The 57671-nt window shown below is 58.4% G+C and carries 53 protein-coding genes, 4 pseudogenes and 1 riboswitch (1 of these 58 running past the window's edge); of the genes and pseudogenes, 49 read left to right on the forward strand and 8 right to left on the reverse strand.

What is annotated here, in order from left to right; all coding sequences use genetic code 11:
• Window positions 1-316 precede the first annotated feature (316 nt).
• A riboswitch (SAM riboswitch) is annotated at window positions 317-455 on the forward strand.
• Between the two features lie 64 nt (window positions 456-519).
• From AB1576_05235 to AB1576_05355, 25 genes are all read left to right on the forward strand, one after another.
• Window positions 520-1539, forward strand: a complete 1020-nt coding sequence (locus tag AB1576_05235) for a hypothetical protein (GenBank protein MEW6081172.1) — start codon at window positions 520-522, stop codon at window positions 1537-1539.
• 12 nt (window positions 1540-1551) lie between these two features.
• Window positions 1552-2739 carry a methionine adenosyltransferase gene (metK, locus tag AB1576_05240; protein MEW6081173.1) on the forward strand — a complete coding sequence of 396 codons (1188 nt, stop codon included), beginning with the start codon at window positions 1552-1554 and terminating at the stop codon, window positions 2737-2739.
• Window positions 2740-2907: 168 nt separating this feature from the next.
• The gene (locus AB1576_05245; protein MEW6081174.1) at window positions 2908-4569 is read left to right on the forward strand and encodes a sensor domain-containing diguanylate cyclase; all 1662 of its coding nucleotides are present in this window, start codon (window positions 2908-2910) and stop codon (window positions 4567-4569) included.
• Between the two features lie 49 nt (window positions 4570-4618).
• Entirely contained in the window at window positions 4619-5050 is a 432-nt protein-coding gene (locus AB1576_05250; GenBank protein ID MEW6081175.1) for a hypothetical protein, read from the forward strand.
• Window positions 5051-5231: 181 nt separating this feature from the next.
• Window positions 5232-5537, forward strand: a complete 306-nt coding sequence (flgM, locus tag AB1576_05255; protein MEW6081176.1) for a flagellar biosynthesis anti-sigma factor FlgM — start codon at window positions 5232-5234, stop codon at window positions 5535-5537.
• Between the two features lie 23 nt (window positions 5538-5560).
• Entirely contained in the window at window positions 5561-6058 is a 498-nt protein-coding gene (locus tag AB1576_05260; GenBank protein MEW6081177.1) for a flagellar protein FlgN, read from the forward strand.
• A gap of 14 nt (window positions 6059-6072) precedes the next feature.
• Complete coding sequence (flgK, locus tag AB1576_05265) at window positions 6073-7467, forward strand: flagellar hook-associated protein FlgK (GenBank protein ID MEW6081178.1); 1395 nt, start codon at window positions 6073-6075, stop codon at window positions 7465-7467.
• A 5-nt stretch (window positions 7468-7472) separates the two neighbouring features.
• Window positions 7473-8348: a flagellar hook-associated protein FlgL gene (flgL, locus tag AB1576_05270; GenBank protein ID MEW6081179.1), complete on the forward strand. Its 876-nt coding sequence runs from the start codon at window positions 7473-7475 to the stop codon at window positions 8346-8348.
• A gap of 12 nt (window positions 8349-8360) precedes the next feature.
• The gene (locus tag AB1576_05275) at window positions 8361-8837 is read left to right on the forward strand and encodes a flagellar assembly protein FliW (GenBank protein MEW6081180.1); all 477 of its coding nucleotides are present in this window, start codon (window positions 8361-8363) and stop codon (window positions 8835-8837) included.
• A 20-nt stretch (window positions 8838-8857) separates the two neighbouring features.
• Window positions 8858-9112, forward strand: a complete 255-nt coding sequence (csrA, locus tag AB1576_05280; protein ID MEW6081181.1) for a carbon storage regulator CsrA — start codon at window positions 8858-8860, stop codon at window positions 9110-9112.
• 215 nt (window positions 9113-9327) lie between these two features.
• Complete coding sequence (locus tag AB1576_05285; protein ID MEW6081182.1) at window positions 9328-10437, forward strand: flagellin; 1110 nt, start codon at window positions 9328-9330, stop codon at window positions 10435-10437.
• A 100-nt stretch (window positions 10438-10537) separates the two neighbouring features.
• Window positions 10538-10888 (forward strand): flagellar protein FlaG, encoded by a 351-nt coding sequence (locus AB1576_05290; protein ID MEW6081183.1) that lies wholly within the window; start codon window positions 10538-10540, stop codon window positions 10886-10888.
• 15 nt (window positions 10889-10903) lie between these two features.
• Complete coding sequence (gene fliD / locus AB1576_05295; GenBank protein ID MEW6081184.1) at window positions 10904-12268, forward strand: flagellar filament capping protein FliD; 1365 nt, start codon at window positions 10904-10906, stop codon at window positions 12266-12268.
• A 46-nt stretch (window positions 12269-12314) separates the two neighbouring features.
• The gene (fliS, locus tag AB1576_05300) at window positions 12315-12683 is read left to right on the forward strand and encodes a flagellar export chaperone FliS (GenBank protein ID MEW6081185.1); all 369 of its coding nucleotides are present in this window, start codon (window positions 12315-12317) and stop codon (window positions 12681-12683) included.
• Complete coding sequence (locus tag AB1576_05305; GenBank protein ID MEW6081186.1) at window positions 12680-13021, forward strand: hypothetical protein; 342 nt, start codon at window positions 12680-12682, stop codon at window positions 13019-13021. Before fliS ends, AB1576_05305 begins: the two co-directional genes overlap by 4 nt.
• Before the next feature lie 751 nt (window positions 13022-13772).
• On the forward strand, window positions 13773-13973 hold the full coding sequence (locus tag AB1576_05310) for a cold shock domain-containing protein (GenBank protein MEW6081187.1): 201 nt from the start codon (window positions 13773-13775) through the stop codon (window positions 13971-13973).
• 177 nt (window positions 13974-14150) lie between these two features.
• Entirely contained in the window at window positions 14151-14675 is a 525-nt protein-coding gene (gene raiA / locus AB1576_05315; GenBank protein ID MEW6081188.1) for a ribosome-associated translation inhibitor RaiA, read from the forward strand.
• Between the two features lie 60 nt (window positions 14676-14735).
• Window positions 14736-15851 (forward strand): hypothetical protein, encoded by a 1116-nt coding sequence (locus AB1576_05320; GenBank protein ID MEW6081189.1) that lies wholly within the window; start codon window positions 14736-14738, stop codon window positions 15849-15851.
• A gap of 84 nt (window positions 15852-15935) precedes the next feature.
• Window positions 15936-16571: a hypothetical protein gene (locus tag AB1576_05325; protein MEW6081190.1), complete on the forward strand. Its 636-nt coding sequence runs from the start codon at window positions 15936-15938 to the stop codon at window positions 16569-16571.
• Window positions 16572-16816: 245 nt separating this feature from the next.
• Window positions 16817-18100 carry an HD domain-containing phosphohydrolase gene (locus AB1576_05330; GenBank protein ID MEW6081191.1) on the forward strand — a complete coding sequence of 428 codons (1284 nt, stop codon included), beginning with the start codon at window positions 16817-16819 and terminating at the stop codon, window positions 18098-18100.
• A complete protein-coding gene (locus AB1576_05335) occupies window positions 18094-19449 on the forward strand; it encodes an HD-GYP domain-containing protein (GenBank protein ID MEW6081192.1) in 1356 nt (451 codons plus the stop codon). Before AB1576_05330 ends, AB1576_05335 begins: the two co-directional genes overlap by 7 nt.
• Complete coding sequence (locus tag AB1576_05340; GenBank protein MEW6081193.1) at window positions 19355-20005, forward strand: DUF5317 domain-containing protein; 651 nt, start codon at window positions 19355-19357, stop codon at window positions 20003-20005. Before AB1576_05335 ends, AB1576_05340 begins: the two co-directional genes overlap by 95 nt.
• A gap of 350 nt (window positions 20006-20355) precedes the next feature.
• Entirely contained in the window at window positions 20356-21543 is a 1188-nt protein-coding gene (locus tag AB1576_05345) for a CoA transferase (GenBank protein ID MEW6081194.1), read from the forward strand.
• A 46-nt stretch (window positions 21544-21589) separates the two neighbouring features.
• The gene (locus AB1576_05350; GenBank protein ID MEW6081195.1) at window positions 21590-22915 is read left to right on the forward strand and encodes an aminotransferase class III-fold pyridoxal phosphate-dependent enzyme; all 1326 of its coding nucleotides are present in this window, start codon (window positions 21590-21592) and stop codon (window positions 22913-22915) included.
• 58 nt (window positions 22916-22973) lie between these two features.
• Window positions 22974-24836, forward strand: a complete 1863-nt coding sequence (locus tag AB1576_05355) for an aldehyde ferredoxin oxidoreductase family protein (GenBank protein MEW6081196.1) — start codon at window positions 22974-22976, stop codon at window positions 24834-24836.
• 466 nt (window positions 24837-25302) lie between these two features.
• Here AB1576_05355 and mobB read toward each other — a convergent pair whose 3' ends face one another.
• A complete protein-coding gene (gene mobB, locus AB1576_05360; protein ID MEW6081197.1) occupies window positions 25303-25821 on the reverse strand; it encodes a molybdopterin-guanine dinucleotide biosynthesis protein B in 519 nt (172 codons plus the stop codon).
• 379 nt (window positions 25822-26200) lie between these two features.
• Between mobB and AB1576_05365 the strand changes: the two genes are divergently transcribed.
• The 16 genes from AB1576_05365 (at window position 26201) to AB1576_05440 (ending at window position 43957) form a co-directional block, all read left to right on the forward strand.
• Window positions 26201-27886 carry a PucR family transcriptional regulator ligand-binding domain-containing protein gene (locus AB1576_05365; GenBank protein ID MEW6081198.1) on the forward strand — a complete coding sequence of 562 codons (1686 nt, stop codon included), beginning with the start codon at window positions 26201-26203 and terminating at the stop codon, window positions 27884-27886.
• Window positions 27887-28071: 185 nt separating this feature from the next.
• Window positions 28072-29010, forward strand: coding sequence for an ornithine carbamoyltransferase (argF, locus tag AB1576_05370; GenBank protein MEW6081199.1), 939 nt, complete (start codon window positions 28072-28074; stop codon window positions 29008-29010).
• A gap of 8 nt (window positions 29011-29018) precedes the next feature.
• Complete coding sequence (arcC, locus tag AB1576_05375; protein MEW6081200.1) at window positions 29019-29957, forward strand: carbamate kinase; 939 nt, start codon at window positions 29019-29021, stop codon at window positions 29955-29957.
• 125 nt (window positions 29958-30082) lie between these two features.
• The gene (locus AB1576_05380) at window positions 30083-30931 is read left to right on the forward strand and encodes an arginine deiminase family protein (GenBank protein ID MEW6081201.1); all 849 of its coding nucleotides are present in this window, start codon (window positions 30083-30085) and stop codon (window positions 30929-30931) included.
• Window positions 30932-30968: 37 nt separating this feature from the next.
• A complete protein-coding gene (locus tag AB1576_05385) occupies window positions 30969-32327 on the forward strand; it encodes a YjiH family protein (GenBank protein ID MEW6081202.1) in 1359 nt (452 codons plus the stop codon).
• A 419-nt stretch (window positions 32328-32746) separates the two neighbouring features.
• Complete coding sequence (locus AB1576_05390; protein MEW6081203.1) at window positions 32747-33970, forward strand: ABC transporter substrate-binding protein; 1224 nt, start codon at window positions 32747-32749, stop codon at window positions 33968-33970.
• 174 nt (window positions 33971-34144) lie between these two features.
• Window positions 34145-35029, forward strand: coding sequence for a branched-chain amino acid ABC transporter permease (locus tag AB1576_05395; GenBank protein ID MEW6081204.1), 885 nt, complete (start codon window positions 34145-34147; stop codon window positions 35027-35029).
• Between the two features lie 60 nt (window positions 35030-35089).
• The gene (locus tag AB1576_05400) at window positions 35090-36088 is read left to right on the forward strand and encodes a branched-chain amino acid ABC transporter permease (GenBank protein ID MEW6081205.1); all 999 of its coding nucleotides are present in this window, start codon (window positions 35090-35092) and stop codon (window positions 36086-36088) included.
• Window positions 36089-36096: 8 nt separating this feature from the next.
• On the forward strand, window positions 36097-36894 hold the full coding sequence (locus tag AB1576_05405) for an ABC transporter ATP-binding protein (GenBank protein ID MEW6081206.1): 798 nt from the start codon (window positions 36097-36099) through the stop codon (window positions 36892-36894).
• Between the two features lie 31 nt (window positions 36895-36925).
• Window positions 36926-37588, forward strand: coding sequence for an ABC transporter ATP-binding protein (locus tag AB1576_05410; GenBank protein MEW6081207.1), 663 nt, complete (start codon window positions 36926-36928; stop codon window positions 37586-37588).
• 313 nt (window positions 37589-37901) lie between these two features.
• Window positions 37902-38471 (forward strand): trimethylamine methyltransferase family protein, encoded by a 570-nt coding sequence (locus tag AB1576_05415; protein MEW6081208.1) that lies wholly within the window; start codon window positions 37902-37904, stop codon window positions 38469-38471.
• Between the two features lie 95 nt (window positions 38472-38566).
• Window positions 38567-39727: a saccharopine dehydrogenase C-terminal domain-containing protein gene (locus AB1576_05420; GenBank protein ID MEW6081209.1), complete on the forward strand. Its 1161-nt coding sequence runs from the start codon at window positions 38567-38569 to the stop codon at window positions 39725-39727.
• Window positions 39724-40215: a trimethylamine methyltransferase family protein gene (locus tag AB1576_05425; GenBank protein MEW6081210.1), complete on the forward strand. Its 492-nt coding sequence runs from the start codon at window positions 39724-39726 to the stop codon at window positions 40213-40215. Before AB1576_05420 ends, AB1576_05425 begins: the two co-directional genes overlap by 4 nt.
• The gene (locus AB1576_05430; protein ID MEW6081211.1) at window positions 40146-41765 is read left to right on the forward strand and encodes a M20/M25/M40 family metallo-hydrolase; all 1620 of its coding nucleotides are present in this window, start codon (window positions 40146-40148) and stop codon (window positions 41763-41765) included. Before AB1576_05425 ends, AB1576_05430 begins: the two co-directional genes overlap by 70 nt.
• Before the next feature lie 25 nt (window positions 41766-41790).
• Window positions 41791-43221: a trimethylamine methyltransferase family protein gene (locus tag AB1576_05435; GenBank protein ID MEW6081212.1), complete on the forward strand. Its 1431-nt coding sequence runs from the start codon at window positions 41791-41793 to the stop codon at window positions 43219-43221.
• 106 nt (window positions 43222-43327) lie between these two features.
• Window positions 43328-43957 carry a corrinoid protein gene (locus AB1576_05440; GenBank protein ID MEW6081213.1) on the forward strand — a complete coding sequence of 210 codons (630 nt, stop codon included), beginning with the start codon at window positions 43328-43330 and terminating at the stop codon, window positions 43955-43957.
• A 549-nt stretch (window positions 43958-44506) separates the two neighbouring features.
• On the opposite strand, the gene AB1576_05445 is transcribed toward AB1576_05440, so the two are convergent.
• Both AB1576_05445 and AB1576_05450 read right to left on the reverse strand, forming a co-directional pair.
• Window positions 44507-44686: a hypothetical protein gene (locus AB1576_05445; GenBank protein MEW6081214.1), complete on the reverse strand. Its 180-nt coding sequence runs from the start codon at window positions 44684-44686 to the stop codon at window positions 44507-44509.
• 628 nt (window positions 44687-45314) lie between these two features.
• Window positions 45315-45950: a hypothetical protein gene (locus AB1576_05450; protein MEW6081215.1), complete on the reverse strand. Its 636-nt coding sequence runs from the start codon at window positions 45948-45950 to the stop codon at window positions 45315-45317.
• A gap of 478 nt (window positions 45951-46428) precedes the next feature.
• Here AB1576_05450 and AB1576_05455 point away from each other — a divergent pair, with 478 nt between their 5' ends.
• From AB1576_05455 to AB1576_05490, 8 genes and pseudogenes are all read left to right on the forward strand, one after another.
• Window positions 46429-46632 carry a helix-turn-helix domain-containing protein gene (locus AB1576_05455; protein ID MEW6081216.1) on the forward strand — a complete coding sequence of 68 codons (204 nt, stop codon included), beginning with the start codon at window positions 46429-46431 and terminating at the stop codon, window positions 46630-46632.
• A gap of 69 nt (window positions 46633-46701) precedes the next feature.
• A pseudogene (gene brxF, locus AB1576_05460) lies at window positions 46702-46911 on the forward strand (BREX-3 system P-loop-containing protein BrxF).
• A gap of 10 nt (window positions 46912-46921) precedes the next feature.
• Window positions 46922-47104 carry a BREX-3 system P-loop-containing protein BrxF gene (gene brxF / locus AB1576_05465; protein MEW6081217.1) on the forward strand — a complete coding sequence of 61 codons (183 nt, stop codon included), beginning with the start codon at window positions 46922-46924 and terminating at the stop codon, window positions 47102-47104.
• Between the two features lie 34 nt (window positions 47105-47138).
• Window positions 47139-47812 (forward strand): annotated as a pseudogene (locus tag AB1576_05470) (DUF6079 family protein).
• Between the two features lie 93 nt (window positions 47813-47905).
• Complete coding sequence (locus AB1576_05475; protein MEW6081218.1) at window positions 47906-48655, forward strand: hypothetical protein; 750 nt, start codon at window positions 47906-47908, stop codon at window positions 48653-48655.
• Window positions 48656-48672: 17 nt separating this feature from the next.
• The gene (locus AB1576_05480) at window positions 48673-50523 is read left to right on the forward strand and encodes a TrlF family AAA-like ATPase (protein MEW6081219.1); all 1851 of its coding nucleotides are present in this window, start codon (window positions 48673-48675) and stop codon (window positions 50521-50523) included.
• Window positions 50511-51674: an RNA-binding domain-containing protein gene (locus tag AB1576_05485; protein MEW6081220.1), complete on the forward strand. Its 1164-nt coding sequence runs from the start codon at window positions 50511-50513 to the stop codon at window positions 51672-51674. Before AB1576_05480 ends, AB1576_05485 begins: the two co-directional genes overlap by 13 nt.
• A gap of 39 nt (window positions 51675-51713) precedes the next feature.
• Window positions 51714-52593, forward strand: a pseudogene (locus tag AB1576_05490) (DNA methyltransferase).
• 60 nt (window positions 52594-52653) lie between these two features.
• Here AB1576_05490 and AB1576_05495 read toward each other — a convergent pair.
• From AB1576_05495 to AB1576_05515, 5 genes and pseudogenes are all read right to left on the reverse strand, one after another.
• Window positions 52654-52956, reverse strand: a pseudogene (locus tag AB1576_05495) (trimethylamine methyltransferase family protein).
• 10 nt (window positions 52957-52966) lie between these two features.
• Complete coding sequence (locus AB1576_05500; GenBank protein ID MEW6081221.1) at window positions 52967-54409, reverse strand: trimethylamine methyltransferase family protein; 1443 nt, start codon at window positions 54407-54409, stop codon at window positions 52967-52969.
• A 215-nt stretch (window positions 54410-54624) separates the two neighbouring features.
• On the reverse strand, window positions 54625-56070 hold the full coding sequence (locus AB1576_05505) for a sigma 54-interacting transcriptional regulator (protein ID MEW6081222.1): 1446 nt from the start codon (window positions 56068-56070) through the stop codon (window positions 54625-54627).
• Between the two features lie 273 nt (window positions 56071-56343).
• Window positions 56344-57450 (reverse strand): amidohydrolase family protein, encoded by a 1107-nt coding sequence (locus tag AB1576_05510; GenBank protein MEW6081223.1) that lies wholly within the window; start codon window positions 57448-57450, stop codon window positions 56344-56346.
• A gap of 13 nt (window positions 57451-57463) precedes the next feature.
• Window positions 57464-57671: the 3' portion of an aspartate aminotransferase family protein gene (locus AB1576_05515; protein MEW6081224.1), read on the reverse strand. The gene runs 1133 nt beyond the window's last position; 208 of the gene's 1341 nt are visible here — the last part of the coding sequence; its start codon lies off the right edge, out of view; the stop codon is at window positions 57464-57466.

The raw sequence follows: 57671 nt of genomic DNA on the forward strand, positions 1-57671 counted from the left end.
AATACAGCTTCGACAAGACTACGGCCATGTGACTACGTTTTAATACCTCAGCAGTACCGCAAAATCTCCTGTAACCGCAACGGTTTCGGGAGATTTTGCCCCTTTTATCTGTTAAACTCGGGTTATAACGCAGGGAAGGCCGCATTCCTCCCAGGGTTAAAGACCCTGGGCTTCCTGCGGCCGAATATCGTGAAGAAGGACAGAGGCTGAGCCTCGCTTCTTCTTGGGGGCCCCCTCCTCTTCGGTATGCCCCGATTGACACAGGGCGACAACGAGTGCTAGTATGTACGTGAAAAACCACATAGCATTATAACACTGCTCATCATGAGAAGACGGAGGGGTCTGGCCCGATGAAGTCTCGGCAACCGGCGGCTAATCTGCAGCGGTGCCACACCCAGCAGAAGTGTTATATTGGGCCGAAAGCCCACTATAATTCCAATTCTGGCGGATGAGAACGAATGGGTCTCTGTCCCAAAGGTTGGGCGGGGACCCGTTGAGTTTTAGGGAGAGGGGTGCGACATGGCGCTACTTCCCCGGCTGCTTCCGACTGGTATCGGGAGCCTGCCCCACACCAACCCCCAGGAAGCAGTGAATTTCGTTGATGGGTACCTCCGGGACTTCCCCTTCTGGCCCCAGCTGCCCAGGAGGAGTGACCGGGAGAACATGTACCACCAGTTCTGTCACGGCCTGCCAGGCTTTCGCTGGCGGGATGGCAAGGGCGTCATAGACCTCAGTGACGCCGAAGAGGCCCTGGTTAGTTTCTACCAGGAATGCCTTGAAGGGACGCAGTCCGGTTACCCCTTTTCGGGCTACGCCGCGGGGTTCGAGGTCTTTGTCCAGGGGGATCGGCCCGAGGCGCAGGCGGTGAAGGGCCAGGTGACAGGTCCCATAAGCCTGGGCCTGTGCCTGGCTCAGCCCGACGGGAAGCCAGCCCTCTATAACGAGACCATAATGGATGTCATCAGCCGTCATGTGGCCAAGGTTGCCGCCGCGCAGGCGCGGGAACTCCTCCGCATGTCTCCGCAGGTGCTCATGTTCCTGGACGAACCCTACATCTCCACCTACGGTTCTGCCTACTTTGCCTACGGCAAGGACCAGGTGATAAACTACCTTACTCAAGCCGTGGAGGGCATACCGGGGATCAAGGGCATCCACTGCTGTGGGAACACTGACTGGGACCTGGTCATGAAAACCCCCGTGGAGCTGCTTTCCTTCGACGCCTACGACTACCTCGAGCAGTTCTGCCTCTACGGCCCGTCAGTGGCTCGCTTCCTCAAGGATGGCGGCTATCTTGCGTGGGGGCTGGTGCCTCGTTCCCCAGAGGCTGGGGTTGAGACCCCAGGCACACTCTCCGGCCGTTTCGACCGGGGGCTGAGTCTCCTGGAGGCCCGGGGGGCGGACCCCCAGGATGTTCTGGGACGTTCATTCCTGACCCCGGCCTGCGGGTTGGGGGGGCTGGACATAGACCTGGCCCATTCCATATTTTCCCTTCTAGGGCAAACCTCGGCCCATCTCCGGCAAAGATACATAACTGTTTAGGGAGGTCATAGAATGAAAGGAGACTACCTGTTCACGTCAGAGTCCGTCACCGAGGGTCACCCTGACAAGGTTGCGGACCAGATATCCGATGCCGTTCTCGACGCCATAATCCAACAGGATCCCATGGCAAGGGTGGCCTGCGAGACAACCCTGAAGACGGGCCTAGCGCTCATTGCGGGCGAGATCTCCTGTGACTGTTACGTGGACATGCCCAGGATCGTGAGGAACACCCTCAGGGAGATAGGCTACACCAGGGCCAAGTACGGTTTTGACGCCGATACCTGTGCCGTGCTCACCTCCATAGACGAGCAGTCCCCGGACATAGCCCTGGGGGTGGACAACTCCCTGGAGTGCAAGGAAAATGCCGCCGATTGCGAGGAAGACTCCCAAGGTGCTGGCGACCAGGGCATGATGTTTGGCTTCGCCTGCACCGAGACGCCCACCCTCATGCCCATGCCCATATACCTGGCCCACCGGTTGGCCAGGCGGCTTAGCGAGGTAAGGAAGACCAATACCCTGCCCTACCTGCGACCGGACGGGAAGACCCAGGTTACCATAGAGTACCGGGATGGAAAGCCCGTGCGAGTACACGCACTGGTAGTATCGGCCCAGCACAAGCCGGACGTATCCCTGGACACCCTCCGGGCGGATATCCGGGAGCAGGTCATCATTCCTGTGGTTCCGGCTGAGCTCCTGGATGATGCCACGAAGTACTTCATAAACCCCACGGGCCGCTTCGTCATGGGCGGGCCCCAGGCTGACGCAGGCCTGACGGGCCGGAAGATCATTGTGGACACCTACGGTGGTTACGCCAGGCACGGTGGGGGGTGCTTCTCTGGCAAGGACTCGACCAAGGTGGACCGGACCGGTTCCTACGCAGCCCGCTATGTGGCGAAGAACATAGTTCATGCGGGCCTGGCCCAGAAGTGTGAGGTTCAGGTGGCTTACGTCATAGGCGTGGCCCGGCCTGTCAGCCTCATGGTGGAGACCTTCGGCACCGGATTGGTGCCGGATACCAGGTTCACCCAGGTTGTGATGGAGAACTTCGACTTGAGGCCTAGGTCTATCATCAGGGAATTCGATCTCAGGAGGCCTATTTTCCGCCAGGTTGCTGTATACGGCCACTTCGGCAGGGATGACTTGGACCTCCCCTGGGAGAGGACCGATAGGGCCGAGACGCTAAGAGCTTGTTGTGGCTGAGTGCGGCTGTCTCTCCGGTATCCCGGAGGATGCCTGGCGCCAGCATAGAAGGCCTGCAGTAACCTTGCGCCCAGGACCAGGTGAAGGGAATGGGATACGGACCGGGTGGGATAGGTAGGTATCTGGATTCAAGTCATGCACCATGCGGGCCGGATGGGGGTTTGCCCAGTGAAGCCACTGGAGGTTTACTCCATGTGCGTTGCCATCGTGGGCCTGGGGCTCCTGGCGGTCTTGTGCCTGAGGGCGCCCCCGCCGCAGGCGGGGACCTTCGCCATATTCGTGGCCATGGCGGTGCTCACCGAGGCTGCCGTAATAAAGCTGCCCAACGGGGTCCGGACCAGTGTCACCTTCGCCCTGGTCTTCCCGGCGGTCTTCATCTTCGGCCTTCCCTGGGCCGCCACTCTCTACGCAGCAGGAGCGTTCTTGGGAGGCTGGGTTCTGCAGAAGCGGCCCTTTTCCGTGGCAGCATTCAACGCAGGCCAGTTCTCCCTGGCGGTACTGCTTGGTGGCTACCTCCATTTCGCCTCTGGCGGCAGTGCCTTGATACCCACGGTATTCCCCGCTATCTTCTTCGTCACCGGTTTCATGGCCTCAAACCACCTCCTGGTTAGCACATACTACTCACTCTTGAATCCGGGGAGGTACGGGGTGCGGGACTGGCTCGAATCCCTCATGTGGGATGCCCTGAACTACGCGCTCAAGGTGCCCCTGGGGTTCCTGGTATTCATCGTTCACGTGGATCTGGGCCTGGCGGGAACGGCGGCTATGTCCGCCTCGGTGCTGGCTGTGGCCAACCTCCTCAGGCTCCAGACGCTCTTGTCCGCAGCCAATAACCAGCTGAAGGCCATCCAGGAGGTCTCGCTAGGAGTCACCTCCTCCCTGGACCTTGAAAGGGTGTTCGAGGCGGCATCCGACGGCATTGTCCGGGTACTGGGAGCTGATGAGTGCGCCATTTTCCTGTGGGACGAGGGAAGGCAGCAGCTGACCCTGGCCTATGTTGAGCGTCCAGACCCAGACCTGTTCAAGGGCCTGAAGTTCAGGCTGGGTGAAGGACTGGTGGGATCAGTGGCGCAGAATCGCAAGGCCGAGATCGTGGGTGACGTGCTGAAGGATCCCAGGGGTGGCACGGTCCCAGGGGACAAGTCACGTTCCCTCATGCTGATCCCTCTCATTATCGGGGAGCGCTTGATTGGAGAGATCGTGGCGGGAAAGAACGAGCCCGGGGCCTTCAGGAAGGATAGCCTGAGGGTTATGGGCATCCTCTGCACCCAGGTTGCCGTGGCCATCGAGAATGCCTCCCTGTACTGGCAGACCAGGCTCCTGGCCATAACGGACGGGCTCACGGGCCTTTACAACTACCGCTACTTCGCAGCGCGACTCTCCGAGGAGATCAAGAGGTGCAGGAGAACGGGTCAACCCCTTTCCCTGGTCTACCTTGACCTGGATGGTTTCAAGGACCTCAATGACCAGTATGGTCACCTGGCTGGAGACCAGATCCTCAAGGAGGTGGCAGGGCTCCTCAAGCACCGGGTTCGCGAGAGCGATGTGGCCGTACGGTACGCCGGGGATGAGTTTGCCCTGCTTCTTGTGGGTACTCCGGTTGAAGAAGCCGCTGGTGTGGCGGATAGGCTCAAGCAAGATGTGGAGGCCCACGATTTTCTCGCATCCTTCCCCTCAGGCCCAGTTCGGATAAGGGTAAGTATCGGCGCAGCCACCCACCCGGAACACGCCATGGACGAGGTAGAACTGGTGAGGGCGGCTGATCGCGCCATGTATGCCACGAAAACGGGGATAAGACTGAAGGCTAATCTCCCGGATACCGATAAATGAGTCAAGGGCCCCTGCGGGGCCGATTCGGACTTTCCGGGGGTGAGCCAAGTTGAGTGAGATTGAGGCTGGGATCATGGCTCGAAACTGTGTGGAGTGTGGCTCCCTTTTCTTGAGCGCCGGGCCCGGTCGCTGTCGCCGGTGCATGGAAAAGGAAGACCATGATTTTGAGAGTGTGCGAGCCTTCCTCCGTGGCCAACAAGCCAGTGCCACAGTAGAGGAGATTCACGAGCGCACTGGAGTGGACAGGGGCAAGATAGTCAAATTCCTAAGGGATGGCCGCCTCGTATCCGGCAAGGTAACGGGGGATGTCCTCTCCTGTGAGGTGTGCGGCTGCCCGGTGCACACTGGCAGGCTCTGCGAGTCCTGCCTAAAGGGGCTTCAGCAAAAGGCTGCCATGGCGCGTACCGACCCGCCTTCACCCTTCAGTACAGTGGAGAGGGTGCAAGGAAGAATGTATACCCAGCGGAGGAAACCAAGGTAATCAGGAGAAAAAAGGAGTAAAGGGGATAACATGTGACCATGAAGCGGGCCAATCCCAGGCATGGCGCTTCTTGGCGCAGTGGAAGGCGATATCCGGGGCGAACATGTGCCTGTATGGATTTCGATAGTGATATACAGGGATCCAAGCCAATCCCTGTGATGTGAAGGGGGCGTCACCCGTTATGATGGTCTCCAAGAGCCAGGTCTACCGTGTTCTTCAAGCATACCTGGAGAAGACCAGGCCAATGCCCGGGATGGAGAGCGAAAGCACGGGCAAGCCCGTTGCCAGCCGGGCAGACCGGGTTGACCTGTCAGCCGAGGCCAGGAAGATGCAGCGCTTCGCCGAGGCATTGACCAGGACGCCGGACATCAGGATGGAGAGGGTACAGGAACTGAAGGCCATGATAGAAAGCGGCGGCTACCGTGTCAGCTCCGAGGATATCGCCGAGAAAATAGTCAACCGTGCCATAGTTGACGAGATGGTTTGAACCTCTGAGGGGCGGTGTGGCAAGTGAAAGACATCCTGGCCGGGATGCTGGAAGTTCTTCAAGAACAGGCTAGAGTATACAATGCTATCAGGAGCCTGGCCGAAAAGAAGCAGGAGAGGCTCCTGGAGCGAGATATTCCTGGCCTGGAGAAGCTGGTATTGGCCGAGGAGATGCTCATCCTGGAATCTGGACGCCTGGAGGAGCGTCGCCAGACCCTATCCGGACCCCTGGCAGAAGGCTTGACCCTCTGTCCGGATGCCACCCTGGAGGACATGTGCCAGGCAGCCGGGGAACCATACGCTGGCGATCTCCGGGCCATTTCCCGGGAGATTAGTACGGTTCTCAAGGACGTATCGCAACTGAACTCGCTGAACCAGGAGCTCATTGAGGCTTCACTCACCTATGTCAACTACTCCCTGGGTATACTCACGGGGGACGACTCCGGTACTCCAGTTTACGGTGAGACAGGTCTTGGCCACCGGTCCACAGACCAGTCTCGCGTGCTGGACCGGCGGTGCTAGGGGGGTGAGCCGGAGTGAGGAGCACCTTCTTCGGGCTCGAGACTGGTAGAAGGGCTCTCGATGCCCAGCGCAGGGCCCTTGAGGTAACGAGCCACAACATCGCTAATGCCACCACCGAGGGCTACTCGCGCCAGCGGGTGAAGTTCGCGGCCACGTCTCCTTACACCCTACCGGGGATTAACCAACCCTCGGGGGCCCTGCAATTGGGTACTGGAGTCAAGATCGAAGAGATCCGCAGGATGCGGGACTACTTCCTCGATGGCCAGGTCAGGCGGGAGAGCACAAGCCTGGGCCTGTGGGAGAAGACCCGGGACCTGTTGAGCCAGGTAGAGGTCATCTTCAATGAACCCTCGGAGTCGGGGCTCAGGTCCGTTCTGGAACGGTTCTGGGCATCCTGGCAAGACCTGGGGAACAACCCGGAATCCTTGTCGGTGAGGGCCACCGTAGTCAAGCGTGGCCAAGCGGTGGCAGACACCTTCAGGCATCTCTGGAACCAGCTTACCGAACTGCAGGCCTCACTCGACCGGGAGATAGCAGCCCAAGTTAGTGTCATTAATTCGCTGGGAGCAGAAATCGCCTCCCTCAACATGCAGATAGCTGGCGTCTCCGGCTCGGGCCAGCAGGCCAACGACCTGATGGACCGGAGGGACAGGCTCCTTGGCGAGTTATCCCGGATGACCGAGGTTAACGTCATCCAGGGGCCGAGCGACACCATAACCGTGTTCATCGCCGGCGGGAACCTTGTATCGGGCAACGCCAGCAACACCCTGGAGACCCGGGATGGCCCCGGCGGCCTCAAGATATACTGGAAGGGCCTAGATGTAGTGTTTTCTCCTCGCAACGGAGAGGTTAGCGCGGTCCTCCAGGTGAGGGATTCCACCATCCCAGGCTTCAAGGACCACCTTAACAAGATGGCAATCGCCCTGAGGGACAGGGTGAATAACCTGCACCGGGAAGGACGCGGCCTGGACGGCTCAACAGGACTTGACTTCTTCGTTCCGACCGCGGGAGCCTCCGGGATTGTGCTCACCTCAGGCATCCTTGGCGACTACAACAAGATAGCCGCTTCTTTGAGTGGGAGCGTAGGGGATGGCTCTAACGCCCTTCGCATAGCCCAGGTCTCCCAGGAGGCTCTCCTGGACAGGACGACCCCAGGGGACTTTTACCGTTCGCTGGTGGCTGAACTGGGTGTAAAGAGCCAGGAAGCGAGCCGGATGTCCCAGAACCAGCGGGTGCTGGTGAACCATCTCAATGACAGGAGAGACTCTATCCAGGGTGTGTCCTTGGACGAAGAAATGACGGAACTTATTCGCTACCAGCATGCGTATGCGGCAGCTGCAAGGTTAATCACGGCTCTTGATGAGATGATCGCCACCATTGTGAACCGTCTCGGTCTCGTAGGGAGGTAGGACCCATGAGAATATCCCATAACATGATGGTAAGCAGGCTCCTTGCAGACTTGGAGGCCGGCAAGTCCCGCCTCTCCCGGTACCAAAGGATGCTATCCTCCGGGAAGCTCTTCGAAAGGCCCTCCGACGCCCCGGTACAGGTGGTCGAGGCGCTCAGACTCCAGAGTGCCATTGACCAGGCCCAACAGTTCATGAAGAACTGTGACGACGCCATCAACTGGGTGAAAGCCAGCGATTCTGCTTTAGGCAATACTGGTGATGTTCTTAGCCGGGTTAGGGAACTCGCCCTCAGCGCGGCGAACTCCACCATGTCCTATGAGGCTAGGCAGAACGTGGTGGCGGAGCTCAGGCATCTCCTTGAGCACATGATCCAGCTAGGCAACGGCGCTCACGGGGACCGGTACATCTTTGCCGGGCACAAGACCACAACTCGTCCCTTCGAAAAGGTGGGGGACAACGTGGTCTACCTCGGCGATGCGGGTGGTATTATACGAGATCTGGGTACAGGTGTCAGCATTCAGATAAGCGTGCCGGGGGACGGTGTCTTCATGGGGGTCTTCCCAGTGCTCCAGGGACTCATCAAGAATATCACCCAAGGCGATTTAATGGGCATTACCAGCAATATAGAGCAGTTGGATAGGTGCATCAACAAAGTCCTGGAGACCAGGGCGGAGATGGGCGCCAGGGGTAACCGCCTGGAGCTTACCAGGAACCGCCTCCTGGACATGGAGTCTAGCTTCACCAGGCTCCTCCTGGAGGCGGAAGGAGTGGACTATGCCAAGGTCATTACCATGCTAGCCGCAGAGGAAAACGCCTACCAGCTGGCCCTCAATGCCGGCGCCAGGATCATCCAGCCCAGCCTCTTGGATTTTCTCAGGTAAAGGGGCCTTGACATGAAGATTCACACAGACAGATTTGGCCCAGTGGATGTGGACGATAGCCAGGTTGCCTACTTTGACGAGGGGCTGGTGGGCTTCCCCGGGGCCCGTCGCTTCTACATCATCCGCCAGGACCCAGGGGTACCCTTTATGTGGCTTCAAGATGGACAGGATCCATCCTTGACCTTTGTGGTCATAGAGCCCGGGCACTTCCGGCTGGACTACTCACCGCGGTTGCCTCGGGATGACGAAGAAGCGTTGGGCTTAAAGGGATTTGAGGATGCCGAGGTCTATGCGCTGGTGGTCATACCCAGCGATCCTGGGCAAATGACCGCCAACCTCAAGGCTCCCATCATCATCAACCGGCATACTCGGAAGGCCCGCCAGGTGATCCTGGATGATGATGAGTACACCATCAGGCACAAGATAATCGAGGAATTCCTGCATGCAGCTGAACAGGGACTAAAGACAAGGAAGGGTTCCGGCAGGTAGATAGGTTAGGAGTGAACCTGATGCTGGTACTCACAAGGAAGACCAACGAGAGGATCCAGATCGGGGACGACGTGGAGATCGTCGTCATCGACATTAAAGGGGACCATGTGAAACTTGGAGTGGAGGCACCTCGCCGCCTGCCTGTGTTTCGTAAGGAGGTGTATGAGGCCATCAAGGCCGAGAACCTCAGGGCGGCCGATGTCCCCAGGCCTGAGAGGCTAGACCGGCTCAAGGAGCTCCTGGGGCTGAAAAAGCCGTCGCAAGCGGGACAATAGAAAAACGAGATCCCCGGCTAAAGCGCCGGGGTCTTTCTTTCGATACATATACCGAAGCCAACCACATCTCCGGCGCCGGAGGTTGGTGGTTACCCCGGCCACCCCCTGGGTAGTCCCGGTGGCTCGGCCAGCCACCGGGCAATCCAGGGGGAAGCGAAACCAGGCAGTACCGGAGCACGGAGGCTCCGGAAGACACATCAAGGAGGATGAGAGAAATGGGAATGAGGATCAACAGCAACATTGCGGCGCTCAACGCGCACAGGAACCTTCTTGTGACGGCAAGTAGCCTTTCCAAGTCCATGGAGAAACTCTCTTCTGGCCTGAGGATCAACAGGGCAGCGGACGATGCGGCGGGGCTGGCAATTTCTGAGAAGATGCGGTCACAGATCAAGGGTCTCAACCAGGCAATGAGGAACGCCCAGGACGGTATCTCAATGATCCAGACCGCTGAGGGCGCCCTCAATGAGGTACACAGCATACTCCAGCGCATGCGGGAACTGGCGGTTCAGGGCTCCTCAGATACCCTGAATGCGGAAGACCGTGCGAAGATAGTCACGGAATTTGACCAGCTGAAGTCCGAGATCGACAGGATCGCCACGAGAACCACCTTCAACAACGTGTTCCTGTTGCAGGGAGGCCTCGGGTCTAGGGTGACAAATGTAGGCACTGGCTTAGGCCCTAATAGCGGCATAAACAACATCGTATCTACGGGTGCCAGTGCGGCCACGTACACCCTGGCGTATGTAGCGGCCAGCAGAACAATGACCATTACCAACGGTACAACCGCTGAGGCCCAGTCCATCGTGCTCCCGGCTGTGCCAACTGGCTACGATGTCACCACACTGAACTTCACGTCCCACGGTATCCAGGTCACCGTCAACTCAGCCCTTACCGCAAACATATCCTTGGGCAACACCTTCGATGTTACCGCTGGCTCGGCCCAAGTACAGGTGGGCGCCAACGCAGGAGACACCATAGGGCTCAGTATCGGGAACATGCGGATAAACCCCCTTGGCCTAACCGCTGCTAACGTCAACACCGTGGCCAACGCGTCCACAGCCATTGGATTGGTGGATACCGCCATCGGCACCGTGTCCACCCAGCGCGCCAACCTCGGCGCCTACCAGAACCGGTTGGAGCACACCATAACCAACCTGGGAGTGGCGTCGGAGAACCTCTCGGCGGCCGAGTCCCGCATCCGCGACGTGGACATGGCCCATGAGATGATGAACTTCACCAAACTCCAGATACTGCAGCAGGCGGGCACGGCTATGCTGGCTCAGGCCAACCTGGCTCCCCAGGCTGTGCTGCAGCTCCTAGGATAACGACGACCGGATGGGCCTTGGAGGGGGAGGGCGGGCCTGCGGGCAGCACCGCCCCCCCCCCACAGGGGCTTCCGGGTAGCCGTCGAGAGGCGGTGAGACCATGAAGGCAGTCCAAGCCATTAGGATCGATAGCCCTACCTACCGGGTTCAAGGAGCGGAGGCTGCGGATGCCCCTCCGAAGCAACACCCAGAAGTAGGGGTACTGGCGAATATGGGCCCGTCGGAGAGAGCCAGCGTTTTCCAGGACCTTTTGGAGGAAATGGGACTTGCAGGTGGGCTTGTGCCTGTGCGACTGGACTTCAGCATTCACCAGCCCACCGGACGAATGGTCGTGAACGTGACCAACAGGGAAACGGGTGAAGTCCTCAAAAGTCTTCCACCGGAGAACTTGCTGAACGCGCTGACCAGGATGATGGAGTACATAGGATTGGTGATGGATGAGAGAATCTGACAGGGAGTGGTCAAAGTGCCAGTTCTCCAGATCAGCGGAGCTGGGTCAGGCATAGACTGGCGGTCCATGGTGGATGCCATAATGAACGTGGAGCGCCTGCCCATATCGCGTTGGACCACAAGGCAAGGGGGCCTGGAAGCGGCCAAGAAGGCTTGGATGGGGATTCGCACCAGCCTGGCTACGCTGGACAGTCGCCTGGAAGCACTGGCCAGCCCCTCCGCCTTCTCTATGAAGACCGCCGTATCCTCAAATGACCAGGTAGTAGTAGCCACCGCTTCCACACAGGCTGTGACCGGTGGGTACCAGATAGTCGTGAACGAGATTGCAAGAGCCCACGTCATCGCGTCCGATACTGTGGCCTCCTCTAGTAACCCCCTGGGATTGACCGGGACATTTGGCTTGAACGGGGTTAACGTGACTGTGGAGGCGGGGGATAGCATTAATAGCATCGCAGCCAAGATCAATGCGAGGAATGCTGGGGCGACAGCCTCGGTCATTGATGGGCGCCTGGTAATCAAGGCCCAGAAAACCGGCGTCTCCAACTCAATTGTACTGGCGGATGATAGTGTGACTCACGTATTGGTGAACCTAGGTCTCCTGGCGCTATCAGGTGGGGTTAAGGTAATCAAGAATGAGCTCATCAAAGCGACCAATGCCCGGTTCACCCTGGATGGTCTGGCAATCGAGAGGGCCTCAAATCAGGTGTCTGACGTTCTCGTGGGGGTCTCCATCACACTCAAGGGTCAGGGTTCCAGCAGCCTCACTGTGGCGGCTAACCACGACTACGCCATCTCGGCCATCAAGGGGTTTGTGGACGCCTACAACTCCCTCATGACCAAGATATCCATGGAGAAGGGGCCGGACGGGGTGCTGCGAGGGGATCCTGCATTATCCCGGATAGAGAGCGGTCTGAGGTCCCTGGCAATGGCGCCTCTCAAGAACCCCTCGGGGCTCTACAGCAGCCTGTACCAGATCGGCGTGTCCACCACTTCAGCCAGTGCCACCCTGCAGGTGAACGAGACTGTGCTCACCTCAGCGCTGGCCTCCAATCCCGTTGACGTGAAGGCCCTGTTCATCGGCCCTAGCCAGGGTGTCGAAGGGCTCACTGAGCTTCTTAGAGCCAGGGTCCGCCAGTTTATCGACGGGCAAACCGGCAGTATCTCCTTGAGGAATGATAGGCTGGACCGCGAGATCGCTGACCTCAAGCGGAGGATAATTGATCTGGAGATGCGCTTGGAGAAGCGGGAGAAACACCTGGTGCAGCGCTTTGTAGCCATGGAAACGGCCCTCAACCAATTGAACGCTCAGGGCAGATGGCTGGAGATGTGGAACAGGTCCGCTGCCCAGGGTGCACAGGGACAGAGCCATTTGAAGCGCTAGTTGCGCCTTGTCTTGCAGGCAACCGGAAGGAGGAACTTCTGGCATGATGCAGGCTTGTGGGGCCTACCGCAATACACAGGTGAGGACCGCGAGGCCCGAGACCTTAGTTACCTTGCTATACAGCGCTTGTATAAGGTTCATGCGGACTGGCCGGGAGGCCCTGGAACAGGGTCGGCACGAGGAGGCTGGACGCATGCTGATAAGGGCCCAGGACATTGTTGTGGAACTCCGGGCCTCCCTCAACGCGGAAGCAGGTGAGATTGCCGGGAACCTCTCTTCCCTCTACGAGTACGTCCAGGACAGGCTCGTGACGGCCAACATCAAGAAGAATGCTGGCCCTGTGGATGCTGCCCTCCGGGTAATGGAGGGGATTTGTGAAGCCTGGATTGAGGCGTTAAGGGTGGCACCAAAGTGAAGGCCAGCATTGCAGCCTCACGGCTCTTCGAGGAGCTTTTGGAGGTAGTAGGAGAAGAGAACCGTGCTGCCAGGGAGGACCTGGAACATCTGGAGGTTGTCGTCTCCAGGAGAGAGGAAGCCTTCCTGCGCCTGCAGGCGTACCTAGAGGCAGGTGGGCCTCTTGAAGAGAAGGACTGGGCAGCGCTCAAGGTAATCAGGCAGATTGACAATGATACTCATGAGTTGATCGGCCAAGCCATGAAGGGGGTACACAAGGAACTCCACAACCTGAGATCCGCCAAGGGCTACCTGAACTACCAGAGCGCCCGAGCCACTTGTATCGATGAGCAGGGATAACCCGGCACGTCCCACCTTCCGTGGGCTATGGCTCCGGGGCTACAGGGTTCGACCGCCGGCGCCCATCTTCTGCCACATTCTTCCCGTCCACAAGTTTATCCCCAACACCAAACCCCAATATTGCAGGTTATCAACAGAGTTATCCACACTATCCACAGAAATAGAACCTCAGATCGCCTCGTGGGCTTACACTAATTCCCAGTAAAGGCGGCGTCCCGGGCACTCCCTGTCGAAATGCCCCGGAGGGGTATACGACAGTTCTGTGAGCAAATCGCAGGGATTTCGTCTTCAAGATGGTCTCTGTGAGGGGTTAGTCTTTCGATTTCAGATGTGTTTTCCAGGGCGCTCACCTCCTGATAGAAGTGACCGCTGCCAGAAGCATAACGAGAGATGACTATCAAGTTAGGTCAGCATAGGTGACAATTTGGCCGGTTATGCAGGCCAAGAGCAATGGGCAAAGAGTTCAGGTAGCGACCACCTTCGGCTAGATCGGTAAAGAACTCATCCAGGTAGGACTGCAAGTGTGTCTTGTAAGTACAACTACAGGCCCTGCCCAGAGGGAAGACCTCCTGAAAAAGATTGATAGCCATCTAACGAGAAGGCAGCTCCGTCAAGAAATCCTCTAAATCCACAATGGTGTCGTGCACCCGCTCCCGGAGTAATAGTTTGACTTGCTTCCCTCCCTATGCTATATTGTGTTTACAGCGGCGCCAAGCGCTGCGGCAACATCTCTTGGGAGGAATGCTTAAGAATGCTAGGCACGGTCAAGTGGTTCAACGCAGAGAAGGGCTATGGCTTTATCGAGAGAGAGGACGGCGGGGACGTGTTCGTTCACTATACGGCTATTCAAGGAGACGGCTTCAAAACCCTCAACCAGGGTGAGCGGGTGGAGTTCGACATTGTTGAAGGAGCTAGAGGACCTCAGGCTGCCAACGTGACAAGACTGGGTTAGCATAGAGTCGAGTGGCCAGCCCCGGCACTTTGTGCCGGGGTTTTTGCTGGGTGAAACCAATAGGCGTGTAAGAAAGCGCCCCTGCCATGAGGCGTCCCCGCTCACGTTGAGACGGAAGGGATTCCTGCCCATCCAGGGAATACTATACAGTGAGTTGGGACGAAGGGAGATGAGGCTGTGCATATCGCCGTCAGGGGGAAGAACGTGGAGGTCACGGATGCCCTCAAGGAATACGTGGAGAAGAAGGTAGGAAAGATCGAGAAGTACTTCAACTCCCCCCTCTCAGCCCAAGTCACTCTTGGCATAGAAAGGGGCCGGCATATCGTGGAGGTCACCGTGCCCGTTGACAGCATGCTGCTCAGGGGCGAGGAAGACGCCACAGACATGTACGCCTCAGTTGATCTCGTGGTTGAGAAGATTGAAAGGCAAATCAGAAAGTACAAGACGCGGCTGAACCGGAAGCTCCGCTACACGATGGCCCGGGAGCCCGCAGGGGTGCAGCCTGAGCTGGAGGAAGAAGAAACCCGGATCGTTAAGGTGAAGAAGGTTCCTGTAAAGCCCATGTCTCCCGAAGAGGCCGTAATGCAGATGAACCTTATCGGGCACGACTTCTACGTCTTTGCCAACGGCGAGACCGGGGATGTCAACGTGGTGTACAAGCGCAAGGACGGCAACTACGGGTTGATTGAGCCAAATCACTGAGGGTGCCTGCGCCTGGCGGGGTGAAGTACCCCGCCAAGTCTTTTTCTGGGGGCCAGTTCCATGAGCTGCAGGGTGAGCCTTGTTATCTTCGAAGGCGGCAAGACCGGTGACCCCCTGGTGAAGGACATGATGGCCGTCCGGAAACAGGTTGTCCTAGACAGCATTGAAAAGGTCTCTTCCGTCCCGCAGATCCACGAGGTAGTGGTGGCAACCAACTTCGAAGACCTAGCGCTGGAGGTACGGGCGATGGGTGCCACCGTGGAACTCACTGGGACCTCCGGATTCCATTTCGGCCAGAGGCTAAGGGATGTAATCACCAGGCATGGGATGGAAGCAGTCATCTACATGGGTGGTGCCTCAGCTCCCCTCATCAGTGCCGACGACCTCAAGCAAGTGGCTGCGGGACTAAGTGAGGGGCGTAGTGTTGTCTACTCCAACAACCTGCAGTCGGCGGACATCATTGCATTCAGACCTGCCAGCGCCATTCAGGACATTGATCCTCCAGGTGCGGACAATCTCCTGGGGTGGCTTCTTCGCGAGGCTGGCTTGGAGTTGAAGGCCCTGCCTGGCAGTGCGCGCTTTCACTTCGACATTGATACCCCAACAGATCTGGTGATCCTGTCGTTGCAGCCGGATACAGGGCCACGGGCCAAGCGGGAGCTGGAGCGGCTCAACTGGCCTCCAGACCGCGTTGCCCGCGCCAGGGACAGGTTATCCATTCCCATGAGCGAGATAGTGCTCATCGGCCGTGTCGGCCCAAGAATCGTGACCTTTATCAACGACCACTTCCAGTGCAGGTTGAGAGTGTTCTCCGAGGAACGAGGCATGAAGGCCCTTGGCCGGGATACCAGAGGGGAAGTTGTATCCCTCTTGGGACTATTCTTGGATGAGCATGGCCCGGAGGAGCTCTTTCGCTATATTGGACGGATAGGACACGCGGCCTTCATTGATTCCAGGGTTATGATGGCCCACGGCGGTAGGACTGTCAGCGATCATGACCGGTATAACTCTGACCTGGGACGCTCGGCATTGATAGCTGACCCCCGCGTGAGATCATTCACCGAGGCTGCCATGGGATGCCCAATACCCGTGGTTCTTGGGGGCCACTCTGTGGTGAATGGAGGCCTGAGGCTCCTGGCAGAGAACCTTTTAGAGGGCTCCCCATGTCCGGCGTAGTATTTTGTCATGTCGAAGAAGGAAATCCCTTCCTCCCCATAGAAAACACCCTCCATATGACATCATGGAAGGGCGGCCATATCTTTGAGAGGGTGCAGCCCTGGAGCGCTAAGGAACCTAGTGCGCCGGGTGAGGGGAGTAGTGGAGGCAAGGGTTGTCAGGGATGAGCATGGTGCTGGGGAAGTCTGCGTTATCTCTGTCCCTACGCGCAGCCAGAGCCTGGTCATCCGAGACGTAGAGACCGCCCTCATGAATTGTGTCGACGACATCTCCTGCTGGACCGTGAATGTGGTCCAAATAGACGAGAACCTGCTCAGTTACATCCGGACTCCGCGGGCGCGATTGCTCGGGGTTGGATCCTCCGTCGACGGCCTTATTGAAGAGAGTCATGTCAAGCTCGAGTACTGTGGCAAGGTCTCCGAGGGCAGAGCGCACACGGTGGCAACTCGTGAAAGCCTGTGGCGGAGCATGGCTGAGGCGGTTGTGAAGGCGCTTTCAGGGTATCTCCCTGCCCCGGGCATCACCTTCAGGGTGGAGGACATCAAGAGGGTCCGCCTGGGGCGAACGGAAGTAGTAATCGTGTGTCTCCTGTGCTCCTGTCCTGGCGAGGGGTGGATCCTGAGTGGGTCTTGCCCCGTGGGATGTGACTTGAGGGAGGCGGTAGCCAAGGCGACACTTGATGCCGCGAACAGGCAATTCATCCGGCTCACTCAGTGGTAGGATTCACAATACAGCGGAGAGTATTGCAATCCCTTTGGACCGGCGATCTTCATGTTGCGTCGAGCGGAGCCCGGCTATCCTGGTAGCGAGAAGGGTAGAGGCGCTTGACGGAGGCGTATCATGAAAAAGGTCCTCAAAGCTATCATGGCCCTGGTAGCGCTGGTCCTTACCGGTGGGGCTTTTGTACAGGTAGGCTGGTAATGAGTGGATCGCCGGTCCAGAACACCTTAGAGGGGTCCAAGGGTATGGAGAAACCGGGCAAGGCCGCGCTCGTTTACACTTGGTCCATCACGGGGATCGGTTTTGTCTTCCTTTTGGCCCTCTTGCCAGGCCTGTTTCGCGCACCCCTTCTGGACTTGGCCTTCTTCCTGTGCCTCATGCTCCTGGCGGAAACACTTCCCGTTGCTCTTCCCAGGGGAGACGGCACAGTCTCCGTGAGCTTCGCCTTGTCCTACGCGGGGATGATCCTCTATGGTCCGGCCATTGCCGCATGGTTAACCGCCTTGGGAACAATACGATTGCATGATCTGAAAGGAAGGGTGCCGCTGCCGGCTGTGCTGTTCAACAGGGCCATGCTCGGCCTGGTGGCGGGTCTCTCCGCCTACGTCTATCTCCTCATGGGAGCTCAGCCCGGGATGCCCAGGTTCCCCGGGGACATCGTGGCCCTGGCGGTATGTGCCATAGCCTATACCCTCATCAACCTGGGGCTCACCGCCCCGTTCCTGGCGCTCCAGCGCGGAAGCAGCACCTGGGGGGTATTCATCACAAACCTCCGGTGGCTGGTCCCCAACCTAGTGTCCCTGGCCCCCATCGGGCTACTCCTCGCCATCCTCTACGTTAGGCATGGGGTGTTCTCCGTAGCCTTCTTCTTCGGGCCGCTCCTGGTGGCCCGGTACTCGTTTCAGCGATACATCACCGTCCGGGATACCTATCTTGAGACCATAAAGGCCTTGGTGCTAGCCCTGGAGACAAAGGACCACTACACCAAGGGACACTCCGAAAGGGTATCCCAGTATTCCTTGGCCATCGGCAAGGAGATGGGCCTTGGAGAGGACCAGCTGGAGCTCCTGCAGTACGTGGGTATCCTGCATGACATGGGCAAGATCGGCATCCGAGACGCCGTATTGAAGAAACCCGGGATATTCACGGCGGGCGAGTACGGGGAGATGCAAAGACACCCGGCCATTGGCGGGGAGATCATCAAGGAAATCAAGATGCTGGGCCAGAGCGCCTCGTGGGTGCGTTATCACCATGAGCGCTTTGACGGAACGGGGTTCCCCGAGGGACTCAAGGGCGAGAGCATTCCCCTGGGCGCCCGCATCATCTCAGTGGCTGATGCCTATGACGCAATAACCTCGGACAGGCCCTACAAGAAGGCGCTGTCACGACAAGAGGCCAAAGAGGAGATCCTCCGCTCATCTGGGTCGCAGTTTGACCCAGCGGTGGTGGAGGCCTTTATCAGGAGCCTTGATAAGCAGGCCCACGCGAGCACAGGCCCTAGCAGGGGGGCAGTGGATACTCCATGTTGAGCGGTTTCTCCACGGGCTTTCGCCTCTACGTATCTGCCGCAGGCTTGGCGGCCGCGCTTTCCCTGGTGGCGGCTTCCGCAGGGATCGATCCCACTCACTGGCCGCACCTTCTGTTCTTCTGCCTGATGCTGGTCATAGCTGAGGTAGTGCCCCTCGGTGACAACACAAGGGGCAGCGTCAATTTCGGTCCTTCTGTGGATATAGCAGGCATAATGCTCTTCGGGCCCGGCGCGGCCGGTTGGGTTTGCCTGGTGGGCAGGGCGGCAGCCGCCTTTGTGCTGAAAGAGTCTACGGCCAACCCCTATCCCAAGGAGGTATCCTTCTACAAGATATCCCACGTGATCCTAGCCATTCGGGCTTCGGGGGCTGCGTACATCGCGTGCCAAGGGGGATTCGTTCTTGAGGGAGGCACCATAAGCATCCTAGCGGTGGCGGCAATGACTCTTGCCTACTTCGCCACGCTCGGGTTTCTTAGTGCAGTTGCCTACAGCATACGATATCGCTCGGGTCTTGCCCTGTTCCGTGAGAAAGCCCGCCTCATCCAGGTCGCGGTGAGTGTACCAGGGGCCCTAATCTTCGGCCTCACCTACCACCACATGCAGGTGGGTCTCTCCGGCGTCCTGCTGTTCCTGCTATTCCTGCTTCTCGTGTCCTATTCCTCACGGCTCTTCGTGGACATGAAGGCCATCTACTGGGGAACCGTTCGGGCCCTCATGACGTCCGTGGAAGGCAAGGCCCCTCACAGTGTGGGCCACGGTGACAGCGTGGCGCTTTATGCTGTGGCAACGGCAAGAAAGATGAATATGCCCGAGAATGAAGTAGCGAAGCTGCACTGGGCCGGGTTTCTTCACGACATAGGGCTGGTGGGCATCCACGAGCTCATACTCCAGAAGGAAGGACCATTGAGTGTTGAAGAGTTCGAGGCCGTGATGGAGCACCCGGAGAAGGCCTACGACATGCTGAGAGAGGTGCCTTTCCTCGGGGGAATGGCTGAGTCCATCCGGTACCACCATGAGCGGTACGATGGGAGGGGGTACCCGCACGGGATAGCGGGAAGCCAGATACCCATCTCCGCCCGGATTCTAGCCGTGGCCGACGTGTACGATGCCCTAGTATCGCCCCGGTCATACCGCTGGGCTTTCCCCCCTGAAGACGCCAGGCGCGAGGTAGAGAGGCTCTCAGGGTCCGCGTTCGACCCAAAGGTAATAAGAAGTTTCCTCAGGGTATTGGATGACGAAGCGAGGTGGGGAAGACTTGTTTTTCATCGTCATTATAGCCTCGATTCTGACAGCTCTTCTAGGGGGAGGGCGACTGTCATCCCTCGCAAGCCTGCCCCTACGGCGGACTAGCCTCGTATTCCTGGCCTTCGGCATGCAGGTTGCCCTGAGGCCAGCCGCCAGGCTGCTGGTCTTGGCAGACTGGCTCGTGGCTTCAATCTATGTAGCATCCTACATAGCCCTTATCCTGGCACTCCTATTCAACTTCCACATCAGCGGTGTTCCCGTGATGCTCGCCGGCACCTTAATGAACTTCCTGGCTATCATCGCTAACGGAGGCAGGATGCCGGTTTCCGAATCGGCCCTCCTTGGGGCGGGGCTTGAGGACCAAGTGGAACCGCTAAGAAGCGGGGCCCTCGCCACCCACACCCTAGTTGAAGAGGGAACCCGCCTGACCTTCCTTGCAGACATCTACCATGTCAGGGCACCATACCTGCCACCCATCTGCTTCAGCCTGGGCGATGGCCTCATGGCCATCGGCGTCTTCGTTGCATTCTACCTGGGCATGACCAGGTTATCCCGGCAGCAGCGAAGGGGGGGTCTCCCCGGCGCACCGCTGAGGTCTGGTAGGAAGAGGAGGGGACACCCAGCGGACTGGCGTGGCGGGAGATGGGGAGCCAGGCGCTGAAGATGCCAATAGAATTGCCGTGTTGGGCTTGAACTCCTGAGCCCAGGGAGTGAACGAATGGCCGCCTCACTGTGGTTCCTTTCCAAAGCCGCCTTCACGCTGGAACCTGTGGCCACCACCTGCTGTAGCCAACCGTAACAGGCATTTCTTCTCGGTGAATACCCCCAGACCCCCTGGCACGGGCTGGCGCGATACTCGCCGTCACTGGCAGTGGAATTCGCAGTGTCCCTCTGGATTGCCCAGAAGGACGCGAGAGGTCCGGCAGCGAAAGAAGACATGTGTAGCCCGGAGGTGTGAAGGCTTTGGCACACTCGAGGGAACACCAGTCTTCCACAGGAGGGGAGGTTGGGATGAAACCGCTGGAGAACACCAGAGTACTGGACCTCACCAGGGTCCTGGCGGGGCCCTATTGCACCATGATCCTGGCGGACCTGGGGGCCCACGTCATCAAGGTCGAGATGCCTGGCTCGGGGGATGATACTCGCCAGTGGGGGCCGCCTTTCCAGAATGGCGAAAGCGCATACTTCCTCAGCATCAACCGGAACAAGAAGAGCCTGGCACTGAACCTCAAGCGCCCGAGGGGAAGAGAGGTCTTCCTTAAACTCCTGGATAGTAGTGATGTACTGGTAGAGAACTTCAGACCTGGCACTATGGAGAGCCTAGGACTGGGCTACGAGACGCTCAGGGCGAGTAATCCAGGCCTGGTCTATTGTTCCATATCGGGGTTTGGCCAGACAGGTCCCTACAGCCAGCGCCCCGGATATGACCTCCTGATGCAGGGAATGGGCGGGTTGATGAGCATCACCGGGGAAGAGGGAGGACCCCCCTTGAAGGTGGGCATAGCCATCACAGACATTGGAGCCGGCATGTGGGGTGCCCTAGGGATTATGGCTGCCTTGAATCACCGGGAGAGGACTGGCCAGGGCCAGTTGGTGGATGTGGCGCTCCTAGACGGGGTGGTATCTTGGCTTACCTTCATGGCCGGCATCTACTTCGCAACAGGCCAGAACCCGCCCAAGCTGGGCTCGGCGCACCCTACGATTGTTCCGTACCAGGCTTTCCAGTGCAGTGACGGTCGCTGGATCGTGGTAGCTGTGGGCAACGACAACCTGTGGCTGCAATTTCTCACCGTGATCCGTGATGAGGCTATCGCCAGTGATCCCAGGTTTGCCCGGAACCAAGGCAGGGTGGAGAACAGGAAGGAACTAGTGGAAAGGCTTCAGAGGGCCTTCCTGCAGAGGGATGCAGCCTACTGGCTTTCCGCCCTGGAGGCCGCAGGGGTTCCTGTGGGACCCATCAACACACTGGAAGACGTATTCCGGGATCCGCAGGTTCTTGCCAGGGATATGCTGGCGGAGATGGACCATCCATTGGTGGGCAGGCTCAATACGCTGGGGGTGCCGGTAAAGCTCTCCCTGACCCCCGGGTCCCTGGATACCCCCCCTCCCTTGCTGGGGGAACACACCAGGGAGATCCTCATGGGTCTTGGCTATTCCCCCGAGGAAGTGGAGGAGATACAAGGAGAAGCCACAGTCTAACCCGGTTCCTTGTTGACGGAGAAGAAGCCCGTGAGGGGGGAGTAACGTGGATCGTATAGCGGAGTTGGAGAGGCAATATGTGCTGAGGTCCTGGTCTGTTCAGTCCAAAAACACCTACACAAACGTTGTAGGGGGCAAGGGGGCCTTCTTCTGGGACGACCAGGGCAAGAAGTACCTGGATTTCTCGGCCCAGCTGGTGAACGCCAATGTTGGCCACCAGGACCCTAGGGTAATCGAAGCCATCAAGGAACAGGCTGACAAGATGTGTTACGTCGCGCCCTTTTACGCTTCGGAGCCCAGGGCCAGGCTGGCTCAGGAGGTCATTGAGGTTTGCCCGCCTAGCATGGGGAAGGTCTTTTTTACCCTGGGTGGAGCCGAGTCTAATGAGAACGCCATAAAGATAGCCCGCATGTACACGGGAAAAATGAAGGTCATAAGCAGGTACCGCTCCTACCATGGTGCCACCTATGGTGCCATCACGCTCACTGGTGACCCTAGGAGGCCCCCGGTGGAGCCGGGTATCCCAGGCGTTCTCAAGGTGTTCGACCACTATTGTTACCGGTGTTCATTTGGCCTGAGATATCCCTCCTGCGATGTACGGTGTGCGGAGAGTATCCGGGAGGTTATCCAGTACGAGAACCCCGACACGGTGGCCGCAGTGACGGTGGAGACGGTCACGGGAACCAACGGCATCTTCGTGCCGCCCCCAGAGTACTTGCCCAGGCTACGGGAGATATGTGACGAGTTTAGCGTTCTCCTCATCTGTGATGAGGTGATGTCAGGCTTCGGCCGTACCGGGGAATGGTTCGCGGTAGACCACTGGAAAATCCAGCCCGACATGATGACTATGGCCAAAGGGCTCACATCTGGCTACGTTCCCCTTGGGGCTGTGGTTGTCTCCAAGGACATCGCCAAGGGCTTTGAGGATCGCATGTTCTGGTGTGGGCTGACCTACAGTGGCCATAGCCTGGCCTGTGCCGCAGGCTTGGGCAACATGAGGGCCTATAGGGAAGACGGCATGATAGGCAACGCCAAGAGACTCGGAAACGTCATGGACCAAGAGCTGGCGGCCATCATGGACAGGCACCCCAGCGTGGGGGATATCCGGAACATAGGGCTGTTTGGCGCCATCGAGCTGGTAAAGGACCGGGAGACCCGCGAGCCCTTGGCTCCCTGGAACGGGCCCGATCCCGGGGTGATGGGGGCCATCAACAAGTTCTTGCTTGAGAGGGGCGTGTACACATACCTCCGCTGGAACCTGCTGTTCCTTACGCCTCCCCTGTGCATCACTGAATCCGAGCTGGTAGAGGGTCTCGCAATAGTGGACGAAAGCCTGAGGATAGCGGACGAGTTCGCCGCAAAGAAGGGGTAGATGCCCAAGGGGGGCTGGTTTCCCCAGCCCCCCCTAGAACACCACGGGAGTGAGCCACATGCCCTACGGGTACAATTCAAGGTTCCTCAGGATGGACTTGGGCACCGGAGAGGTGAGCACTCAAACCTACACTGAGGAACTGGCCAGGAAGTATCTCGGAGGCAGCGGGATAATCACCAGGATCCTCTGGGATGAGGTAGACCTTCACGCCGACCCGCTGGGACCCGAGAATCCCCTGGCCTTCATGACGGGTCTCCTTACCGGAACACCGGTTCCCACCGCCTGCAAGGGCTCGGTAGTGGCCAGGTCCCCTCTTACTGGACTATGGTCTGAGTCCACCGTTGGTGGTTACTGGCCAGCCAGGCTCAAGGGGACAGGCTATGATGGAATCTTGTTCACAGGCGAAGCGCCCAAACCAGTCTATGTCTACCTGGACCGGGACAGGACCGAGGTGTTGCCCGCTGGGGACCTCTGGGGCCTGGATACTTACGAGGTGGCGGAGAGGCTCAGGGAAATCCATGGGGACAAGTGCCAGGTGGCGGCCATTGGACCAGCTGGGGAGAACCTGGTGAAGATCGCCTCGATCATGATGGGTGGGCATGATGGGCGTGCCGCCGGGCGCACGGGAATGGGGGCCGTAATGGGCTCCAAACGGCTCAAAGCTATCGTGGCCGGGGAAGGTGCCCGCCCAGGCGTGGCGGACCTTAAAGCCCTTCAGGCCAAGAACAAGGAGGTTCTGGAGGTCCTCAAGGTAGCCGCCAAGGGATTGCACGACTTTGGCACGGCCGGGGGCGTCAAGGCAGTTGAGGCCTTCGGGGACCTGCCCATCAAGAACTGGATGGAGGGCTCGTGGACTGAGGGTGCCGAGAAGATCTGTGGGCAGACCATTGACAAGACCGTCCTTGAAGGGCACTATGCGTGTTTTTCCTGTCCCATTCGCTGTGGCAAGATTGTGCGACTTAGAACCGGGCCCCACCAGGGCGATACTGCTCACGGCCCGGAATATGAGACCTGCGCCGGCCTGGGCTCAATGGTACTAAACGATGACCTCGATGTGCTGTGCGCCGGGAATGACCTGTGCAACCGCCTAGGTCTTGACACCATATCCGCATCGGCTGTCATTGCCCTGGCCATGGAGGCCTACGACAAGGGCCTCATATCCCGAGAGGACGCTGGCATGGAGGTTCTCTGGGGAGATCCTGGCGCCATACTGGGTCTGCTCCAGCAGGTAGCCTATCGCCAGGGGCTCGGGGAGGTCCTGTCGGGAGGGGTCAAGAGCGCATCCGAGCAACTGGGCAAGAACACTGCGGAAATGGCGGTTCACCAGAAAGGACTGGAGTATGCCTACCACGACCCCAGGGCTTTCACAAGTATGTCCGTGAACTACTCCACAGCCAACCGGGGGGCGTGCCACCTGGAGGGCCTAACATACTTCGTGGAGAACAAGGCCTTTCCCGGCAGCATAATCGGGCTTGCCGATGAGTGGGATCCCCACTCGTCCGAAGGCAAGGCCAAGTTGGCCGTGTCGATGCAGGATTTCCTGTCAGTCTTCAATCCCCTGGGGATATGCAAGTTTCTTATGAGGGGAAAGACAGGTCCAGATACCCTGGCGCATTGGGTAAACTCGGCGCTGGGTTGGGAGGTGGATGCGGCTGGCCTCATTGAGACAGGGGAGAGGCTATTCAACATGCACCGGGCTATCAATACCAGGATGGGGATAAGCCGGAAGGACGACGTGCCTCCGCCACGCCTTATCTCCCACGCCAGGAGAACGGGCGGGGCCGCGGGGAGCCTTCCCCATGCCGGTAAGTTGCTCAATGAATACTATGACCTGCGCGGTTGGGACGAAGAGGGTATACCCACTGAGGATAAGCTTCTGGGGCTGGGCCTGGAATGCATGTTGCCTCCGACACCCTGGTAATTGCCGGGAAACTAAGGGGGCCCCAGCGTGGGGCCCCCTCGGTAGTAAGCCCGGCACATTCAGCCATTTTGAGTGTCGTGGCGGTGCGACGCCTGGCTGCCAAACCCTCGAGCGAGTCAAGGCTCGCCTTGTTGACATACTCCCACGAATTATGGTCGTAACTGGACACAACAGCACTTCCATGGAGCTAGTCAATGGATCCCACCGGCTGAACCTGAGCAGCCTGCTGGACGAGGCGGTAAAACAGCTTGCCCCGACCAACCCCCGGAAAGGTTACTGTGTGTATCAAGGGGACCAATAAACAAAAGCCCTATCTCTCCCTATGGGCAGACCCAGGGCGTATCAGCCTACTCTCTACGTACCGGCAACTTCGTCAACCTTGCCAAACCGCCCGGTGCGGACCCGCACGCCGGGTGGTGTGGAGGGGCGGGGGGGTTAGCCGGCCCCTCCTCCCCGATCAGGCAAGTCACCCACTCCCGGCCAGCAAGAACTTCTTTTCAATGACATCGGCAAGGGAGGCCGCATCATCCCGGTTGATGTAGGGCGGTGCCCCCATTATCGTTTCGCCGTTTCCTACCTGTGCCACCATGTTGTCTCCTGGCCCGTACAAGGGCGACGGGTCACGGAGGCCGAGCACCTCCACCTTGGGCTTGTCACCGCTCTTATACCCCTCGGTGAGAATGATATCGACCTCACCCAGCAGTGTCGCCACGTCATCCAGGGGCATCTCTGACTCAAGCCGCCGGATCACTGCCACCTTTGCGTGGGAGGAGATGGCTACAGAGACTGCTCCAGCCCTGGCATGTTTCCAGGTGTCCTTGCCAGGCTGGTCAACCTCAAAACCATGAACGTCGTGCTTGATGGTGCCTACACGATAGCCCCTGCCAGCCAATTCAGGGATGAGGCGCTCAAGGAGGGTGGTCTTGCCGCTCTTGGAGCGGCCTACCACGGAGATAATGGGTATCAAGTTATCACCTCTGGTCATGAGCATTCTCCAACTGACCTATATTCCATCACCGTTTCGCCTTTCCTGCGGGCCAGGCATCCTGTGCCTGCGAACCTCACCGTTCATCCAGGCCAGCCCAATGGCAGTGGAGTTCTCCGCCTCGGGTTGGGTGGCAAGAGGAGCCCGAACCTGTCCACTTCCTCCAGGAACAGGGTTATGCCCAGGAGGAAGGGCCTTAGTCAACCGCAAAGGTATGGCAGTACCGCCCAGGTTCTCCTTCAACAAAAGAGGCTGGATGCCACTAATCCCCTGCCTGACCAGAGCAGGACTTGCCCCTAAGCCTGGCGAAAACCTGGGCGCATCCCATGTGACAAGGGGTGATAGAACAGACCGGTCAAGATGCGGGGGGGGGGGCCCCATGAAGATTTCCGTGAGTGAGGCCTTGGCGTTGAAGCCCTTCAGGCAGGCCCGGGTGCTCGCTGGGTCAGGGGGATTGGAGCGGAAGATCGGCTCCGTCACCGTAATGGACACCCCTGATATAGCACGCTGGCTGAAGGGCAACGAGATGCTCTTGTGCAACCTGTTTGTCCTCAAGGATGACCCCAAGGCCCAGGTAGGACTCATCAGCGACCTTGCGGCGAAGGACGTGGCCTGCCTTGCGCTGAAGCTCAAGCGTTTTGTGGACAACGTCCCTAAAGAGATGCTGGACCTCGCGGATGAGCTGGACCTCCCCATAATCGAGATGCCAGGGGACATCGCGTGGATAGAGGTAATAACGCCTGTGTTTGGAGAGATCCTCAACCGGCAGGCGATGGCACTGGAGAGATCCGTGGAGATCCACAAGAGATTTACCACCATTGCATTGAAGGGTGATGGGGTCCAGGCCATTGCCTCCAGCCTATCCCAACTCATCCAGCACCCCGTGACCATAGTGGATGGGAGTTTCCAGGTGCTTTGCCACGTACCCTTTGGAGCGTCTTGTGAGACCCCCCCTATATCCGAGGTCCTTAAGGTCTTTGAGGAAGCCCCCCTGGTGCTGACCATCCACGGTTGCAGGTGCCGCCAGATCCCGCTTTTCCAGCTGGGCGTAACATGCCTGTGCTGTGACGCAATGGCGGGCGATGAGAGCCATGCCTCAGTCCTGCTCTGGTTACCTGGGGGCGATACCCTTACAGAAGATGACAACGTTGCCTTGGAGCAGGCCCTCACGGTGACAGCCCTGGAGATGATGAAGACACAGGCTGTGTCCGAGGTGGCCTTGAGGTTCCAGCGGAACTTCCTATTTGACCTGCTCACCGGTACGGCAGAGTCCAGGGAGACAGTACTGGCCATGGCGGGATCCTTCGGCTGGCAGTTGGACAAACCCCACTTTGCCGTGGCGATCAAGCGGTATGGCCACCGGTTGTCGCTAGGCGAGCCTGGCGCCGAGGCCCCCCGGAGTCTTCTCCCGAGCGCCAGGAGGGCGCTGGCCCTGGAGGGACTTCGCCAGGACTGCATAGTGATGGACCTCCGGGACATCATCGTGGTCTTGATGCCCAGCCAGGATCACAAGTTCAAGAACAGCAGGGACTTCCTGCCCCTCGGGAAGAGGATCGCGGAGCGCCTGGCGAGGGAGGCTGGAGAGGAGGGTGTGTGCATGGGGGTCGGCAGGGTCTGCCAGGATGTGATGGATCTGAACAGGTCCTACTCCGAGGCCAGGAGGGCTCTTTCCCTGGGACAACACGTCTGGGGCAGGGGCGCAGTCACCCACCACGACGACCTTGGCACATACCGTGTCCTGTCGTCAGTCTCGGAGGATCCTGAGGCCCTTGCCTTCTACAGGGAGACACTGGGGCCTGTGGTGCAGTACGACAGGAGGAATGGCGCCAACTTGCTGGGGACCCTCGAAACCTTTTTCTTGCTCCAGGAGGACGTTGTCGAGGTTGCCAGGTCCCTCTTCGTACATCCAAACACCGTCCGGTATCGATTAAAGAGAGTGTGCGAATTGACGGGAGTTTCACTACACAGTTCCGAGGGGCGGTTAAACCTGCAGGTTGCTCTGAAGATCCACCACATGATGCAGGGGAAGAATGCCGGGCTCCTCCCGGACGAGCACCTTATCTAGAGCATGCCAAACCGTCCGGAGTGAACAACTGGGCATAGCGGATCCTCACCGGGCCGCTAGTAGGTCATTGGAGGCTTGGACAGCAAAATTGAGCGTTTTTCGTACATGACTACAAAGGAGATCGCCCTGGCCGAACTGAAGACAGTGTAGAAAGAATAGTTAAAACGCGATTGGAGGTCGGATCGATGAGAGACAGGTTCAGAGGAAGAGACTTCCTCACTCTAATGGACTTCACCAAGGAAGAGATCACCTACATACTGGATACGGCGGCTGACCTCAAGAGGCAGTGGACTCGCAGGGAGCCTCACGAGCTTCTCCGGGGCCGGACCATTGCCATGGTGTTTGAGAAGAAGTCCACTCGGACCCGGGTGTCGTTCCAGGCTGCAGTGGCCCACCTGGGTGCCCAGAGCTTCTATATGAGGCCTGACGAAATGCAGCTGGGCAGGGGTGAACCCATAAAGGATACCGCCCGCACCCTGGACCGTTACTGCGATGCCCTCGTAATGAGGACGTTCGGGCAGGAGATCGTAGAGGAATTCGCTAAGTACATGAAGACGCCGGTGATAAACGCTCTCACCGATCTTACCCATCCCTGCCAGGGCCTGGCGGATCTCCTCACCATCAGGGAGAAGAAGGGGCGCCTTGAGAACCTCAAGTGGGCCTTTACCGGGGATGTGTGGAACGTCATGTACACCAGCATGATATGCGCCGGCACCTTCGGTATGCAGATATATGCTGCCTTCCCCAAGAAGTACGAGCCCAACCCCAGGATACTGCAGGTTGCCAGGGAAAGGGCCGCTGTCACCGGGGCGAAGATCGTGCTTACCGATGACTTGGACGAGGCTGTGCGAGATGCGGACGTTGTCTACGCCAATACATGGCATAGCATGGGCGGCCCTGAGCAAAACAAGGAGCAGCGGATCAAGGACTTCGCCGGCTTCCAGATCAACGAGGAGGTAATGGCCAAGGCGAAGCCTGACGCCATATTCATGCACTGTCTCCCGGGCTACCGGGGCGAAGAGATGACTGACGGCGTGGTCGAAAGCCCGCAATCAGTCGTGTTTGACCAGGCGGAGAACCGCATGCACACGGAGAAGGCCGTCCTGGCCCTGTTCGTTCCGTAGGCGAGCCCATGAACCCAAAGACGATTGTCATTGCGCTAGGCGGGAACGCTGTGCTCCAGCCCGGCCAGAAGGGCACAGCGGAAGAGCAGATGGAAAACGTCCGGAAGACTGCCGTGAGCACGGTCCGGATGATCCAGGCTGGTCACAGGGTAGTGATTACTCACGGCAACGGCCCCCAGGTCGGCAACATTCTCATACAGAACGAGGAGGCCAAGGAGAGGGTCCCACCCATGCCGCTGGATGTGTGCGGGGCCAAGAGCCAGGGCAAGATCGGCTATATGGTGCAGCAGGCCCTGGCCAACGAGATCAGTTCCAAGGGGCTTGACATGCCCGTTGCGACCCTGGTCACCCAGGTTCTGGTAGATGCGGAGGACCCCGCGTTCTCCAATCCCACCAAGCCCATCGGGCCCTTCTACACCCAGGACAGGGCTGAGGCCCTGATGAAGAGCGGTATGATGCTTAAGGAGGATGCGGGGCGAGGCTGGCGGCGAGTTGTTCCATCCCCGGATCCCAAGGCAATCTGTGAGGTCGGCATCATAAAGAGACTCGTAGATTCCGGGGTAGTGTTGATTGCGTGCGGTGGTGGAGGGATTCCAGTTGTCCGGGAGAATGGGACCCTCCGAGGCGTTGAGGCTGTGATAGACAAGGACCTGGCCGGAGAGAGGCTTGCCCACGCCGTGGGTGCCCAGGTATTCCTGGTCCTTACCGATGTGGAGAGGGTGTCCATCAACTACAGGACGCCCCAGGAGAAGCCCCTGAGCACGCTGAACGTCGAGGAGGCCGGCCGCTACCTCAAGGAGGGCCACTTCGGTTCCGGCAGCATGGAACCCAAGGTAAGAGCCGCCATGAGGTTTGTTGCCAACGGTGGGGAGCGGGCGATAATAACCTCCCTCTTCAATGCGGAGGAGGCTCTCCAGGGCCTGACGGGTACCTGCGTAACGAGGTAGGGCCAAGAACACAGGAAGGGGGTGAGCCCCTAGCCACACCCGATCTAACGAGAAGGGCAGGACAACGGCACAGGGTCCCGGCCTACAGCATCTATAGCTGCACGGGACGAAAGGAGATGGATGTCATGGGCTACAGGGACAACGAGTATGGGCGGCTCAGGAAGGTCCTCTTGTGCAAGCCAACCTATTTCGAGTGGGAGCCCATCAACGAAGTGGCCAAGAAGAACATCCTGGAAAGGAAGTTCGACCACAAGAAAGCCTTGGAAGAGCATGAGGAATTGGCCAGCGCCCTGAGGTCTGCGGGCGTCGAGGTGCTGTACATCGAACCCAGCAAACCGCATCACTACATGGTCTACTCCAGGGATTTTGGGAAGGGTCTAGACGGCGGGGTCCTGATGGGCAGGTTCAGGATGCCCGTGCGCATGGGGGAGGACGACCTCTACGAAACATACCTGCGGCAAAAGGATGTACCCGTGCTTGGACAGGTGGCTTGCGGTTCCCTTGAGGGCGGTGACATTCACTTCCTGGACAGCAACACCCTGGCCATTGGCGTTGGCGCCAGGAGTTCAATGGAAGGAGTCAATTCCATCAAGGAGCTCCTGGAGCCCAAAGGCATTGAGGTTCTCCCGGTGGATTTCGAGTACAGGTACCTCCACCTCGACCTCCTCTTTGTGGTCTTGGCCGAGAAGGTGTGCCTGCTATGCAAGGAGGGCCTGCCCGGCGAGTTCTTGAGGTTACTAGAGCAAAAGCACTTCGAAATGATCGAGGTCTCCGCCAGCGAGGCAATGGAGCTGAAGAACAACGTCCTGTCCATTGATGGAAAGACCATACTCTCGTTCAAGGAAAACGAGGACGTCAACAAGAAACTCAGGGCTCACGGCTTCGAAGTCCTGGATCCAAGCTTGGAGATGTTCACCCGTGGGGGCGGAGCTCCGAGGTGCCTCACCTTCCCGTTAGAAAGAGACGCTGTATAACAGTCAATGGAAAACCCTAAGGAAGGGGCAGATTCCAGTGACCAAACATGGCTCTAAGGATTCATACTCTCTTGTGGGCTTGTTGCGTTTCATAGTACCGTCTCTGGTTGGAACAGCCATCTTCCTCCTCCCCATACCCAAGGACGGCACCCTCACTATCATCCTTGGGATCATGATGGACGCCGTCAGAGCGGCTCTCAAGGAACAGTTACCCTTCATTGGCATGCTCATCGTGGTGGCTTCAGCGGCACTCACCCTTATAACGGTGTTTTTCAAGCCTGGCTTTATCATGAAGAACGAGTTTCTCAGGCAGCTGTTTGACGTTGGCCCCCTATGGTACGTTTCCCGGGCACTAGGAGGCATACTCTATATCATGGTGTACTACTCCATCGGGCCTGAGTTCATATGGCACGTTGACACTGGGGGTACACCAGCCTTCGTTCTCATACCCATCCTCGTTGCACTGTTCGTCTTCACCAGTTTCATTATCTCCCTCATTACCGACTTCGGGCTGATGGAGTATGTGGGAACGCTTGTCCGGTTCACCATGAGGCCCATCTTCACCCTGCCCGGCAGGTCAGCCATCGACTGCCTGGCATCATGGCTTGGAAGCCCCTCGGTGGCAGTGATAGTGACTCGTAAGATGTATGATGAAGGATACTACACGGGCCGCGAGGCAGCGGTGATTGCCACTACCTTCTCCATCGTCGGCATAGCCTATATCTACGTCATGGCTAGTGTTGTCGGCCTTGCCGACCGCTACTTCCAGCTGCTCTTCGCCACATACGTCGTCTCGGGGATCCTGGCCGTGGTGATGCCTAGAATATGGCCGCTATCCAGGGTGCCGGATACCTACTACGAGAAGGTAGGCCAGCAGATTACCGAGGAACTCCCAAAGGGAGCCACGATGCATGAGTGGGCAGTGAAGACGGCCGTAAAAAGGGCTGAGAAGTCCAGCTTGGCCGCGGTACTGACCACGGGATACAAGACACTCCTTACCATCTACGTGAGCACAACGCCCCTAGTCATGGCTTGGGGGACCATTGCGCTGGTTATCGCCATGTATACCCCGGTCTTTGAATGGATCGCCTATCCCTTCTACCTGCTGTTGAGCCTGGTGGGCATCCCTGAGGCTGCCAAGACAGCCTCCGCTTTCGTGCTAGCCTACCCCGATCAGTTCCTTGCGGGCATTATCGGTTCAGGTGTGGAATCCCGGGTAGCGAAGTTCATGTGCGCTGGCATCTCCATTACTGGTTTGATCTACCTGAGCGAGGTGGGGGTGCTCATCCTGGATTCGAAGATCCCGATGTCCTTCAAGAACCTGACGATTATCTACGTGGAGAGAGCCGTGTTCACCATCTTTCTCCTGGCACCCTTCGCCTTCTGGCTAGCCTGAAAGACTGAGTCGACGCCAAGCCCTCCCTGGCAGGCCTGCGGGAGGGCTTGGCGTCACCGGATCTCGGGGTTCGGAGGAGATTTCCGCAGGACTGGTGAACCCTATAACCTGCGTGTGCCAAGTTTGTGCCCGGGGATAAAGGTCTGGTGAAGTTCGCTGGGGAATCAACTAAGAATCTTCTCCACACCAACACCGTTTGAAAGGGGGGGTGCCATACGGGGACTGTAGAGCGAGAAGAAACCCCGTGCTAGGACGTTGCAGGGTCCTCCGGGGTTGGGCAGGGGCCATAGAGACCAGTAAGCGGCGACACTTTGGTGCAGCAACGAGGTAGGGCTAGGGTCCAAGCCGTGATGGCACGCAAGACACCATAACACGTGCCAGAGCCGAAGTGAGATAAAAATAAGGGAGGGGGAAGGTAAGTGCTCAGGAAGAAACTGTTACCGGCATGGCTTATACTGGTGCTGCTTGTAGCGGTGGGGGTTGGGGTTGCGGGGTGTACCCCTGCAGCTGAGGCACCACCTGAGGAGGAGGAAGAGGAAGCACCGGAGGCCCCCGAGGCCGCGGGTGAAGTGCTCATGGGCCTCATAGGCCCCCTGTCAGGTTCCATTGCCTACTATGGCCAGCTGATGCGTGAGGGCGCACGCCTGGCGGTGCAGGAGATCAACCAGGCGGGCGGGGTCAACATCGGCGGGAAACCGTACAGCATCAAGCTCATTGTCGAGGATGATCGAGCCCTTCCTGCGGACTCGGTCTCGGCAGCTGAGAAGCTCATCCACGACAACGGTGTGCACATGCTCGTGGGAAGCTTCACAAGCACAGCCACCCTGGCAAACCTGGAGGTAAGCAAGAGAGCCAATATCGTGCAGATAACCCCTGTGGCCGTGGCGGATGCCGTCTGCCCTGCCAGCCCCTGGATGTTCAGGAACGTGCCAAACCAGACCATGCAGACCAGCTTCAACGCGAACTGGGTCAGGGATAACCTGGACATTAAGAAGGCAGGCATCATTGCCTCGGACGATGACTATGGCCGGGGAGGCGCCGATATCTGGGCGAAAATCATGACCGAGGACGGCGTCGAGGTGCTGAAACCGGAGTTCTTCCAGATAGGTGACACAGAATTCTCTAGCCAGCTGACAAAACTGCGGGCTCAGGGCGTGGACACCATCTTCCTGGTGGCACTGATTACCGAGGGTAGCCAGATAGTGACCCAGGCCCAGGAGATCGGCATGGATGTCCAGTTCATAGGGCTGGGAGGCTTCGCCAGTGACAGGTTCCTGGAACTGGCAGGGGAAGCCGCAGAGGGCATGGTTCACGTAAGTTACTGGGAGCCCGATCCCAATAACCCAGCATCCATGCACTATAGAGACGCCTTCGTAGAGTTCTCCGGGCTTGAGGCCGAGATGTTTGGCGCTGCAGCCTACGACGCCGTGTACATTCTCAAGACGGCAATGGAGACTGTGGGTGAGCCGCCCAGCCAGGACCTGGCATACCAGGAGAAACTCAGAGAGGCCATGCTGGACATAGAGTTCACCGGAGCCCAGGGGCCAATGCACTTCAATGAGGATGGACAGGCTCAGATCGGCCTCTACCTCGTGCGAGTTGAGGGAGGCAAGCGAGTCATACTTGGGCGCTGGGATCCCTAAATCCATGCGATGCGGGCCGGGGTTATCCCCCGGCCCGCTCCCAACGGGCGGGCTGTTTTCGGAGGGGCTTGGCTCTGAATACCAGCAAGACTTGTCACTCACTGTCTCCTGCCTTGACGCCCTAGGCAAGTCGACAGACTGCAGGGAAGAAGAATACCGAGGGGGCGCATGCCTGTGGGTACTTTTTCCGTCATCTTCCAGCAGTTCATTAACGGCCTGACCATCGGCGGCGTGTACGCCATGGTTGCGGTCGGACTCACCTTGGTGTTCGGCATTCTCCGGCAGATGAACTGGGCCCACGGGGAATTGTACATGCTGGCCGGTTACGCCTTGGTGATAACGTACACGATGATGAATGTTCCCTACTACGTTGCGGTAATCCTCACTGTTCTCATGGTGGCTTTCGTTGGCCTTCTGTACGAGTGGCTCGTATTTCGCCCCGTCCGGGGGAAACCCTTTGTCAATGCCATCGTGTGTTCCCTTGGGGTGTCCATATTTGTCTGGAACATCGTACTTGCCCTTTTTGGGGGTACCCCATACAAGCTGGCCACACCCCTGACTGGCAAGATCATGAGGCTGGGGTTGTTTTCCATCAGCGGCCAGCGGCTTATGACACTGGTTGTCGGCGTAATGATCATAGGCGCGGTCTACTACTGGATCCAGAAAACCCGGGCTGGCCGGGCCATGAGGGCGGTCGAGCAGGATGGGGAGGCCGCGCGTCTCATGGGGGTAAACATTAACAGGATTGCCGAGGTAACCTTCGCAATTGGCGGGGGCCTGGCAGGGCTTGCGGGGGCGCTGGTCGGCCCCATTTTTGTCATTGAACCGCGCGTAGGCGCCTGGGCTGTGGGAAAGGCCTTCGCCGTGGTAGTCATGGGAGGCATGGGGAGCGTGATGGGCTCCATATTCGCGGGTTTCACGCTGGGTGTCATCGAGAGCCTCGCCATTGGCTTCCTGGCCACTCAGTACAGGGACCTCATAGCCTACCTGATGATCATCGTCATCTTGTGGATACGCCCTCAAGGCCTCTTTGGGCGTATTGCGCAGAAGGGGGCCTGACATGTACTCGATTGGCAGCCAGACAAAGGATTTCGACCTGAAACCAAGGAGGGCGGTACGATGAGAAATGCACGGGTGGCAAGACTGTTGCCTCTTGCCATGCTCTTCCTCGTTCTCCTGGCGCTTCCCATGGTCGTCACCCGCTCCTACTATATGCACATAGTCCTGCTCACGGGCTACTACATGTTGCTGGCCCTCTCGGTAAACCTGGTAACAGGCTTCACAGGGAACCTCTTCCTGGCGGCTGCCGCTTTCTCAGGGATAGGAGCCTATGCCTCCGCCCTCTTGACCATGAAGTGGGGGTTTCCCTTCTGGCTGGCTCTGCCTGCAGCAGGGTTCGTGGCGGCAGTCTTCGGTTTTGTCCTGGGTTACCCTTGCCTTCGCCTGATAGGTCCCTATTTCTCCATAGCCACCTTTGGCTTTGGTGAGATCACCCGCCTGGTGTTCGTCAACTGGTACAGCGTTACCAACGGCCCTCTGGGCATCAGGGGAATCCCGGGGCCCGGGAGGATAGGTATAGGACCATTGTCGGCGTCCATCGACAGCCGCCTCTCCTACTACTACCTCCTCTTGGGCATTATTCTCATCTCCACGTACGTGCTTTACAGGATCATAAACTCGCACATCGGGAGGGCCTTCTGGGCCATCCGGAGTGAGACCTTCATGCTAGCGCAGATGATAGGCATCAACGCCACGAAGATCAAGATCTACTCCTTCATGGTGACTGCGTTCTTCTGTGGGATGGCTGGGAGTTTCTATGCGCACTACATGAGATTCATCAGCCCGGATACCTTTGTCTTCCCTGAATCCGCCGCGGCTGTGGCAATGGCGGTGGTGGGAGGCATGGGCACCATCACGGGCCCCATCATCGGAGCCATCCTTCTGGGTGTCAGCGTGGAGCTCTTGCGTGTGGTCTCACAGTACAGGATGGTAGTGTACGGACTTGTGATGATCGTCTCGGTCCTCTTCATGCCAGAGGGACTGGTGGGCGTTGCAAGGCGGATCTTCTCACAGCGGAGAAGAGTGGCCGCCGCAGGCGTGCCTGCGAGAAGGGGGTAGGGGGCATCGTGGAACAGGTGGAAAAGACCGTACTGGATGTCTCGGGACTGGGCAAGGTTTTTGGCGGTCTCAGCGCAGTCAACAACGTGAGCTTCCACATTAACCAGGGGGAGATCCTCAGCATGATCGGGCCGAACGGGGCCGGCAAGACCACGGTCTTCAATTGCCTGACCGGCGTCTACCCGCCAACCTCCGGCTCAATTCACCTTCACGGTGAACAGCTCTCCCAGATAAAGCCGTGGGAGATAGCCAAGAAGGGGATCTGCCGGACGTTCCAGATCACATCCCTCTTTTGGAAGAAGTCTGTCCTGGAAAACATGATGATGGCTCAGTACCTGACCAGTGAGGTGCCTCTATGGGATGTCATCTTCTCTATACGCAAGACCAGGGAGATAGAGCTAAAGAACCGCCAGAAGGCCCAGGACACACTGAGGTTTGTAGGGCTTGAGGGGATCGCCCAGGAGAGAGTCGAGAACCTCTCACTGGGGGATCAAAAGAGGACGGAGCTGGCCATGGCCCTCGTGCGCGATCCCCTGCTTCTGATGCTGGACGAACCCACGGCTGGGTTGAATCCCTCGGAGACCGCCCGGATTACCGAGCTCATAAGGATGGTTAACCGGGAGAAGGGCATCACCGTGTTCTTCATAGAGCATGACATGAAGATGGTCATGGGTGTGTCCCAGCGGATTATCGTGCTTGATACCGGGAAGAAGATCGCCGAAGGGACCCCTGAGGAAATCCGGAACAATGAAAGGGTTATTGAAGCCTACCTCGGCAGGAAGCGGAGGAGGGATACAGGTGCTTGAGGCCCGCTCGATAAACACCTACTACGGACCCATGCATATCCTGAAGGATGTCTCCCTCACCATTGGTCAAGGGGAGATCGTTGCCCTCATTGGTGCCAACGGTGCTGGAAAGACTACCACACTGAGATCGATTGTGGGACTTAACACCCTGAAGTCCGGGGAGATACACTACAAGGGCGAGCGGGTGGATGGCCTGCCCACTCATGAGATCCTCAAACGGGGCATCACACTGGTTCCCGAGGGCAGGCGTGTGTTCCCTAACATGAGTGTACTGGAGAACCTCCTTATGGGTGGCTACCTGGTGAAGAATATGTCCCTGGTAAAGGAGCGCCTGGAACGCAACTGGACGCTCTTCCCCAGGCTCCTTGAGCGGCAGAACCAGCTGGCGGGAACCCTGAGCGGGGGAGAACAACAGATGCTTAGCATCGCGCGGGGGCTCATGTCCGAACCCGACCTCCTTCTTTTGGATGAACCCTCTCTGGGCCTTGCACCCATACTGGTGGAGAGAGTGATGGGGGTCATACAGGAGATTAATGACATGGGCAAGACGGTGCTTCTTGTGGAACAGAACGCCTACCTGGCCTTGGAGCTGTCTACTCGTACCTACGTCTTGGAGACGGGCCGCGTGGCTCTGGATGGTGTCAGCCTGGAGCTCATGGAGAATGAGCACGTGAGAAGGGCATACCTCACCTGATCTCACCGCACCACCCCTCTTGGCCTAGTGGCCTTTGCGACTTGGGGTTGGTTTGGGACTCTGAAAGCGCAGCCAGTGCCCCGCAAACCGGGTGCGCAATAGCTGGTCAGAGAAAAGCCGGTTCAAACGGAGGGCTCCTAAACAGGACCGTGTCCTAAAAAGGCGAGGTCCTGCTATATTTTGTGCCATGAGGGAGCAAGAAGAACGGCTAAGTCAATGTTGACTTGGGTTTAGAAGTCATTTTGGGCAGGAGGGGGAGACTCTCCCGGTGAACTAGGACACATTCGTACCTTGCCGGGGGAGGGGAGAACGAGTGCCTGTCATCAAGATAGCCGTAGTAGACTCCCCCGAGGTGGCTACGGCCAACGCCATTGCAGTGGAGGTGGCTAGGGGTTACGGCCTGCCAACACTGCGAGGTGCTGGTGAGACCGATTCCAAAGATCTAGACGTTCAGATGGGATTCGAGAAGGCTTGCTCTTTCCTGGGGGGGATGGGGAAGTCCCATGTTCTCTTTGGGGCGGGGGAGATGGACAGCGCCAACAACTACTACCCGCCGTGCCTAGTCATGGACGATGAGATCCTCTCCATGGTTAAGAGGGTGCGTGCCTTGGGCCAGGCTAGAGAGGACCTGGAAGAGGTGGCCGATCTCATCCGGGAGGTTGGGCCGGGTGGGGGTTTCCTCGACAAGCCACATACCTTCCACCATTGCAGGGACTTCTGGCAGCCGGACCTCTTCGTAAGAAATCTCTACGGTTTCTGGAGGGAAGAAGGTCGTGAGAGCATCGGCCAGCGGGTGGCCCGGAGAGCCCGGGAGATTCAAGAGGCTGATGCTGGACCGGGCGTTAGCCAAGGAGGCGCTCGAGGCCATGAGGGATGTGTTTAGATCCACGACTGGAATGGAGCCCCCCCTTTAGAGCCCTCGGCCTGGGCCGGGTGAGCCACAAGGGGGGAGTCAGGTCCGAAAAGGAGGTTTTCGCCGTGAGAGTACTCGTGCTTGGCGGAGGAGGGGCCATGGGGCAAATCACCGTTAGGGACCTGGCAGAGAGCGATGACGTGTCCCGGGTAATCGTGGGCGATAACAACCTTGAGGCTGCCCTAGCCTTTGCCAGGTCACTGGGGAGCCCCAAGGTGAGTATAGAACCATGTGACGTTACGGACCACGGATCAACCGTGCGGTTAATGAAAACATCGGACGTGTGCGTGAATGCTACCCTCTACAGGTTCAACCTGCTGGTCATGAGGGCTGCCATGGAGGCCGGTGTTTCCATGCTGGATCTGGGAGGGCTCTACCACATGACCCGCAGGCAGCTGGCCGTCCATGAAGAGGCAATGAGAGCGGGGATCCTGGTTGTGGTAGGGATGGGTTCTGATCCAGGAACTTCAAACATTTGTTGCCGGTACCTGGCTAATAAACTGGACAGCGTGGACCAGCTCAGCATCAGGTTCGGGTCTACCACGGTAGGACAGTCCTTTGGCTTTGCCATCAGTACCATTCTCGATGAGGCCACGAAGAATGCCATCGTGTTCCGGGGTGGAAAGATACAGGAGATCCCGCCCCTGTCAGAGGCGGAAGACGTTACCTTCCGTGAACCTGTGGGTACCTGTACAACCTATCCCATCGTCCACTCCGAACTGGCCACTGTTCCCTACACCATCAAAGGGGTCAAGGAGGTCAGCTACAAGGATTCTTGGGATCCTGCGGTGATGGAGAAGGTCAAGGTTATTGTGGACTATGGGCTTACCCAGTCCGATCCGGTTGTGGTAAATGGCTGCAAGGTGTCACCCCTGGATGTGGTGACTGCGGCGATAGCCCGTCATCTCAAGGAGGAACCCGTCTTCGGAGTCGATGACCTCAAGGTCCAGGCCCGCGGGACCAAGGATGGGCGGGAGACGGTGCTCTCCCTTGATGTGGTGGTTCATCCCTATGAGCCCTGGGGTGTGAGCGCCTTGGCCTATGAGATAGGGGTGCCTCCGTCCATCGTGGCTCAGATGATAGGCCGGGGAGAGGTTGAGGCCAAGGGCGCACTGCCTCCGGAAGAGTGCATTGACCCGGTTCGCTTCCTATCCGAACTCTCTCGCCGGGCAGTCCAGATCTACGAAACAGAGCAGGTCACGACAGTTATGGGGAAGGGCACATGAGGCTTAGGACCCTGGATTTCCAGGGTATCCACAATGCCACCCTCAGGATCCTGTACAGGACGGGATTGAGGGTTCACGGGATTGGCGACAGGGGGATGGCTGCAACTCTCGCAGGCGCCGGCCTCATGGTTGAAGGCGAAACGGTGCGGTTTCCCCCTGAAGTGCTAGAGGGCTTGGTGTCCCAGGCCCCGAGGGAGGTACATCTTCATGCCCCCGGAGGGCAGGCGGTGACACTATCCCAAGAGGCGCCCCTGGTCATGGCGGACGGCACGGGTATCTTCGTTATGGAGGAAGGGGGTGAGACCCGGCCTTCTGCCTCTAGGGACGTTCACAGGGCAGTAATCCTGCAAAACAGCCTGAGCTGGTATCCTATTGCCCATCCCCCGGTACCGGAGGAGACACCCTGGAGGCCCCCGTGGTGTTCGCTGCGAATGGCACTCTACGCGAACTTGAGGCCCTCGATGTGCGGGGTGCCATCGCACTGTTAGAAATGGATCACCTGGTCTTTCCCAGGCTATCCTTTCCCGTCTGCTTGCTGGAGGAAAAAGGAGCCCTGGCTGTAGTGGTGCACAATGCCAACTCCTTCGCGCAGGAGGAGGGTGCTCTTCACGCCAACGAGCTCACCTTTAACCCCAGGATACCCGTCTTGAGCATAAGACGCCAGGATGCGGCGGACCTCAGGCGCCGGATGAACCTGCACGATCCCTTCACAGCTGCACTGCGCTCCTCCGCGACACGGCTGGATGGGGCGGCAAGCGCCAATGTAGTGGGCCATATCCCCGGCGATGGGAGGGAGCACCGCATCATCATTGGCGATCACTTCGACGCCTGGTTCACAGGCTTCATGGATTGCGCGGCGGGTGCTGCCACAATGCTGGCTATGGCCAAGGCCTTGCTGGATTCGGGCTACAAGCCCAAGCATGACCTAGTATTCGTGGCTCACGGTGCGGAGGAATCTGGGACATGGCACTCCTGCTTCAGCTGGCTCTGGGGAGCGCACCAGGCAATGCGCCAGCACCCGGGCTGGGCAGGCACCACCCGGGCCTATCTCAACCTGGAGCTCCTGGGCTACCCCTCTGGGCAGCTCCTGGAAATCGCCACCACACCGGAACTCCGGGGCTTCATTCAGGATACTGCCGGGCGACTCAGTGCTATTCCGGGTTACCCAGCGGGTGCCAGGGTAAGAGTGCCGCCCTTTGGCTGGTCTGACGACTGGGTCTATGCGGCGGCGGGAATACCCACCGCCGTCAACTGGTGGGGCAGTGAGGACCCTACAGGATACGCCGTCAACGTGTACCACACCCAGTTTGACGATGAAGAGCACTTCGACCCGGCCAAGCTGGAGGGGACAGCCCAGTGTTTCCTGGCCTTGATAGTAGCACTGGATCAAGCGCCGCTGGCCCCCATTGACCTTGGAGCAAGGCTTTCCCACCTGCTGGATGCCTTCCCAGGCGGCGTTCCCCCGGGGCTGGCCCAAGCTTGGGGGGATCTCCTAGTGGCCTGGGCTCGTTTCAGGGTAAGGGCGAGCGAGAGCCTGAGAGAGGGAGACGAAGTGGCCCTTCAGGCATGGGAAGGGGTTCTTCTTCGCGCCCAGGCGGCTTTACAGTCAGGCCTGATGGCCCTTACCGGTGAGGTGCCTAGATATACCTGTTACCCCCATGAGGGTCTTGGCGAAGACCTGAAGGCCCTAGTGCAGGCGTGGGAAAATGCTCGCAGCGGCGACCTGCCGGGGGCGGCGGGTGCCCTGGAAGGTGTGCGTTCCCTATCCTGGGGAAGGCTGTTGCCTTACCCCGCCTACCGGAGGGTACACGTTGACGCCTACCGTGATACTCAAGCCTCCTGGGGCGAATCGAGGGTCGTGGACTACGTAGATGTCCATGAGGAACACAGTCTTGCCCGGTCTGGCACTGGCGGCCCTGAGCTCTTGGCACGCCTGGCGCCCAAGATTGCGAAGGTCAAGAGGGATCTGAGAACAGCCGTTAGGCGAGAACAGGGTGTCCTGGAAGACACCCTTGAGATCCTGCGAGGGTCCCCCTGACAGGCTGCCAAGTGGAGGTGTGGATGTGGCAGAAGACCAACTTAAACAGATTCACCTGGCCACCCTCAGGGTCCTTGGGGAGATCGGTCTTCGAGTAGATGCACCTGGCGTAGTCGCGGCACTAGGGGAGAAAGGGGCGTTGGTTTCTCCGGGTGGAATCGTCCGTTTCCCACAGGGGTTCATCATGGATGCGCTGGGAAGGCTTCCGGAGCGTTGTGTTCTCTGGGATAGGAATGGCGGTTCTTTAGTGCTGGGCGACGGCACGCCAAGGCTCATGGGGGGTGGCGAAGGTGTGTTCGTGGTCGACCGGGTCACGGGGAAGAAACGCTACTCTACTCGCCAGGACGTGGCGGAATTCACCCGGCTCCAGCATGTCGCCACCAATGTCAGCATTGTGCGCCCGGTGGTGTCAGCATGTGACTGGGGCGTCCACTCCGATCTGGTGGAGTTCTACGAGCTCTTGAGCGGTACAGACAAGCACATCCTGCATAGGACCATTGACCCAGGCCAGGTGGAGACCGCCGTGAAGATGGTATCCCTGGTGGCAGGGTCTAGGGAGGGTCTCAAAGAGAAGCCCATCATGTCCACGCTCTACTGCCCTACCAGCCCCCTGTGCTTCGGGAAGGAGGCCGTAACCGCCATGATGACGTGGGCGGCATACGGGGTGCCCGTTACTGTCTACTCCATGACCCTGGCGGGGGCCTCGTGCCCGGCGAGCCCCGTGGGACAGCTGGTGCAGGGGAATGCTGAGGTGCTTGGGGGCATCGTCATGATACAGGCCCTACACCCCGGGACACCTGTGATATACGGGTTGGAGAACGCCGTAATGGACATGAAGACTGGCATAGGGGCACTGGGCGTACCTGAATACTCCCTGCTGAATGCTGAGGCGTGCCGTTTGGGCAGGCGCTATGGCCTACCAACCATGACTGGCGGGATGGCAACGGATGCAAAGGACACGGACTTCCAGGCGGGGTTCGAAAAAGGGGCCTTCACACCACCGGTAATGTCCCAGGCGGACATCGTGTTCGGGTGCGGGGGAATGGACTCGGGAGGTGTCTACAGGCCAGCTCAGGTACTCCTAGACGATGAGATCTTCGGAGCCCTCGCCATCGTGAGCAAGGGTTTCCAGGGGCTGCTAGTGCCGGATGACCTCGACATAGACGGGTTGGTTGGACTCATAGGGGAGGCTGGTCACGGCGGGCACTTCCTCAGCAGCGAGCACACCCTGCGTAACTTCCGGAGATACTGGAGAAGAGAGATCCTCGTCCGGGATAACTATGAGATCTGGGCCAGCCGGGGAGCGAGCATTCAGGAAAGGGTATCGAAGAAAACTATAGAGGTGCTTTCGGAAGGAAAAGAAGGAATCCTGGCAGAAGAAGTAGACATGGCCCTCAGGGGAATCCTCAGGACTGCCGGGGCGGGCGTGGACGATGCCAGGCGCCAGGGATCCTGAGCGAGATGACCAGGGTCGCACATTCCTGAGGGTTCGCCAGATTGGAAGGCATCCCCAGAGAGGTGAATGGGAGCCCCGGGAAATAAAGCCAAGGAGGAAGAAGGCAATGGCACATCTTGAAGACATAGCATCCGCTGTGATGGCAGGCGACGTCACCAGTGCCCAGGAGGGAGTCAAGAAGGCACTGGATGGCGGCCTGAAACCCCTGGAGATCATTGACAACGGTCTCATGGCCGGGATGAACGTGGTTGGTGAGCGCTTCAAGAAGGGCGACATGTTCGTTCCCGAGGTTCTTATGGCTGCCAAGGCCATGAATACAGGTCTTGCTCTCGTAAAGCCGATACTGGGGGGAGAAAGGGCCGGAGCCGGGACCGTGGTGATTGGCACAGTCAAGGGTGACCTGCATGACATCGGGAAGAACCTTGTGGGCATGCTCCTTGAGTCCAAGGGGTACAGCGTGAAGAACCTTGGGGTGGACGTCTCTGCTGAGGCCTTTGTTGAAGCGGTGAAGGAGCATTCGGCGCAGGTGGTGGGCATGTCGGCCCTGCTGACCACTACCATGCTGGTAATGAAGGATGTAATTGACGCCCTTAAGGAAGCCAATCTCAGGGATCAGGTTAAGGTCGTGGTAGGCGGGGCGCCGGTTACCAGCGATTTCGCTGTGGAGATAGGCGCTGACGGTTATGCCCCGGATGCGGTGTCCGCCACGGACTTGGTCAAGGGGCTCTTTGCCTAGTATAGTGGTTGAGTTGTGGTGGGGTGGGGGGGAGGATGGAACGATAGCCTCCGCCTTCTTGCCCTGCGTTGGTGACTAAGGTGCCGGGCTCCGGTGGCTATGGGCAAGGCTCATCCATGCTTACATGGACCATGCAGGCATGTGAGGCCCAAGTCCCCATGGGACCACCGTGGCCAGGACCTTAGCAGCCAACTCGGAGAACCGGTTAGCTTGCCGGTGAAGGAATTGCCTCTTGGGGTGATGACGAACAAGCGTTAAGAGCCGATAGCAGGCTTTCCGGATGTGGCCCCGCTCCTAGTTGCCAGGAACCAAGCGCTTGTAGATCCGCTGGCGGTCCGTTTGGTCCTGCAAAAGCCAAGCCTCCACAACGTGTGCCACCGATCGATTGCCGGACACGGCCTTGGTCGAGTGAGTGTGTATCTCCCAGGAGCGGTTGGGTCCGGAGCACTGACTGTCAGGAGTCACGTAATTCACCCAGGGGGGTGTCAAAGAATTCACCTGGGAGCCGTGTAGCGCCAGCTCAAGTATGACATAGAAGTCACCTCCGCGTCAGTGGCAGAGAGCATGGAATTCCGAGGGGTTCTTTGGCCTGCCGCGGTTGATGATGGCGGTAGAGTCAAAGACCCGCTCGGCCACGTCGAGGATGTGGGTGGAAAAGAAGACGGCCTTCCCCTCGTCGCAGCGGCGGCGCATGAGATCCTTAAAGAGGGCCTCCGAGGGGGGGGTCAAGACCGGTCATCGGCCGTCCAGGATGAGCAGGGCCGGGTCGGGCAGCACCGCGCCGATGAGGCCAGCTTCTGTTTCATGCCGTGGGAGTAGGTCCGGACGACCCCGGAGAGCTCGAAGAGGTCAAGCAATCCCTTGACCCAGCGCCAGCGGACGTGGGTGGGTATGTGGAGACGTCTCCGATGAAGTTTAGGTACTCAAGGCCCGTGAGCTCGTCGTAGAGGGATGTGTGGAGTGGTCGGCCGTTCTATGTGATGCGCGGCGGCGGCTGGGCCCAGCCGCTGATACATAGCAGGCGACGGCCAGAGACACCGCGACCATGCTGTCCAACTACGGGGGATCCTGGAGCTGGAACCGGCGTCCCATCGTGGTGACCGTCAACGGGACACGCATCGCCGCATCACAGAACAGGATGCCCCACGGAGGTCAGAGCATCTGGAACAACAACTTCCCGGGGCACTTCTGCATCCACTTCCTGGGCAGCACCACCCACGGCTCAAGCTACACCTCGAACGGGAAGCCGACCATGGATGCGGCCCACCAGCGCTGCGTGCAGCAGGCCTCGGGCACTGGCCCTAAGGAAGATGCCCCCTCACTCTGCTGGTCCCGGCCGGTTAGACCCACCCGCCTTCTACCTGCCCTCCTCGACCTCATGCCATTCACGCACCTGGTATTCCTCATCTGGATCGTCCGGGTAGAAGAGCTTGTAGCCGGTGAGGGAAAGGTCCCAGGCCTCAGCATCCATCCAGCGGCCCAGGAAGATGATGTCCCACCACTGGTCTCCGACGACCTCGCCGGCGCTGTCTCTGAGGAAGCCGAGCTCAGCGGTGACCTCGATGGCCCAGGCCGTGTTTTTGTCCACCCAGACGTAGACCCAGGCGTGGCCGTAGTGGTCGTGGCCGATGACCGAGGTATCGTAGCCGTATTCCTCCTGGAGCAACCTGGCCGTAATGATCGACATATCGGAGCAGTCGAAGACACCTCTCTCGTAGCGACGGTCATACGGATGGGCGTCCAGGATCTTCTGAATCTGTTCAGGGCGGACTTCTTGGCCGCCCTGACCCTTGTAGCTGGGGTTCGAGAGTCCGACGTGACGGGGTCCCGGATTGTAGATGATCTGAGGCAGATGCACGCCGAGGATGCTGGAAAGCACAAAAGTTATCAGTAGATAAGACAGGCAAAGAGCAAGAATTGCAGTAAGGACTTCGCATAAGGTCTTCCCCACAGTCTTGCCGGTACGTCCTTCTGCTATCTTAGGACGGACCATCTTGCGCACCTCGCAATCGAGTGGAGTCTTCGATCACGCGTTAATTATAGCCCACCCACATTCTGGGGTGCAAGCGCTATGCGGCGAGAACCAGAAAGCGGCACCATTCGGCAGGGCATCTTCCAATCTTGTGAAACAATTACCGTACCGCAAGTATTCGGGGCCGTTTAGTCCCAGGTGGCGCTGTAGGGGTTAAACAGGTGTCGCTTTTCCCTTGCCCGATCGTGTCTCAAATCTTGGGTCCGCCATATCGATTGCCCCGGCAGAGGGGGCTGAAACATCACCCACTACGTTACACTCGGTCAAAGATGGAAAATAAGGGTTAAACCGCTTGACAATAGACCTCAGACTAGTATATTGTAAACATGTATGGGTTTACTTTGGTATAAGCGCCGAAAGCTGGAACGCGGATCTAGGAGCCAAGAGAAAGAGGCCGTATGAGGGAACCTACGAAGTCAAACGTGAGTGGGGTCGAATGATGGAAGACCGATGGCTTTCCGTAGATGAGATTGCCGGCCATCTCGGCGTCAGGCGGGATACGGTCTACAAGTGGATTAGTGAACGGCAGATGCCAGGCCACAAGATCGGTCGGCTTTGGAAGTTCAACAAGAAAGAAGTGGACGAGTGGGTGAGGTTTGGCGGAGCCAGCGATAACGAGCTTGGTTCAAAAGGAGATCGCTAATGGCGAAGCCGCTCGCCGATAGAGTGGTGCGAGGAATCGGACAGACTGGCGCTGTACCACCGTCTTGTTATGCTGGTGGCTCCGGCCGGTGCGGGCAAGATCGCCGCGCTCCAGGATGTTCACCAGCGCACGGCGGCTCCTCTGGTCAACGTCAGTCTTGAACTTTCCCGGCGCATGCTTGACCTCACCGAGCGCAAGCGGGCATTGCAGTTGCCCCGCCTCCTCGCAGAGATCGTGGGCTCATCCGCAGCCGATGTGGTTCTTCTGGACAACGTCGAGGTCCTCTTCGATGTCTCGCTCAAGCAGGACCCACTGCGGCTTCTGCAGGCTCTCGCGGAACAAGACGGTGGTCACGGCTTGGAGCGGCTCCATAGACGGCGAGCACATGGTCTATGCGACGCCGGACCACCCCGAATACAAACGATATTCCTTACGAGATTTCCTGGTAGTGAACCCGGAGGCCGTTGCATGAAGACAAGGAACGAGAGCGCAGGAGGGCAGTCGCGGTGAAATACGGAGACCTGATCCAATTCGAGCCTATCGAGTCCGTGGTCCAGCTACGGGACGCCGACGAGGCCGCTGCTGCCCGGCAGCTTGTCCAGACCTACGTCATCTCTTCGGAGATGGCCGAGAAACTGATCAGCCTGGTCGTTCCTCAGTTTCAGTTTGACCAGCCCATGGATAAGAAGGGGCTGCTGGTCGTCGGCAACTGCGGCACCGGTAAGTCACACCTCATGTCCGTGCTCTCCGCTCTGGCTGAAAACGGCGGTTTGGCTGCCAGCCTGAACGATAAGAATAGCGACAGCCGCGGGCAAGATCAGCGGGCGCTTCAAGGTGGTCCGAACCTAGATCGGCGCTACCACCATGTCCCTGCGCGACATCCTCGTGGCCGAATTGGAGGAGCACCTGGCTGCAATGGGCGTGTCTTATTCCCTTTCCGCCCGCGGACAAGGTGGTGAGCAACAAGCGGTCCTTCAAAGAAATGATGGCCGCCTTCCACGAGGCGTATCCCGACCACGATCTGCTCCTGGTGATGGACGAACTGCTCGACTACCTGCGCACCCGCAAGGACCAGGAACTCATCCTCGATCTCAACTTCCTGCGCGAGACCGGCGAGGTCTGCAAGGACCTGCGGTTCCGCTTCATCGCCGGTGTCCAGGAAGCCATTCTTGACAGCCCCTGGTACTGGAGTGACGAGTTGCGAGTCAGCGACCTGAGGATTAACGGATGATACTCGCAGAGGTAAAGAAAATGCGGTAGGGAGTAGAAAGCCATGAATGAGAACACATCCTTTTTCGTTCACGGAAGTCGATGGGTGCGGGCTGATTTCCACCTGCATACTCGGCGGGACAGAGAATTTAAAGACACAGGTTCCGAGAAGGATTTTGTGGCACGATACATTTCCGCGCTGAAGCAAGCGGACATCCGCGTTGGCGTTATCAGCAACCACAACAAGTTCGACCGGGAGGAGTTCAAAGCACTCCGAAAGGCGGCAGAACAGGAAGATATCTATCTAATGCCCGGAGTTGAGTTGTCGGTCAAGGATGGCCTTAATGGTATCCACACTCTCATAGTCTTTCATAAAGATTGGATCGATAATCCCGAAGACGCCGATCACATCAACGGATTTCTCGGACTTACCTTCGCCGGTCAGGCAAACTACGACAACAACAATGCCCGATCTAACCATGACCTGCTGGAGACCCTTCGCGAACTGGACAAATTTGCGAAGGACTACCTGATCATCTTCGCCCATGTAGAGGATGACAACGGTCTCTGGGGAGCATTTAAGGGTGGGCGAATCACTGAACTCGGCAAGAATGACCTGTTCCGTTCCCGCACAGCGGCTTTTCAAAAAGTGAGAACGTGGGACAAACGTGAGAAAGTCAAAGGGTGGCTTGGGGACTGGTATCCTTCGGAAGTGAAGGGATCAGACCCCAAAACATTGGACGAAATCGGGCGCGGCGAACAGACCTTCATTAAGATGGCGCTTTCACCTTTGAGGCGGTCCAGTTTTCCCTAAAACCTGGAACAGATCGTTTGTCCGACAAGGTCATTACGAAGCAAAATCACTCCTGGATACGCTCAGTTGCCTTCCAGGGAGGAGTATTGGATGGAAAGCGGTTTAACCTTTCTGATGAGATGAACTGCTTAATTGGTATTAGAGGAAGTGGAAAGTCCGCCGTTCTTGAATGCTTGCGCTTCGCACTTGAATTGCCGTTACCTGAATCCGCAGAAGAGTTGGACCTCAAGTACAAGCAGGATCTTGTCCGGTTCGCCCTCGGCAGCGGCGGAAAGGTCGTGGTCGAGGTGGAAGACGCACAAGGCCGGCGTTACGAAGTCCGCCGGATCCTGAACGAACGAGCGGATATTTACTTTGATGGGAAGTTACGACCCGGCGTGCGCATGCCTTTGGAGAATCCGCTGTTTTTCGGCCAAAAGGAACTGGTGAAAAGAGGCGAAGGTTCAGAGCGTGAGTTGGTGGAACGCTTGCTGGGTTCCAAACTCGATGCCGTTCGCCGAGAGATTGATGCTCAACGCCGACGGGTGCTGGATGTGATGACGAATTTCGATAAATTGAAAGGCCTCGATGCACAGGAGCAGGAATACCAGAGCAGGAGGAAAAATGCAGAGTTTCATCTTGGGCTTTTCAAACAGTATGGTGTCGAGCAGCAGCTTCAGCGTCAGGTGGAGTTCAATGCGGATGTGACGCATGCCAGTCATGTTGCCGATACCGTGGATGCATTTGTCCGGGCTTTCGATGTATTTCTGAAGGAGCAAGAATCCGAACTGGCCGCGCTGCCCAGGATTGAGTCCAAAGAAAACGCAGATGTCATCGCGGACATCAACGCTATCCTTGACCGGATACGAAAGGCGCCTGGCAGTGCCCGGAAGGTTCTCGCCGAGACGCGCAACGATGCGCGCGCTTTGCGGGAAAAACTGGGGGAACTTGAGCGTCGCCGCGAGACGCTCAAGGACGATTTCGCGTCACTTGAGCGGAAACTGAGCGAGCAACTCCAACAAGTCGGGGGCGTCAATATCCGGCCGGACGATTTTGTAAGACTCAACACCGAATTGCAGAAAGCCAAACTGGTGCTCGAAGAAATAGCGAAGAGCCGTGCACGAAAGAACGCCCTTCGAGATGAGCTTTTGAAGGAGCTGAAGCAGCTTTCCGACCTGTGGCATCAGGAGTTCAAGCGAATCGAGATGGAAATCAAGAAACTCAACGAAAGCCAGACTGCGCTTCAAATTATTCCACAATATAAGGGCGACAAGGTTGCATTCCTGAAAGAATTGCAGAATCACCTCCGCGGCAGCAAGCTTCGAGAAGCAACCTTGAAGGGTGTGCTGGATTCACACGCAGATTTCATCTCGGTCTACGAAGCATTGGGTGCGATTTGCAGCAACCTCGGTGATTCGGGCGATGTATTTCGGAGGTATTTCGATGAAGCCAGGGCAGCTTTGCTTACCTGGCAGGTGCCGAACACCTTCCTGATCAAATATCATGGAAAGGAACTACGCGATCACTCGCTGGGGCAGAGGGCATCAGCACTGATCCTCTTCATCCTGAGCCAGCGCGACAATGATGTAATCATTATCGACCAACCTGAAGATGACCTGGATAACCAGACCATCTTCGAGGACGTCATCAAACTGGTGCGGGCGCTTAAGAAGGGAATCCAGTTCATCTTCGCGACACACAACGCCAACTTCCCCGTACTGGGCGACGCAGAACAAGTAGGCGCTTGTTCCTTTGCCGGTCGAAGCGCCGGCATCCAGGTTGGGAGCATTGACGAGCCGGGAATACAAAAGGCCATCGTATCCATCATGGAAGGTGGACGTGAAGCCTTCACTAGGCGGAAGGAGATTTACCAGCTATGGAAGCAATAGAACTTATCGAGTTGATCGCACGCGGCGAGGACAGCCGAACTCAGTTTAAGAAGGGGCAAGATGTCACCAATGCCCGATCGCTGGCTGGTGAAATAGTAGCCTATGCAAACAGCAAGGGCGGAAGAATCTTGATCGGCATTGACGATGCCGGCTCAGTTAGCGGCTTGTCGGCTGACGACATACGAAGGATAAATGAACTCATTTCAAATACAGCGACCGATTGTGTGCGTCCTTCCATCAACCCTGAAACCGAAAATATCTCTGTCGGTGGGAAAGTGGTCATGGTGGTCACTGTTCCTGAAGGCATCTCGAAACCATACGCCGATAATGATGGTGTGTTTTGGGTAAAGTCAGGAGCGGACAAGCGCCGGGTGACTTCCCGCGAAGAAGTCCAGCGAATGCTACAAGGCGCCGACCTGGTTCATGCGGATAAAGTGCCCGTCGATGGAACCACCTCGGGAGACATCGATCTGGAGCACTTTGGCGCCCTTTTTTCGGAGCTATATGGTAAATGCTTTGACGAAACGGGAATCTCACTTGGTCAACTGCTAAACAATCTCGGTCTGGCACGCGACACAAAGCTCAATCTTGCCGGACTTATGCTTTTCGGACGCAATCCTCAAAGGCACCGCCCTGCTTTCGTCATCAAGGCGGTATCCTTCGTCGGTAACGATCCCGCCGGTGAAAGATACCGGGACAGCCAAGACATCGGCGGGTGCTTGCGTGATCTGTACAAGGAAACAATCTCCTTCCTCACGCGCAATCTGCGGCGAGTGCAGAACGGAAAAGGCTTCAATACGGAAGGAGATCTGGAAGTGCCACCGGCTGCCTTGGAAGAGCTTGTCGTCAACATGCTGCTACACCGGGACTACTTCATCTCCGCTCCATGGCGTGTATTCATGTTCGACAATCGGATAGAGCTAATCAGCCCGGGAGCTTTGCCGAACAATATCACCGTAGAGAATATCAAGAACGGTGTGTCGGTTATCCGCAATCCACTAATCGCTTCCTTTGCAACCAAAGCAGATGAGCTCCCTTACCGCGACATCGGCACGGGCATCCGACGGGCGTTGGCAGCCGTCCCCGAACTGGAGTTGGAATCGGATCATGAACGTAATCTTTTCATCGCACGTATTCCACGAAGAGAGTAGGGAACTGGAGTTTGCGGGTGGCTAATCGCAATCAACCACATAATCAGCAGACGATGTTTAACACGGACCGACCCGCGACCCGGGACCCGTGACCTGCTGGGCATTACGTTCCCGAATGAAGAGGAGCGGCATAAGCATTTCCTTGGCCTTCTGCGCGCAGGCTTGCAGGAACTGCGGGAAAAACTGTCCCTTCCCTTTACGAGTGTCGAGGATACCTTCAACCGCCTAAAATCCCTGCAGCATTGGCCGCTCGGTGCAGCCGAGGAAGTCCGCGAACTGGCCCAACGCATCGCTCACGCCTCATCCTCGACCCGTGATTCGGGACCCGCGACTCGCGACATCCTCAGCATTTATAAGGACGAGGTGGGCTTCCCGCACGGCAGTGACGAGGACATCCTGGCGCTCAGTGATCCGCCGTACTACACCGCCTGCCCGAAGCCTTGGGTGAGCGATTTCATGGCTCACTGGAGTAATGAGCAACAAGGACTGAGGACTGAGTCCGAGGAAAATACTCAGCCCACAGCACTCGGCCAGTCCTACCATCGCGAGCCGTTTGCGGTGGACGTAAGCGAAGGGAAAACTGACCCCATCTATAAGGCACATTCGTACCATACGAAGGTTCCGCATCTGGCGATTGTTCCGTCCATTCTCCACTACACGGAGCCGGGCGGCATCGTATTGGACGGGTTCTGCGGCTCGGGCATGACGGGCGTGGCCGCCCAGTGGTGCGGCACGGCGCCGGAACAGTATCGGCGGGAGGTGGAAAGCCGTTTCGAACAGCAAGGACATCTGAAACCCACTTGGGGCGCGCGCCGGGCGGTGCTCAACGACCTGTCGCCCGAAGGCACCTTCATCGCCGCCAAACTATAACCTGCCCTTCGACGTCCGCGAGTTCTCCCGCGCGGGAAAACACATCCTCGATGTTGCTACGTTCATCTTGATTCTCACGGAAATCTGATCCAGGATTCTGTATGTTCAGGCAGTCTGAGCCGGGCCCGAAGAACACCCTGTGTCCCTCCACGGGCATCACGCGCTGCCCGTCACGGTTTGCCAGGGTAACCCTCTTCGGGACGGTTGCCAGTGCCCATTCAATCAGGCCGGAGGGTATCCGCACCAGGTTTCCACCGGTAACGCCGGCGCCGCGCTGCCTCAGCATGTCCATGGCCTCCTGGAGGTAGAGGCGCACACCCGTCCTCCAGGATCTCCAGGGCTCCCCAGTGGAGCCTATGGCACTGCCCGTCAGACAGGTACCGGAAGTGAGGCGTGCGGAAGGAATCCTCATTCATTAGGGGTTAAACACGGTTCTGCTTCCCTTCGAAGGTCTTCTCGTACGCATCGCCAATGGCGTCCAGTTCCCTCACCGTTTCTTCCCCAAGGCCTGCCCCCTCGCCCGAGAGGATGGTCCTCAGCCGCTTGCCGATCCTCGCTGAAAGGGTGGGACCCTCGCGTTCCGCCCAGACGCTGTAGGGTGTCCTGTCAAACAGGCTGGGTAGCCAGCACTCGTCGCGGAAGTGATCGAAGGTATGATCGGTCTGGAGGAAGTGGCCGCCCGGCCCCACCTGTCTCATGGTCTCTATGGCCAGGGTCTCCTGGTTCACGGCGATGCCGCCGGTGAAACGCTTGACCATGGAAATGATCTCGTTGTCCAGGACTAGCATGGGCAGGGAGCCCACCATGCCAGCGCTCATGTACCCGGAGTCATGGATCAGGTCCGAGCCGCAGAGGGCTGCCGAAATGATGGACAAGGTTGCCTCCGCCCCTGCCTGGCTGTCAAACCTGTTAGAATCAGTGCACCCGGCGGTGCCAAATACGGGGAGCCCGTAGTACTTGCCCAGCTGCGCTGCGGCGAAATGCATCAGCGGGAGTTCAACGCCGCCGTAGATGGATATGCCTGACCGCATGTCCATGGATGAGGGTATTAGCCCGTAGATAAAGGGGGAGCCCGGCTGCTTCAGCTGGTGGAGCACGAGGCCTGTCAGGGTTTCCGCATTGGCCATGGCAAGACACCCCGCCATGGTTACCGGCGCCGTTCCGCCGGCTATAGCCCCTGAGGCGTAGGTTACGGGAATGCGATGCTCGGCGCAGAACAGGAGGCTCGAGAGGGACTCCTCGGAGTGCCTGAGGGGCGATGTAGGCTGGGTATAGATCACGTAGAACGGCCTGCTGGAGAGTTCCCTTGGGCTGCCCCGGACGGCAGCCCCCATCTCCCATATGGCCTTGGTTGAGGAGAGCGAGGTTGTGGTGGACACGAAGGGCTTGCGGCAACCACATATCATGGACTTGGCGCTGTAGACATCGGTGAGGAAGGGGTTGACATCCGACGGCAGCGCCAGTGACATGACGAAGTCGATGCCCTCAAGGGCCTCGCAGACCCGGGCGGAAATGGATACATCGCTGAGGGTGGCCCGGCGCACATGCCCGGTCTGGACATCCACGAAGTAGGGAAGGTCCGAACCCGGCCCAAAGTAGATGCGCCCGGCTCCCAGCTCCAGCGCCGCCGTTCCCTCCCTGTCAAAGATGGTGAAGCCTGAGGGGGCGGTGTAAAGGCTCTGTTCAACCAGTTCCCCAGGAATGAACACCCTGCTTCCCTTGACCGTGGCCCCGGCATCACCCAGCAGTGCGCGGGCCCTCTCGTCAAGGAGCTCCATGCCGGCCTCCCCCAGGATCTCCATGGAGGCGACATGGATGAGCTGCAATGAATTCTGGTCCAGCACAAGGGGCATTTCATTGAACACCACTGCACATCCTTTCCCCAGGTATCAGAGGTACGCGACGCAGGCTGCGTGCAGCCAAGTCCGCACTCAGCCAACTGCCATTGCAAGGTCTGTGCCAGTGGGAGCAGATCAGCGAAACCCTGCTCTATGAGGTGCTGGGGAAAGGTCCGGAAAACCTGGGGCTGGGGGACGCTGGATTCCGAGACACTTGTCCGAGGAATCAGCACCTGGCTGGGCTAGTCCTGCAGATCTTGATCCGGCCCGCAGAGGCCATGTCGCCTGATCTTGGACCATAGGGTCTGGCGGGGTACCCCGAGGAGGCGAGCCGCAGCTGAGATATTCCCGCCGCAATTGGCGAGGGCTCGAACCAGTATCTCCCTTTCATATGTACCTATCATGCCCCTAAGGCCACCGGGATCTCCCCGCTGTGCCTTCTTGACCCCGCCAAGGTGGTCCGGCCAGGAGATGTACTGGCTGGAATAGGTGTGTCTCCGGAGGAGCGAGAGGTGCTGTGGCTCGATGACATCTCCCTCAGCCAGGGCTGCGGCACCCTCCAGCATGTTCTTGAGTTCCCGGGCGTTCCCCGGCCAGTTGTGGGTCAGGATAAGGCGGAGCGCCTCGGGTGATACCTCCTTACTGTGGCCAAAATCTGCGGCGCACAGGTCAAGGAAGTGTCTTACCAGGACGGGGATGTCCCGCTTCCGGTGGCGAAGGGGAGGCAATTCCAGGCAAATCACGGCAAGGCGATAGTAGATGTCCTCCCTGAGCAATCCCCTCTTGATGGCTTCTCCCGGGGGAATGTTCAAGGAAGCCACGACCCTGACATCCACCCTCGTGGATGTGGTCCCCCCCACGCGCATGAGGTTCTTCTCTTCGAGGACCCTGAGGAGTTTGGCCTGGAGGGAAAGGGAGGCGGACGCCAGCTCGTCAAGGTAGAGTATCCCCTTGTCAGCTAGCTCGAAGAGCCCAGGCCTATCCTGGGCGCCCGTAAAGGCGCCGCTCTTGGTCCCAAATAGAGCAGCCTCCAGGAGGGTCTCCGGCAGTGCCGCGCAGTTCTGGAGGACAAGCGGGCCGGCCCTCCGGGAACTCTCGGCATGGATGGCCTTGACGAACACCTCTTTGCCCGTTCCCGTCTCCCCATATATCAAGACCGGGCTTTCAGCCTTTGCCGCCTGGCGCCCAAGGGCCACAACCTGCCTCATCCGGTCATCACAGGTTACTATCGCATCGAAGCCCTGGCGGGACCCGCAAATACCGTGAGCACCAGCCGGTTTCCTCCTGCCTCCAGAGATCTGGGCCTGGAGTTCTATCATCCTGTCAGAGATCTCCCAGGCTGCCCTGACGTCATTGGATATCTCAAGGGCACCCCAGATCCCGTGTCTTCCCATGACGGGGTAACTGGAGTTCACCGTTGTGATTACCCTGCCGCGGAAGTTGGTGAGGGTCTGGGTTAGGTTCTCCACCGGCCTCCCTGTCCTCATCACCTGGAAGAGCACGCTCGTGTCCTCGGTAAGGGAGGGATAGATATCAAGGATGTTCTTGCCCAAGGCATCCTTGGGGTCAAGGCCCTCGATCCTGCCGCAGGCCTCGTTGTAGAGGACAGTCTCGCCTGATCTGTTGATGACGTGGACGCCCTCCTGAAGGCCCTGGGAGAGTATCTGGAGAATGCAGAGTATAGGCACGTCTGGACCGCCAATCAAGATATCACCGTCTCTAGGAAATAAATGACCAAGGTATCTACCCCTGGCCCTCTTAAGCAAACGGCCCGCCGGCCCGGGGCCTCCTGGATTCCTGTTCTTGCTCTTGCCCAGCATTGCCCCGGGCTCGTCCCCCACAAGATACAGTACGCCGGAGGAGCCGGGCATTCCTTCTAGAGCGCCATGCCCGGCTCCTCCGGCATTGTCCAGGGACCCCCGGTCTTTCCATGGTGGTCCCAGGCGATACCCTGGTGAAGGTCAGGGTTTGCTGTCCTTAAGCCCAAATACCCTACGCGCAGTGCCAGCCATTACATCCCTGGCCACTGCGAGCGCCTCATCCTCCTCCAGGAGGCCCCGTTCTACTATCTCCCCGAGGACCCGCCCCAGGCACCGCCTAGCGGTCACGGCAGCGTACCAGTGCAGGTCTGGGATGATGAAGCCGTCTGAGCCATACATCACCTTGCCCAGGGGAGCCATGTCCATTAGCGAGGCAATGCCCCTGCCAGCTCCCAGGGGGACAAAGGGTATCATCTCAGATACGTCCAGGTAGAGATTGGGGTACATGGCCAGGAGATAGCCAGCCTCGAAGCTATAGGGATAGCCCCCGTGCACCATCACTATGGTGGCCTTCTTGAACTCGGGGTCGTCAAGGACCTCCTTCAGGAGGAGCGGGTTATTCTGCAGGAGGTCTATATTGGATTCGCCGAAGGACGCGTGAACCTGGAGGGGCAGCCCATACTCCAGGCACTTTCCCAGCGTGAGACAGAAAAAGTAGTCACGATAGGGCTTGGGCTGTCCCGCATCGTAGGCCTCCTTGGCCTCCCCGCGCGTTGTCCGCCTTACTCCAACACCCGTACGGTAGCCGATTATGGTCTTTACCGCCACAACACCCTGATGCCTTGCCTCCTCCAGGGCATCCAGGAGTGCGCGTTCCGTCTCCTCGAAACCCTTGCGTTCATTCCAGCCTTCGTCCAGCACCCCTTCGATACGGAAAACATAACTAATCCCTGCCGGGACCAGGGCCTCGAAGGCCTCAAGGCTCACAGAGGCAGGCTTGTAGCCGAGGTCAACCACCAGGTGTTCGATGCCGCCGTCCAGGAAGAGGTCCTGGACGAAACGCTGGTAGTCGCCGTTGGCCCTCGTTGCCCGGGCCCCCATGATCTCCGCAGGGGATCCGCTGGTCCCGAGGAACCTGGCCATCTCTTTCAGATAGGCCTTGTAGACAAGGGTGTTCTCGAGCTGGTCCCTGGGCATGTCCTCAAGGCTGAGGGACAGCGTCTTGGCCACATCCACATCCCGAGGTTCCACCTGGAAGAGATGGCAGTGGGCGTCCACCGCGGGGAAGCCCCTAAGGTCCAGTTCCATCATAACCTCCTCCTTACCACCCGGCCCAAGCTGCGACCTCTTCGTCGCTGACGCGCCCTGCCTCCACATCAGCCAGGGCTTCGTCCAGGTACTCCAGCCCCTTCTCTGCCTCCCCTTCGCTCATCACCAGGGGAGGCGTAATCTCCAGCACATTGGAGTGCACCCCCACGTAGAAGAGGACTAAGCCCTTCTCAAGGGCCCGGAAGCACACCTTGGCGGTC

Source organism: Bacillota bacterium, assembly GCA_040754315.1.
GTDB lineage: Bacteria > Bacillota > Sulfobacillia > DUSP01 > JBFMCS01 > JBFMCS01.

Coding starts and splice junctions, on each gene's coding strand:
- AB1576_05235 (MEW6081172.1), top strand. CDS start 520: ATGGCGCTACTTCCCCGGCTGCTTCCGACTGGTATCGGGAGCCTGCCC.
- metK (MEW6081173.1), top strand. CDS start 1,552: ATGAAAGGAGACTACCTGTTCACGTCAGAGTCCGTCACCGAGGGTCAC.
- flgM (MEW6081176.1), top strand. CDS start 5,232: ATGATGGTCTCCAAGAGCCAGGTCTACCGTGTTCTTCAAGCATACCTG.
- flgL (MEW6081179.1), top strand. CDS start 7,473: ATGAGAATATCCCATAACATGATGGTAAGCAGGCTCCTTGCAGACTTG.
- AB1576_05275 (MEW6081180.1), top strand. CDS start 8,361: ATGAAGATTCACACAGACAGATTTGGCCCAGTGGATGTGGACGATAGC.
- csrA (MEW6081181.1), top strand. CDS start 8,858: ATGCTGGTACTCACAAGGAAGACCAACGAGAGGATCCAGATCGGGGAC.
- AB1576_05285 (MEW6081182.1), top strand. CDS start 9,328: ATGGGAATGAGGATCAACAGCAACATTGCGGCGCTCAACGCGCACAGG.
- AB1576_05290 (MEW6081183.1), top strand. CDS start 10,538: ATGAAGGCAGTCCAAGCCATTAGGATCGATAGCCCTACCTACCGGGTT.
- fliS (MEW6081185.1), top strand. CDS start 12,315: ATGCAGGCTTGTGGGGCCTACCGCAATACACAGGTGAGGACCGCGAGG.
- AB1576_05310 (MEW6081187.1), top strand. CDS start 13,773: ATGCTAGGCACGGTCAAGTGGTTCAACGCAGAGAAGGGCTATGGCTTT.
- AB1576_05320 (MEW6081189.1), top strand. CDS start 14,736: ATGAGCTGCAGGGTGAGCCTTGTTATCTTCGAAGGCGGCAAGACCGGT.
- AB1576_05330 (MEW6081191.1), top strand. CDS start 16,817: ATGGAGAAACCGGGCAAGGCCGCGCTCGTTTACACTTGGTCCATCACG.
- AB1576_05335 (MEW6081192.1), top strand. CDS start 18,094: ATGTTGAGCGGTTTCTCCACGGGCTTTCGCCTCTACGTATCTGCCGCA.
- AB1576_05345 (MEW6081194.1), top strand. CDS start 20,356: ATGAAACCGCTGGAGAACACCAGAGTACTGGACCTCACCAGGGTCCTG.
- AB1576_05355 (MEW6081196.1), top strand. CDS start 22,974: ATGCCCTACGGGTACAATTCAAGGTTCCTCAGGATGGACTTGGGCACC.
- mobB (MEW6081197.1), bottom strand. CDS start 25,821: ATGACCAGAGGTGATAACTTGATACCCATTATCTCCGTGGTAGGCCGC.
- AB1576_05365 (MEW6081198.1), top strand. CDS start 26,201: ATGAAGATTTCCGTGAGTGAGGCCTTGGCGTTGAAGCCCTTCAGGCAG.
- argF (MEW6081199.1), top strand. CDS start 28,072: ATGAGAGACAGGTTCAGAGGAAGAGACTTCCTCACTCTAATGGACTTC.
- arcC (MEW6081200.1), top strand. CDS start 29,019: ATGAACCCAAAGACGATTGTCATTGCGCTAGGCGGGAACGCTGTGCTC.
- AB1576_05380 (MEW6081201.1), top strand. CDS start 30,083: ATGGGCTACAGGGACAACGAGTATGGGCGGCTCAGGAAGGTCCTCTTG.
- AB1576_05400 (MEW6081205.1), top strand. CDS start 35,090: ATGAGAAATGCACGGGTGGCAAGACTGTTGCCTCTTGCCATGCTCTTC.
- AB1576_05410 (MEW6081207.1), top strand. CDS start 36,926: ATGCATATCCTGAAGGATGTCTCCCTCACCATTGGTCAAGGGGAGATC.
- AB1576_05425 (MEW6081210.1), top strand. CDS start 39,724: ATGAGGCTTAGGACCCTGGATTTCCAGGGTATCCACAATGCCACCCTC.
- AB1576_05440 (MEW6081213.1), top strand. CDS start 43,328: ATGGCACATCTTGAAGACATAGCATCCGCTGTGATGGCAGGCGACGTC.
- AB1576_05450 (MEW6081215.1), bottom strand. CDS start 45,950: ATGGTCCGTCCTAAGATAGCAGAAGGACGTACCGGCAAGACTGTGGGG.
- AB1576_05455 (MEW6081216.1), top strand. CDS start 46,429: ATGGAAGACCGATGGCTTTCCGTAGATGAGATTGCCGGCCATCTCGGC.
- brxF (MEW6081217.1), top strand. CDS start 46,922: ATGTCTCGCTCAAGCAGGACCCACTGCGGCTTCTGCAGGCTCTCGCGG.
- AB1576_05475 (MEW6081218.1), top strand. CDS start 47,906: ATGAATGAGAACACATCCTTTTTCGTTCACGGAAGTCGATGGGTGCGG.
- AB1576_05485 (MEW6081220.1), top strand. CDS start 50,511: ATGGAAGCAATAGAACTTATCGAGTTGATCGCACGCGGCGAGGACAGC.
- AB1576_05510 (MEW6081223.1), bottom strand. CDS start 57,450: ATGGAACTGGACCTTAGGGGCTTCCCCGCGGTGGACGCCCACTGCCAT.